This is a genomic window from Brevundimonas sp. (assembly GCF_013912005.1).
Taxonomy (GTDB): Bacteria; Pseudomonadota; Alphaproteobacteria; order Caulobacterales; family Caulobacteraceae; genus Brevundimonas.
Genome location: NZ_JACESB010000017.1, coordinates 1 through 50,991 on the forward strand (window position 1 = coordinate 1; position 50,991 = coordinate 50,991).

The 50,991-nt window shown below is 71.5% G+C and carries 52 protein-coding genes and 2 riboswitches; of the genes, 27 read left to right on the top strand and 25 right to left on the bottom strand.

The window, feature by feature from the left end:
- Positions 1-1,597 (top strand): gamma-glutamyltransferase family protein (locus H2038_RS11080; RefSeq protein WP_292112976.1); only part of this gene is annotated, 1,597 nt, incomplete at its 5' end.
- A gap of 15 nt (positions 1,598-1,612) precedes the next feature.
- Here the strand turns inward: H2038_RS11080 and H2038_RS11085 are convergent.
- The gene (locus tag H2038_RS11085) at positions 1,613-2,488 is read right to left on the bottom strand and encodes a lipid A-modifier LpxR family protein (protein WP_292112978.1); all 876 of its coding nucleotides are present in this window, start codon (positions 2,486-2,488) and stop codon (positions 1,613-1,615) included.
- 141 nt (positions 2,489-2,629) lie between these two features.
- Positions 2,630-4,513 carry a ribonucleoside-diphosphate reductase subunit alpha gene (locus H2038_RS11090; RefSeq protein WP_292112981.1) on the bottom strand — a complete coding sequence of 628 codons (1,884 nt, stop codon included), beginning with the start codon at positions 4,511-4,513 and terminating at the stop codon, positions 2,630-2,632.
- A 286-nt stretch (positions 4,514-4,799) separates the two neighbouring features.
- Between H2038_RS11090 and H2038_RS11095 the strand changes: the two genes are divergently transcribed.
- The 3 genes from H2038_RS11095 to H2038_RS11105 all read left to right on the top strand — a co-directional run bounded on the left by H2038_RS11095 (position 4,800) and on the right by H2038_RS11105 (position 6,691).
- Positions 4,800-5,549 carry a phosphatase PAP2 family protein gene (locus tag H2038_RS11095; RefSeq protein ID WP_292112983.1) on the top strand — a complete coding sequence of 250 codons (750 nt, stop codon included), beginning with the start codon at positions 4,800-4,802 and terminating at the stop codon, positions 5,547-5,549.
- A riboswitch (yybP-ykoY riboswitch) is annotated at positions 5,529-5,629 on the top strand. (Overlaps the previous gene by 21 nt.)
- Positions 5,630-5,725: 96 nt before the next feature.
- Complete coding sequence (locus tag H2038_RS11100; protein ID WP_292112984.1) at positions 5,726-6,289, top strand: TMEM165/GDT1 family protein; 564 nt, start codon at positions 5,726-5,728, stop codon at positions 6,287-6,289.
- Positions 6,290-6,325: 36 nt separating this feature from the next.
- On the top strand, positions 6,326-6,691 hold the full coding sequence (locus tag H2038_RS11105; RefSeq protein ID WP_292112986.1) for a hypothetical protein: 366 nt from the start codon (positions 6,326-6,328) through the stop codon (positions 6,689-6,691).
- Here H2038_RS11105 and H2038_RS11110 read toward each other — a convergent pair.
- Both H2038_RS11110 and H2038_RS11115 read right to left on the bottom strand, forming a co-directional pair.
- Positions 6,670-7,464, bottom strand: coding sequence for a metallophosphoesterase (locus tag H2038_RS11110; protein ID WP_292112988.1), 795 nt, complete (start codon positions 7,462-7,464; stop codon positions 6,670-6,672). The two genes, H2038_RS11105 and H2038_RS11110, sit on opposite strands and share 22 nt — an antisense overlap.
- The gene (locus tag H2038_RS11115; RefSeq protein WP_292112989.1) at positions 7,448-8,227 is read right to left on the bottom strand and encodes a hypothetical protein; all 780 of its coding nucleotides are present in this window, start codon (positions 8,225-8,227) and stop codon (positions 7,448-7,450) included. Before H2038_RS11115 ends, H2038_RS11110 begins: the two co-directional genes overlap by 17 nt.
- Before the next feature lie 174 nt (positions 8,228-8,401).
- Here H2038_RS11115 and H2038_RS11120 point away from each other — a divergent pair, with 174 nt between their 5' ends.
- Positions 8,402-10,543, top strand: coding sequence for a response regulator (locus H2038_RS11120; protein ID WP_292112991.1), 2,142 nt, complete (start codon positions 8,402-8,404; stop codon positions 10,541-10,543).
- A gap of 2 nt (positions 10,544-10,545) precedes the next feature.
- Here the strand turns inward: H2038_RS11120 and H2038_RS11125 are convergent, their stop codons facing one another.
- Positions 10,546-11,187, bottom strand: coding sequence for a glutathione S-transferase family protein (locus H2038_RS11125; RefSeq protein ID WP_292112993.1), 642 nt, complete (start codon positions 11,185-11,187; stop codon positions 10,546-10,548).
- 280 nt (positions 11,188-11,467) lie between these two features.
- Between H2038_RS11125 and H2038_RS11130 the strand changes: the two genes are divergently transcribed.
- Positions 11,468-12,514, top strand: a complete 1,047-nt coding sequence (locus H2038_RS11130; protein WP_292112996.1) for a ribonucleotide-diphosphate reductase subunit beta — start codon at positions 11,468-11,470, stop codon at positions 12,512-12,514.
- A gap of 12 nt (positions 12,515-12,526) precedes the next feature.
- Here H2038_RS11130 and H2038_RS11135 read toward each other — a convergent pair whose 3' ends face one another.
- From H2038_RS11135 to H2038_RS11155, 5 genes are all read right to left on the bottom strand, one after another.
- On the bottom strand, positions 12,527-13,291 hold the full coding sequence (locus H2038_RS11135) for a molybdopterin-dependent oxidoreductase (RefSeq protein WP_292112999.1): 765 nt from the start codon (positions 13,289-13,291) through the stop codon (positions 12,527-12,529).
- A complete protein-coding gene (locus H2038_RS11140) occupies positions 13,288-14,016 on the bottom strand; it encodes a cytochrome b/b6 domain-containing protein (RefSeq protein WP_292113002.1) in 729 nt (242 codons plus the stop codon). The genes H2038_RS11135 and H2038_RS11140 overlap by 4 nt, the downstream gene beginning before the upstream one ends.
- Positions 14,017-14,072: 56 nt before the next feature.
- Positions 14,073-14,495 carry a cell wall hydrolase gene (locus tag H2038_RS11145; RefSeq protein WP_292113005.1) on the bottom strand — a complete coding sequence of 141 codons (423 nt, stop codon included), beginning with the start codon at positions 14,493-14,495 and terminating at the stop codon, positions 14,073-14,075.
- 74 nt (positions 14,496-14,569) lie between these two features.
- Positions 14,570-16,027 carry a HAMP domain-containing sensor histidine kinase gene (locus H2038_RS11150; protein ID WP_292113007.1) on the bottom strand — a complete coding sequence of 486 codons (1,458 nt, stop codon included), beginning with the start codon at positions 16,025-16,027 and terminating at the stop codon, positions 14,570-14,572.
- A gap of 40 nt (positions 16,028-16,067) precedes the next feature.
- Positions 16,068-16,790 (bottom strand): VTT domain-containing protein, encoded by a 723-nt coding sequence (locus H2038_RS11155; protein ID WP_292113010.1) that lies wholly within the window; start codon positions 16,788-16,790, stop codon positions 16,068-16,070.
- A 129-nt stretch (positions 16,791-16,919) separates the two neighbouring features.
- Between H2038_RS11155 and rpmH the strand changes: the two genes are divergently transcribed.
- The 5 genes from rpmH to H2038_RS11180 are packed head-to-tail and all read left to right on the top strand — an operon-like array spanning position 16,920 to position 20,939.
- Complete coding sequence (gene rpmH / locus H2038_RS11160) at positions 16,920-17,054, top strand: 50S ribosomal protein L34 (protein WP_003164000.1); 135 nt, start codon at positions 16,920-16,922, stop codon at positions 17,052-17,054.
- A 26-nt stretch (positions 17,055-17,080) separates the two neighbouring features.
- Positions 17,081-17,491, top strand: coding sequence for a ribonuclease P protein component (gene rnpA, locus H2038_RS11165; RefSeq protein ID WP_292113012.1), 411 nt, complete (start codon positions 17,081-17,083; stop codon positions 17,489-17,491).
- Between the two features lie 5 nt (positions 17,492-17,496).
- Positions 17,497-19,293, top strand: coding sequence for a membrane protein insertase YidC (yidC, locus tag H2038_RS11170; protein ID WP_292113014.1), 1,797 nt, complete (start codon positions 17,497-17,499; stop codon positions 19,291-19,293).
- Between the two features lies 1 nt (position 19,294).
- A complete protein-coding gene (yihA, locus tag H2038_RS11175) occupies positions 19,295-19,936 on the top strand; it encodes a ribosome biogenesis GTP-binding protein YihA/YsxC (RefSeq protein ID WP_292113015.1) in 642 nt (213 codons plus the stop codon).
- Between the two features lie 37 nt (positions 19,937-19,973).
- Positions 19,974-20,939: an alpha/beta hydrolase gene (locus tag H2038_RS11180; RefSeq protein ID WP_292113016.1), complete on the top strand. Its 966-nt coding sequence runs from the start codon at positions 19,974-19,976 to the stop codon at positions 20,937-20,939.
- Here the strand turns inward: H2038_RS11180 and H2038_RS11185 are convergent.
- Complete coding sequence (locus H2038_RS11185) at positions 20,936-22,417, bottom strand: S41 family peptidase (protein ID WP_292113018.1); 1,482 nt, start codon at positions 22,415-22,417, stop codon at positions 20,936-20,938. The genes H2038_RS11180 and H2038_RS11185 overlap by 4 nt on opposite strands.
- 80 nt (positions 22,418-22,497) lie before the next feature.
- On the bottom strand, positions 22,498-23,499 hold the full coding sequence (locus tag H2038_RS11190; protein WP_292113020.1) for an LLM class flavin-dependent oxidoreductase: 1,002 nt from the start codon (positions 23,497-23,499) through the stop codon (positions 22,498-22,500).
- A 97-nt stretch (positions 23,500-23,596) separates the two neighbouring features.
- On the opposite strand from H2038_RS11190, the gene H2038_RS11195 reads away from it, so the two are divergent.
- Positions 23,597-25,249, top strand: a complete 1,653-nt coding sequence (locus H2038_RS11195; protein WP_292113022.1) for a CocE/NonD family hydrolase — start codon at positions 23,597-23,599, stop codon at positions 25,247-25,249.
- Here the strand turns inward: H2038_RS11195 and H2038_RS11200 are convergent.
- Entirely contained in the window at positions 25,246-26,184 is a 939-nt protein-coding gene (locus tag H2038_RS11200; RefSeq protein WP_292113024.1) for a pirin family protein, read from the bottom strand. The two genes, H2038_RS11195 and H2038_RS11200, sit on opposite strands and share 4 nt — an antisense overlap.
- 90 nt (positions 26,185-26,274) lie before the next feature.
- On the opposite strand from H2038_RS11200, the gene H2038_RS11205 reads away from it, so the two are divergent.
- Both H2038_RS11205 and H2038_RS11210 read left to right on the top strand, forming a co-directional pair.
- Positions 26,275-26,526: a hypothetical protein gene (locus tag H2038_RS11205; RefSeq protein ID WP_292113026.1), complete on the top strand. Its 252-nt coding sequence runs from the start codon at positions 26,275-26,277 to the stop codon at positions 26,524-26,526.
- Positions 26,516-26,893: a hypothetical protein gene (locus H2038_RS11210; RefSeq protein ID WP_292113028.1), complete on the top strand. Its 378-nt coding sequence runs from the start codon at positions 26,516-26,518 to the stop codon at positions 26,891-26,893. The genes H2038_RS11205 and H2038_RS11210 overlap by 11 nt, the downstream gene beginning before the upstream one ends.
- On the opposite strand, the gene H2038_RS11215 is transcribed toward H2038_RS11210, so the two are convergent.
- Positions 26,890-27,378 (bottom strand): Lrp/AsnC family transcriptional regulator, encoded by a 489-nt coding sequence (locus tag H2038_RS11215; RefSeq protein ID WP_292113030.1) that lies wholly within the window; start codon positions 27,376-27,378, stop codon positions 26,890-26,892. The two genes, H2038_RS11210 and H2038_RS11215, sit on opposite strands and share 4 nt — an antisense overlap.
- Positions 27,379-27,525: 147 nt before the next feature.
- Between H2038_RS11215 and H2038_RS11220 the strand changes: the two genes are divergently transcribed.
- The 6 genes from H2038_RS11220 (at position 27,526) to H2038_RS11245 (ending at position 34,782) form a co-directional block, all read left to right on the top strand.
- On the top strand, positions 27,526-28,761 hold the full coding sequence (locus H2038_RS11220; protein ID WP_292113032.1) for a 3-methyl-2-oxobutanoate dehydrogenase (2-methylpropanoyl-transferring) subunit alpha: 1,236 nt from the start codon (positions 27,526-27,528) through the stop codon (positions 28,759-28,761).
- 122 nt (positions 28,762-28,883) lie between these two features.
- On the top strand, positions 28,884-29,894 hold the full coding sequence (locus H2038_RS11225; protein WP_366926498.1) for an alpha-ketoacid dehydrogenase subunit beta: 1,011 nt from the start codon (positions 28,884-28,886) through the stop codon (positions 29,892-29,894).
- A 1-nt stretch (position 29,895) separates the two neighbouring features.
- Complete coding sequence (locus H2038_RS11230; protein ID WP_292113036.1) at positions 29,896-31,536, top strand: 2-oxo acid dehydrogenase subunit E2; 1,641 nt, start codon at positions 29,896-29,898, stop codon at positions 31,534-31,536.
- A gap of 157 nt (positions 31,537-31,693) precedes the next feature.
- Entirely contained in the window at positions 31,694-32,044 is a 351-nt protein-coding gene (locus tag H2038_RS11235) for a GIY-YIG nuclease family protein (protein WP_292113039.1), read from the top strand.
- Positions 32,037-33,434, top strand: a complete 1,398-nt coding sequence (gene lpdA, locus H2038_RS11240; protein ID WP_292113041.1) for a dihydrolipoyl dehydrogenase — start codon at positions 32,037-32,039, stop codon at positions 33,432-33,434. The genes H2038_RS11235 and lpdA overlap by 8 nt, the downstream gene beginning before the upstream one ends.
- Positions 33,435-33,717: 283 nt before the next feature.
- Positions 33,718-34,782 carry a substrate-binding domain-containing protein gene (locus H2038_RS11245; RefSeq protein ID WP_292113044.1) on the top strand — a complete coding sequence of 355 codons (1,065 nt, stop codon included), beginning with the start codon at positions 33,718-33,720 and terminating at the stop codon, positions 34,780-34,782.
- Between the two features lie 57 nt (positions 34,783-34,839).
- Here the strand turns inward: H2038_RS11245 and H2038_RS11250 are convergent, their stop codons facing one another.
- Positions 34,840-35,925 carry a glycosyltransferase family 1 protein gene (locus tag H2038_RS11250; protein WP_292113047.1) on the bottom strand — a complete coding sequence of 362 codons (1,086 nt, stop codon included), beginning with the start codon at positions 35,923-35,925 and terminating at the stop codon, positions 34,840-34,842.
- A 113-nt stretch (positions 35,926-36,038) separates the two neighbouring features.
- Here H2038_RS11250 and putA point away from each other — a divergent pair, with 113 nt between their 5' ends.
- Positions 36,039-39,185, top strand: a complete 3,147-nt coding sequence (putA, locus tag H2038_RS11255) for a bifunctional proline dehydrogenase/L-glutamate gamma-semialdehyde dehydrogenase PutA (RefSeq protein ID WP_292113049.1) — start codon at positions 36,039-36,041, stop codon at positions 39,183-39,185.
- Between the two features lie 9 nt (positions 39,186-39,194).
- On the opposite strand, the gene H2038_RS11260 is transcribed toward putA, so the two are convergent.
- Entirely contained in the window at positions 39,195-39,752 is a 558-nt protein-coding gene (locus H2038_RS11260; protein WP_292113051.1) for a hypothetical protein, read from the bottom strand.
- 156 nt (positions 39,753-39,908) lie between these two features.
- A riboswitch (SAM riboswitch) is annotated at positions 39,909-40,015 on the top strand.
- Positions 40,016-40,070: 55 nt separating this feature from the next.
- Between H2038_RS11260 and H2038_RS11265 the strand changes: the two genes are divergently transcribed.
- From H2038_RS11265 to H2038_RS11275, 3 genes are all read left to right on the top strand, one after another.
- Positions 40,071-41,000 carry an alpha-L-glutamate ligase gene (locus tag H2038_RS11265; RefSeq protein WP_292113053.1) on the top strand — a complete coding sequence of 310 codons (930 nt, stop codon included), beginning with the start codon at positions 40,071-40,073 and terminating at the stop codon, positions 40,998-41,000.
- Positions 40,997-42,037 (top strand): LLM class flavin-dependent oxidoreductase, encoded by a 1,041-nt coding sequence (locus H2038_RS11270; RefSeq protein WP_292113056.1) that lies wholly within the window; start codon positions 40,997-40,999, stop codon positions 42,035-42,037. The genes H2038_RS11265 and H2038_RS11270 overlap by 4 nt, the downstream gene beginning before the upstream one ends.
- Before the next feature lie 69 nt (positions 42,038-42,106).
- A complete protein-coding gene (locus H2038_RS11275; RefSeq protein WP_292113057.1) occupies positions 42,107-42,997 on the top strand; it encodes an oxygenase MpaB family protein in 891 nt (296 codons plus the stop codon).
- A gap of 13 nt (positions 42,998-43,010) precedes the next feature.
- Here H2038_RS11275 and H2038_RS11280 read toward each other — a convergent pair whose 3' ends face one another.
- Positions 43,011-43,928 carry a hydroxymethylglutaryl-CoA lyase gene (locus H2038_RS11280; protein WP_292113059.1) on the bottom strand — a complete coding sequence of 306 codons (918 nt, stop codon included), beginning with the start codon at positions 43,926-43,928 and terminating at the stop codon, positions 43,011-43,013.
- Entirely contained in the window at positions 43,925-45,601 is a 1,677-nt protein-coding gene (locus H2038_RS11285) for a glycosyltransferase family 39 protein (protein ID WP_292113062.1), read from the bottom strand. Before H2038_RS11285 ends, H2038_RS11280 begins: the two co-directional genes overlap by 4 nt.
- A gap of 79 nt (positions 45,602-45,680) precedes the next feature.
- Here H2038_RS11285 and H2038_RS11290 point away from each other — a divergent pair, with 79 nt between their 5' ends.
- Both H2038_RS11290 and H2038_RS11295 read left to right on the top strand, forming a co-directional pair.
- Positions 45,681-46,409, top strand: a complete 729-nt coding sequence (locus tag H2038_RS11290) for a glycosyltransferase family 2 protein (RefSeq protein ID WP_292113064.1) — start codon at positions 45,681-45,683, stop codon at positions 46,407-46,409.
- 103 nt (positions 46,410-46,512) lie between these two features.
- A complete protein-coding gene (locus H2038_RS11295; protein WP_292113067.1) occupies positions 46,513-46,956 on the top strand; it encodes a hypothetical protein in 444 nt (147 codons plus the stop codon).
- Positions 46,957-47,085: 129 nt separating this feature from the next.
- On the opposite strand, the gene H2038_RS11300 is transcribed toward H2038_RS11295, so the two are convergent.
- The 6 genes from H2038_RS11300 to H2038_RS11325 all read right to left on the bottom strand — a co-directional run bounded on the left by H2038_RS11300 (position 47,086) and on the right by H2038_RS11325 (position 50,060).
- Complete coding sequence (locus H2038_RS11300; protein ID WP_292113069.1) at positions 47,086-47,433, bottom strand: hypothetical protein; 348 nt, start codon at positions 47,431-47,433, stop codon at positions 47,086-47,088.
- Positions 47,430-48,023, bottom strand: a complete 594-nt coding sequence (phaR, locus tag H2038_RS11305; RefSeq protein WP_292113072.1) for a polyhydroxyalkanoate synthesis repressor PhaR — start codon at positions 48,021-48,023, stop codon at positions 47,430-47,432. The genes H2038_RS11300 and phaR overlap by 4 nt, the downstream gene beginning before the upstream one ends.
- A gap of 56 nt (positions 48,024-48,079) precedes the next feature.
- On the bottom strand, positions 48,080-48,790 hold the full coding sequence (locus H2038_RS11310) for a hemolysin III family protein (RefSeq protein ID WP_292113075.1): 711 nt from the start codon (positions 48,788-48,790) through the stop codon (positions 48,080-48,082).
- An 82-nt stretch (positions 48,791-48,872) separates the two neighbouring features.
- Entirely contained in the window at positions 48,873-49,157 is a 285-nt protein-coding gene (locus H2038_RS11315; RefSeq protein ID WP_292113078.1) for a hypothetical protein, read from the bottom strand.
- A 64-nt stretch (positions 49,158-49,221) separates the two neighbouring features.
- Complete coding sequence (locus H2038_RS11320; protein ID WP_292113081.1) at positions 49,222-49,824, bottom strand: hypothetical protein; 603 nt, start codon at positions 49,822-49,824, stop codon at positions 49,222-49,224.
- 44 nt (positions 49,825-49,868) lie between these two features.
- Positions 49,869-50,060, bottom strand: a complete 192-nt coding sequence (locus tag H2038_RS11325; RefSeq protein ID WP_292113083.1) for a hypothetical protein — start codon at positions 50,058-50,060, stop codon at positions 49,869-49,871.
- Between the two features lie 221 nt (positions 50,061-50,281).
- Here H2038_RS11325 and H2038_RS11330 point away from each other — a divergent pair, with 221 nt between their 5' ends.
- Positions 50,282-50,521 carry a hypothetical protein gene (locus H2038_RS11330; protein WP_292113085.1) on the top strand — a complete coding sequence of 80 codons (240 nt, stop codon included), beginning with the start codon at positions 50,282-50,284 and terminating at the stop codon, positions 50,519-50,521.
- A 25-nt stretch (positions 50,522-50,546) separates the two neighbouring features.
- Here the strand turns inward: H2038_RS11330 and H2038_RS11335 are convergent, their stop codons facing one another.
- Complete coding sequence (locus H2038_RS11335) at positions 50,547-50,741, bottom strand: hypothetical protein (protein WP_292113088.1); 195 nt, start codon at positions 50,739-50,741, stop codon at positions 50,547-50,549.
- Positions 50,742-50,991: the final 250 nt, after the last annotated feature.

Genomic DNA, 50,991 nt, shown 5'->3' on the forward strand with positions numbered 1-50,991 from the left:
GGCCGCCAATCCGCTTGCGGTGGAGGCGGGGCTGCGGGTGCTGCGCGACGGGGGCTCCGCCGTCGATGCGGCGGTGGCGGTGCAGGCGGTGCTCGGCCTCGTGGAGCCGCAGTCCTCCGGCCTGGGTGGCGGGGCCTTCATGATGCATTACGACGCGGCCACCGGCGAGGTGACCAGCTATGACGGGCGCGAGACGGCGCCGGCCGCCGCCACCCCGGACCTGTTCCGCGAGGACGGCCGGCCGCTGGCCTTCCCCGACGCCGTGCTCAGCGGCCGTTCGACCGGAGCCCCGGGGGCGGTGGCGATGCTGGCCATGGCCCAGGCCGCGCACGGCCGGCTGCCGTGGCGTGCGCTGTTCGACGACGCCGAACGGCTGGCGCGGGAGGGCTTCGTGGTGAGTCCGCGCCTCGCCGGCTTCATCGCCGCCGGTCGTGGCCAGGCGCGCACGCGCTGGGCGGACCGGTATTTCACCCGGGAAGACGGCGGCCGCTACGTTGCGGGAGACGTGCTCCGCAACCCCGCCTACGCCGACACCGTGGCCGCGCTCGCGGCGGGCGGACCGGACGCCTTCTACCGCGGCCGCATCGCGCGGGAGATCGTGGCCGCCGTCTCGGCCGAACCTCGCCCCGGCGCGCTGACGGAAGCCGATCTCGCGGCCTATCAGCCGATCGAGCGCGGCGCCCTGTGCCGGCCGTACCGGATCTGGGTGATCTGCGTGCCGCCGCCGCCGTCCAGCGGAGTCGCGCTCCTGCAGTTGCTGGCGATGGCGGAACACACGCCCGCCGTCGCGGAAGGCCCGGACAGCGCCGCCGCCTGGACGGCTTTCGCCCAGCTGCAGCGACTGATGTACGCCGACCGGGACCGGTACGTGGGCGACCCCGCCTTCGTGCGCGTGCCGGTGCAGGGGCTGCTCGACCCCGACTATGTCGCCGGCCGCGCGGGCCTTGCCGCCGGCCTGACCGGCGCCGCCGAACCCGGGACGCCGCCGGGCGGGGTGTTCGCCGGTCCGGACGCCACCCTGGAGCCCACCGGCACGTCCCACTTCGTCATCGTGGACGGCGAGGGCGATGCGGTCAGCATGACCACGACGGTGGAGAGCGTGTTCGGCTCGGGTCGCATGGCGGCCGGCTTCTTCCTCAACAATCAGCTGACCGACTTCTCCTTCGACCCGCAGCGGCCGGACGGCGGTCCCGCGGCCAACGCCGTGGCCCCCGGCAAGCGGCCGCGCTCGTCGATGGCGCCTGTGCTGATCCTCGACCGGCAGGGCCGGCTGGTCGGGGCGCTCGGCTCGCCGGGCGGGCCTTCCATTCTCGCCTACAACGCCCGCGCGCTGATCGCCGTGCTGGACTGGGGGCTGCCGGTGCAGGAGGCCTTCGACCTGCCCAACCTGGTGGCGCGAGGGGACGGGTTCGGGGCTGATACCGGGCGGTTTTCGGCGGAGCTTCGCGCCGCGCTCGCCGCCCGCGGGGTCGAGCTCGAGCCGAACGACAGCGAGACCTCGGGTCTGCACGGGGGCGTCTGGCGGCGGCGCGCCGACGGCGGCTGGGGCTGGGACGGCGGAGCCGACGACCGGCGGGAAGGGGTGGCGCGGCCCTGACCTGCGCCTGCCAAGCTACTGGGGCTTGATCGAGAGCTGGAAGGCCACCAGCCCCTCGGACACGTCCGTGTCCACCCCGTGTCCCGCGCGCAGGCCCTCGGTCTCGATCTCGCGATAGACGAGGCCGAAGGAGCTCTGGACCGCTCCGCGGCGCATGGCCACGCCGAGGGAGGCGTCGCCCATGAAGGCGCCGGAGTCGTGGCTGACGCCGGAACGGGCGAAGTCGCCGTCGCGGGTACGGGCGAAGTTGTAGCCCACGGCCCGGCCCGAGCCGGCGGCGTACAGGTACCAGCGCGGGCGGTCGCCGAAGGCGTCGGCGCCGTCGGGCACCAGGTCGTCGAGATCGGGGCCAATGCGCAGGGTGGCGCCGGCTTCGGTCGTGCCGCCGCGGCTGCCGACGCCCACGCCGACATGCGGCGTCAGGGTGACGTCGAGACCCGACCTGGTGCGCCCCAGGGTTTCGGTCCAGCCGCGGGTGTAGGTCAGATCGTAGTGCTCGGTCTCGATCGCGGCGGGATCGAGCGGTCCCGGCGGCAGCGGCGATCCGTCGGCGCGCCGCAGGCGGCCTTCCGTCCGCAGGCTCAGCCGGTCGCTGAAGCGGCCGTCATCGAACCGCACCGCCTGTCGCGACACCGCCCACGCGGCGCCGTCCTCGCGGATCGGCTGCAGCTCGTCCCGGTAGGCGGGAGCCGCCGGCCGTCCGTCGATGTCAGCGAAGGCGTCGTCGCGGCTCAGCCGGAAGAGCAGGTCGGAAACCGTGACGGGGCGGTCATCGGCCGTGGCCCAGGGGTCCGGCATGGCGACCTGCGGGAGGGCGGATTCGCCCGCATCGGCGCCGGAGGCGGCCGCGGCGGCGCCCAGGGCTCCTGCGATGATCGCCAATGAACGCATCAACGGTCCCCTCAGTCCGTTAACGGGTCCAACCCTGCACCATCACGGCGGCCCCGCCAACTGACGTTTTCACGCCACAGTCTGCCCCCGACGAACGGCGGCCCCGCGGCGGGGTTCCATATGGCCGCGCTCAGCCGGCCGTCACTGGCAGGCGAGGCACTCGTCGTAGTCGGTGCGCGCGACGGCGAACAGGTCCGGCTGGTTGGGATCCGCCTCCGGCTCGCCCTTGGCCTCGGCGCCGGCGAAGGCCGCGCGCTGCACCGACTTGGAGCGCAGGTAGTAGAGCGACTTCACGCCCCGCTCCCACGCCATCCAGTGCAGCATGTGCAGGTCCCACTTGTCGACGTCGCCCGGGATGAAGAGGTTCAGCGACTGGGCCTGGCAGATGTCGGCGGCGCGGTCCGAGGCGAGCTCGACGAGCCAGCGCTGGTCGAGCTCGAACGCGGTCTTGAACACCGCCTTCTCGTCGTCCGACAGCTCCGCGAGGTGCTGGATCGAACCCTCGTGCTCGAGGATCGAGGCCCAGACCGCGTCGGTGTTGAGGCCCTTCGTCTCGAGCACCTCCTCCAGGTACGGGTTCTTCACCGCGAAGGAGCCGGACAGGGTCTTGTGGGTGTAGATGTTGGCCGGGATCGGCTCGATGCCGGCCGAGGTGCCGCCGCAGATGATCGAGATCGAGGCGGTCGGGGCGATGGCCAGCTTGTGCGAGAAGCGCTCCATGACGCCGCGCTCGGCGGCGTCGGGGCAGGGGCCCTTCTCCTCGGCCAGCAGGCGGCTGGCCTTGTCGGCCTCGCGACGCAGATGCTTGAACAGCCGCATGTTCCACGACTTGGCCATGGCGCTTTCGAAGGCCACGCCCTGCTGCTGCAGGAAGGAGTGGAAGCCCATCAGGCCCAGACCCACCGAACGCTCGCGCTTGGCGGAATAGACGGCCGCGGCCATCGCCGGCGGGGCCCGGCGGATGAAGTCCTCCAGCACGTTGTCGAGGAAGCGCATCAGGTCCTCGACGAAGCGCGGCTCCTCGCGCCACTCGAGGAATTTCTCGGCGTTGACCGAGGACAGGCAGCAGACCGCGGTGCGGTCGACGCCGAGGTGGTCGCGGCCCGTGTGCAGCATGATCTCGGCGCACAGGTTCGACTGCTTGACCGACAGGCCCAGCTCGCGCTGGTGCGGCGCCATCTGGCGGTTCACCGTGTCCGAGAAAATCAGGTAGGGCTCGCCGGTCTGCAGGCGGATCTCGAGGATCTTCTGCCACAGGGTGCGGGCGTCGACCGTCTTCATCACCTCGCCGGTCTTCGGCGACTTCAGCTCGAACGACCGGCCGTCGCGCACCGCCTCCATGAAGGCGTCGGTGATGTTGATGCCGTGGTGCAGGTTCAGGGACTTGCGGTTGAAGTCGCCCGACGGTTTGCGGATTTCGAGGAACTCCTCGATCTCCGGATGGTGGACGTCGAGGTAGACCGCCGCCGAGCCGCGCCGCAGCGAGCCCTGCGAAATGGCCAGGGTCAGGGAGTCCATCACCCGGATGAAGGGGATGATGCCCGAGGTCTGGCCCGCGCCCTTGACCTTCTCGCCAATCGAGCGGACCCCGCCCCAGTAGGTGCCGATGCCGCCGCCGTTGGAGGCCAGGGCGACGTTCTCGTTCCAGACGTTCTGGATGCCGTCGAGGCTGTCGCCGACGGCGTTGAGGAAGCAGCTGATCGGCAGGCCGCGGTCGGCCCCGCCGTTCGACAGCACCGGGGTCGCCGGCATGAACCAGAGCTTCGACATGTAGTCGTAGACGCGCTGGGCGTGCTCGGCGTCGTCCGAGAAGGCGGTCGCCACGCGGGCGAACATGTCCTGGTAGGACTCGCCCTTCAGCAGGTAGCGGTCCTCCAGCGTCTTCTTGCCGAAGTCCGTCAGGAGCGCGTCCCGGGTGCGGTCGAGCTTCAGCGAAGGCACCACCGACAGGTGGGGACGCAGCGTGGCGTCAGCCCCCGCAGCACCTTCGAATTCTACCGTCTTCAACGCTTCGCCGCCGGCCATCGGATCATTCGCCCTGAACTAGATCGATTAGGTGATGCCTGCGCCGCCGACCACAGCATCTAGTGGCCGTAGCGCTCCCCAAGCCCACATATGGGGCGCAGATGGCTAACCAACCGTCAACGGGGTTGACGATCACTTTCTGGGCGAATCGTCGCCAAGGCGGGGGATGAGCCTGTGGACGGCCCGCGACGAGGGCATGACGCCGGACGCCCCCGCCGCTTCACGAACGCGTGAGGGGGAACGTCACACAAGCGGGACCGTTTGGCTCGCCATGGAGACATCGGCGATGCTCGATCTGGCCCGTCGGGCCGTCCGGCTGGCCCGCGCCGAAATCGCGGCGCTGGCCGCCCTGCTGGTGGCCGCGCTGGGCGTCCTGGCCTTCATCGAGGTCGCCGACGACATGACCGAGGCCGACGGTCGCGCCGTCGACCAGGCGATCCTGCACTGGCTGCAGCCGGTCCCGGGCCAGCCCCGCGGACCGTGGTGGCTGCAGGAGGCCGCGGCCGACCTGACCTCCCTCGGCGGCATCTCCGTCCTCACCCTGTTCGCGGCGATCGCCCTCGGATTCCTGCTCATCCAGCGCAAGCGGCTGTCCGCCGCGCTCCTCGTCGTCGGCCTCGTCGGCGGCGTGGCCCTGAGCGAAGGCCTGAAGGCCCTGTTCGAACGCCAGCGCCCGCCTGCGGCCTTCCAGGCGGTCGAGACCCTGAACGCCAGCTTCCCGTCCGGCCACGCCCTGCTCTCGACGGTCTTCTATCTGACGCTGGGCGTCATGCTGACCCGCGCCATGCCCCGCCGGCGCCTGAAGGCCTTCGTGCTCGGCGCCGCCATGACTGTGGCCGGCCTGGTCGGGGCGACGCGGGTCTACCTGGGCGCCCACTGGGCGACCGACGTGATCGCGGGATGGTGCGCCGGAGCGGCCTGGGCGATGAGCCTCTGGCTGATGGCCTGGGCGGTCCAGCGCCGTCAGTCGCGCCGGTCGGGCGGGTTGCATGACGCCCCCGCCCCCGATACAGAGCCCGCCGTCATCGGGGAGTAGCCGCCCGCGCCGTCAGCGGGGCTCGCGTCAACACACTTTCCCTCGCCCGGAGGGAATGGCGCGATCAGACCTTCGGGTCCTGGCAAGACCGCTGGCTTCGCAGGGCGCTTCCACGCGGGGGTCCGGCTGCGAACGCCACTGGTCCGTCCGCCGAGGCCCCCGCGCACGATGACGTTTTGGACGCCTTCCTGATTTCGACCGGCCTGGTCTCCGTGGCGGAGATCGGCGACAAGACCATGCTGCTGGCGATCGTTCTGGCCGCGGCCTGGCGCAGGCCGCTGCCGATCCTGCTGGGCATCCTCGCGGCGACCCTGGCCAATCACCTGTTCGCCGCGGTCGCCGGGGCGGTTCTCGCCCAGTTCATGCATGGCCCCTGGGTGCGATGGGTGGTGGGGATCGCCTTCCTCGGGTTCGCGGTCTGGGCCCTGGTCCCGGATCGTTTCGACGAGCGGCCGGACACGACCGAAAGGACCTTTTCCGGCGTGTTCTGGACCACCGCCGCCGCCTTCTTCGTGATCGAGATCGGCGACAAGACCCAGGTGGCCACGGCCATGCTGGCCGCCCAGTTCCAGTCTGTGGCGGTGGTCGTCGCCGGCTCCACCCTGGGCATGATGCTGGTCAACGGGCCGGCGGTGCTGATCGGCGAGGCGGCGGCGCGGCGGCTGCCGCTGCGCTGGATCCGGATCGCCGCCGCCCTGGGATTCGCCGGCACGGGGCTCTGGGTTCTGCTGGCGGGCTGATGTAGAGCAGGGGCCTCCCCCGCGCCCGAGCACCGTATGTCCCGATTGATCCGCCTCCTCGCGGTCGCCGTCCTCCTCGTCTCCCTCACGCTGATGATCGGCCCGTTCGGCAACGTCGAGGCGGGGAGCGGAGTGTCGGACAAGCTGGCGCACTTCCTGGTCTTCGGCCTGATCCTGTGGAGCTTCGGGGTGCTGTTCCCGTCCATGCCGCGGCTGTGGGCGGCGGTTCTGGCGGTGGCCCTCGGCGGCGCCGTGGAAGTGGTGCAGGGACTGGTCGGGCGCGACGCTGACCTGCTCGACCTGGCCGCCGATGCTGCGGGGATCGGCGTCGCCCTGCTGGTGTGGGCGGCCTGGCGCGGCTTCCGCCCGCGGCGGGCGCTTCAGACCTCGAACACCCGGTAGGGTCTGTCGCCGAGCGTCCTGAGCACGGGCAGGGCGACATTGTAGACCGGCGTGCCCTTGTTGGTCCGGCCTTCGGGCTGGCCGCGGTGGGCGTGGCCGTGCACCACCAGGCTGATGTTGTCGTAGCGGTCCACCGTCTCGCCCAGGCGCGACGATCCGAGGAAGGCGTGGATCTCGGGCGGCTCGCCCATCACCGTGTCGACCACCGGCGAGTAGTGGAGCAGGACGACCGAGCGCTCGGTGCGCAGCATGCGGATCGAGTTCTCGATGACGTTGGCGTCCTCCACCGCCTCCTGCACGAAGCGCTTGATCGAGTCCTCGCCGAACGAGCTGAGCATGTAGCGGCCGAAGCCGCCGACGAAGCCCTTTCCCCCGGCGAAACCGACACCCTCGATCTCATAGGCCTGGCCGTCGAGAATTTTCACGCCCGCGTCGCAGAGCAGATCCTTGACCCGCTCCGGCTGGCCGCACTCATGCTCGTGGTTGCCCAGGACCCCGACCATGGGAATCCGGCAGTGGCGCAGGTCCTCGAGCAGGATCTCGACCTCGCGCGTCTTGCCGAAGTTGGTCAGATCGCCGCACAGGCACAGGACGTCCGCCTCCTCGTGCACCCGGTCGAACAGGTCGCGGTGCGGGCGCTCCTGCCCTTCGCCGACGTGCAGGTCGCCCACGGCGGCGACGCGCAGGCGCTTCGCCGGGCCCGGCTCGAGCCCCGGTTGACGCGTCTGGGGATCGGGGTGGCCGCCGCCCGGCGTGTCAGTCGACGGGTTCATGTCGTTCCTCAAGTCCCTTGCCGACGACGTCGCTGAAGCCCCACTCGGTGATGTCGGCGATGTAGTCGCGGGGGCTGAACAGGCGGCCGCGGCAGACGCGGATCCGCGGGGCGGGCAGGTTCACCTGCGCCTGCAGCCGTTCGGTCAGTTCCGCCATCAGCCAGCGCGGCGGCTTGTCCCGCTCGGTGGGGTAGGCGAAGCGGAAATTCAGCAGGTGGGCCAGCAGCACCTCCCAGTAGAGGTCCATCTGGTCCAGCAGGCCCTTCCAGTCGATCGCGTCGGCCTGCTTGAGGATGACGTGGTTCACGTCGGCGCCGTCGTAGCGGTAGCGGTCCTGGATGAAGACCTTCGACAGGATCAGGGCCGTCGGCGGTGTGATGCCGACCTTGTGCCCGTACACTTCGATGGTGTCGTCGCCAAACCAGCTGTCGTTGACGGCGATGGTGCCGTTGGACATGGCGAAGATCACGTCGAAGAAGTAGCGGTCGTCCTTCCACACCTTGGCGATCCAGCGCTCGTCCTCGACGTCCGTGCGGAAGCCGCGGGCCTGGAAGAAGGCGAGGATGCGGGGATAGTCGCCGGGCTTGCAGAAGACGTCGAGGTCCTTGGTGGGCCGCCGGATGCCGGTGTAGGCGGTGACGGCGTAGGTGCCCGAAAGCAGGAACGGGATGCCGCTCTCCTTCAGCAGCCCCAGGGATTCCGCGTAGAAGGCGACCGCCTCGGCGGGCGGGCTGTAGCCGGGATCGGGCACGGTGTCTGACATGGGGTCCGCTGTCTCCGCGACGCGGAAGGCGGCGCGGGCGGGGAAACGGCTCCGGTGCGGAGCCGGTTCCTCGATCCCCGCGCCGCGCCAGTCTCCATTTTGTTTACGCCTTCCGCGATAGGCCTGAACGGTCGGCAGGACCGGGAGGCGCGCCGCGTGAAGGGGCGTTGGCGATTGTTCAGGCACGAGGCGGGGCGCGCGGCCGGCCCGCCGCCCTGGGTCTATGTGGCGCTGTTCGCCGCGTCCCAGCTGCTCGGCCACTGGAGCGTCGCAACCTACGGCGCGGTCGCCATCTGGCTGTCGAACGGCGTCATGGCCGCCGCCCTGCTCCAGCTGCACCGGCGTCCGGCCGTCGCGGTCGTCGCCGCCTGCTTCGCGATCAACCTGTTCAGCAACCTGTTCCGCGGCGATCCGGGCGTCTTCCTCTGGGTGAACCCGCTGCTCAATCTCGGGGAGGCCGCGCTGGCGGCCTTTCTGGCCCGTCGGTGGTGCGGCGCCGCCCTCGACATGCGCCGGCCGCAACGCCTGCTGCGGTTCGCCGGCGCCGCGGCGGCGGCGGCGGCGGCGGCCAGCGTCGCGGGCTTCGCCCTGCTGTGGGCGGTGCGTGAGCCGCCGCTTGAGGTGTGGCTGTTCCAGCTCCGCAACTTCTTCCTGATGGAGGTGGCCGGCCTGCTGCTGGTGACGCCGGTCCTGCTGCTGCTGGCGCGGCGCCACCGGTTCACCGCCCCGGCGGCGGCCGGGCGGCGCGAGACCGTCGTGATCATGGGCCTGATGGCGGCGGTGACCGCCGGGGTGTTCTGGCAGACGACCTCGCCCCTGTTGTTCCTGACGGTCATGCCGATGCTGCTCATCGGCCTGCGTCTGTCGCCGACCATGGCGGCCACGGCCCTGATCCTCCTCGCCACGATCAGCGGGGCGGCGACCCTGACCGGGCACGGACCGATCCACCTGGTCCGCCTCGACTCCGATCCCGGACTCGTCGGCGTCCCGCCCCTGTTCCGCCAGCTGGGGGTCTATCACCTCTACATCCTGACGGTGGTGGCCTCGGTGCTGCCGCTGAGCACGGTGATGGCCGAGCGCCGCCGGCTCGAGGCGCGGCTGCGGGCGCGCACGGAGACGGCGCTGGAGGCGAGGCGGCGGGCCGAGGACGCCGCCGCCGCCCGCTCGCGCTTTCTCGCCATGATGAGCCACGAGATGCGGACGCCGCTGAACGGGGTGGCCGGTTTCGCTGACCTGCTGGCGGCCCGCCCGGGGCTCGACCCGGAGGCGGTCCGGCACGCGCGCCAGATCCGCGAGTCGAGCGACGGCCTGCTGATGCTGGTCGAGGACATCCTCGACTTCGCCCGGGGCGAGAGCGACGTCTCGCCCGAGCCGCTGGATCTCGCCGCCACCGTGCGCGAGGCGTCGGCGCCGGCCCGGTCCGCCGCCGATGCGCGCGGCCTGTCGCTGGTGGTCGAGGACCGGCTGCCGCCCCGCGCCCGCTATGTGGCCGATCCCCGCGCCCTGCGGCAGGCCCTGCACCCGCTGCTGTTGAACGCGGTCAAGTTCACCGAGCAGGGCGAGGTGCGGGTGCGTCTCGACCGGGCCGCGGACGGGGTTACGATCCGCGTGTCCGACACCGGTTGCGGCATTTGCGCGGAGGTGCTGCCGGAGTTGTTCGAGGCCTTCGCCCAGGGGGACGCCTCGATCAGCCGGAGCCACGCCGGCGTCGGCCTCGGCCTGGCGCTGGCGGCGCGCAACGTGCGCCGGCTGGGCGGGCGGATTTCGGTGGACAGCCGGCCGGGCGAGGGCTCCGTCTTCACCCTGGACCTGCCCCTGCCGCGCGCGACCGACAGCCCGGCGCCGGCGGCTGTCGCGACGGAGCCGCCGCCCGCCGCCCCGTCCGCCCGGCGGGAGGTCGAGGCGCCCGCCCGCGCGCCCTGCGTCCTCGTCGTCGACGACCACCCGGTGAACCGGGAGGTGGCGCGGATCATGCTGGAGGCGCTGGGCTGCGAGGTGATCGAGGCCTGCGACGGGGTGGAGGCCGTGGAGACGGCCGCCGCCGCGGCGTTCGATCTGGTGCTGATGGACGTGCGCATGCCGCGCATGGACGGCCTTGAGGCGACGCGCCGCATCCGCGCCTCGGGGACGGCCGGCGCGGCCCTGGCGATCGTCGCCATGACCGCCGACGCCATGCCCGAGGACGTCGAGCGCTGCCTCGCCGCGGGCATGAACGCCCACCTCGCCAAGCCGGTCAGCCAGGCGGCCCTGTTCGCCGTGGTGACGCGGGCGCTCGCCGACGACCTGCCGCCGGCGCGGGCGGCCCTCGCCGCCTGAGCCTAGGCCGGCCCGGACGGGAAGCGGCGGAGCCAGAATTCGTGGAGCTCAGGCAGGGCGTCGACCCGCTCCATCACGGCGTGCATGCGCGGCGCGACCTCGGCGAAGCGCCGGCGCCGCGGGGTCCACCGGCTGGCGACGGCGACGTAGAGGTCCAGCACGGTCAACTCGTCGCCGAGGAGGAAGCGCCCGGGCGCAAGCTGGCTCTCCATCACGCCCCAGCAGTGCGCGATGCGTTCCGCCGTCCGCGCGCGGATGAAGGCCTGGGCGGCCGGGTCGTCGCCGGCCAGGCGCGACGGTTCGTCCCGGACCCAGAACATCGAATAGATCGAGGCCGGGATGAAGGTCATCCAGCGCAGGAACTGCGCCCGTCCCGGATCGCCGGGCCCGGGGCCGAGGGCGGCCTCCGGATGCTGTTCCGCGAGCCAGATCAGAATGGCGGCGCTCTCGGTGATCGTCTCCCCCTCCGGGGTGACGAGGGCGGGCACCTGCCGCATCGGATTGACCGCCGCGACCTTGTCGCGCTCGTGGTCGCCTTCCCAGGTGACGGTCTCGATCACCTCGAAGGGCGCGCCGATCAGGGTCAGCGCCGCCTCCACGGGAACCGAGCCGGAGCCGGCCGCGCCGTAGACGGTGTAGGTCATGTCCGTTCTCCGTGGCCCTCCGCGCAGTCTGCGACGGATGCGCGGCGGCGGCTCCCCCGAATCGCTCGCCGCTCCACAAGGCGCGCTTGTGGCTGCTCCGGAGGGAGGAGGGGCCCGGGGATTGTCCCCCGCTTCGTCCCCAACGACCTATGGCTCAGCTACCAGATATAGCGGTCTGAGAAAATGTGATCGCAAGATAGCCGTATTCCGGCTTGGCGCCGGGCGCGCCGACCCGCATGGTGAAGGCCTCTTCCTTCCGGATTCGCCGACAGGGTTCGTCATGAACGCGCACGCCCCGATCACGCCCTCGACCCCCGGCCTGCTGACCCCGTCGGCCGCCTACAAGCCGTTCCGGTACCCCTGGGCCTTCGACATGTGGAAGAAGCAGCAGCAGGTCCACTGGATGCCCGAGGAGGTGCCGCTCGGCGAGGACTGCAAGGACTGGGCGGCCAACCTGAACGACGGCGAGCGCAACCTGCTCACCCAGATCTTCCGCTTCTTCACCCAGGCGGACATCGAGGTGCAGGACAACTACATGGAGCGGTACGGCCGGGTCTTCAAACCGACCGAGGTCAAGATGATGCTGGCGAGCTTCGCCAACATGGAGACCATCCACATCGCCGCCTACGCCCTGCTGCTCGAGACCATCGGCATGCCCGAGGCCGAGTTCGGGGCCTTCATGGAATACGACGCGCTGCGGGCGAAGCACGACTACATGGGCACTTTCGGCGTGGATACGGACGCCGACATCTGCCGCACCCTGGCCATGTTCGGCGGCTTCGCCGAGGGGCTGCAGCTGTTCGCCTCATTCGCCATGCTGATGAACTTTCCGCGCTTCAACAAAATGAAGGGCATGGGCCAGATCGTCAGCTGGTCGGTGCGGGACGAGAGCCTGCACTGCGAGGGAATCATCAAGCTTTACCACGCCTTCAACAAGGAGACGGGGGCTGTGACCAAGACGGTGGCCGACGACATCGTCGAGTGCTGCCGGACCGTGGTCGACATGGAGGACCGCTTCATCGACCTGGCCTTCGAGATGGGGCCGGTGCAGGGCATGACCGCCGACGACATCAAGGCCTACATCCGCTTCATCGCCGACTGGCGCCTCCGCCAGCTCCACCTGCCGGAGCTGTACCACGTCAAGGAGAACCCGCTGCCGTGGCTGCAGGCCCTGCTGTCGGGGGTCGAGCACGCCAACTTCTTCGAGGCGCGGGCCACCGAGTACTCGAAGGCGGCCACCAAGGGCTCGTGGCACGGCCCCGAGGGCGTCTGGGGCAGCTTCGACGCGATGATGAAGCGGCGCAAGGAAGAAGCGGCGGACGCCTGAGGCCTGCGGGCCTCAGATGCCCGCGTACCAGTCGTAGCCCCGGTCCTCCCAGTAGCCGCCCTTGCCGCGGCCGATGTGGGCGAAGCTCTCCACCGCCTCGATGCGGCGGATGTACTTGGCGTGCTTGTAGCCGAGCTGGCGCTCCACCCGCAGGCGGACGGGCGCCCCGTGGCGGATCGGCAGCGGGCGGTCGTTCATCTCCCACGCCAGGATGGTCTGCTCGTGGAAGGCGTCGTCGAGGCCGATGCTCTCATAGTAGCGCTCGCCGTCCGGCTGCTGGTCGAGGGCGTCGAAGCAGTGGAAGACGATGAAGCGCGCCTCGCGGCGCAGGCCGGCGCGCCGCAGGACCGCGGACAGGCGCGTGCCCTTCCACTTGCCGATCGAGGTCCAGCCCTCGACGCAGTCGTGCTTGGTGATCTGGGTGCGCGACGGCATGCGCCGCAGCTCGGCCAGGGACAGCTGCAGCGGCCGCTCCACCAGGCCTCCCACCTGCAGGCGGTAGTCGCGGAAGCCGTCCGCCTTCAGGCGCCGGTACTCGGCGTCGGCGGGGTCGACCGAGCCGTTGGCGCGGAAGTCGGCGGAGATGTCCTTCTCGCCGTACTCCGGGGCGAGGGCGTCGCGGGCCAGCGCCCGCTGGGCGCGGCGGGTGACCTGCTCGGCCTTGCGCAGGGTGCACTGGACCTGGCTGGAGCGGGACAGGCTGTCGCAGCCGCCGAGCAGGGGAAGGCCCGCGAGCAGGCCGCCCGCGAGCAGGCGACGGCGGTCCGGAGTCCTCATGGTCGCGTCTCCCGATCATGGATCACGTACCAGCCGGTGATCATGGCCCGCAGGTTGTTGACCGGCCCGGACAGGATGACCAGCGCCACGTGGACGAGGGTGAACAGCACCAGGCCGGACGCGGCCAGGAAGTGCAGGGTCCGCGCCGACTGGCGGCCGCCCAGCAGTTCCAGCAGGCCCGGCAGAGCGGCGTTCATGGCAGGCGACATGGCCAGTCCGGTGATGAGCATCAGCGGAAGCAGACCGAACAGCACCGCCAGATAGGCCAGCTTCTGGATGACGTTGTAATGGCGCGCCGCCTCGCCTTCGGGGAAGCGCAGGCGGGCGTGTTCGACGACGCTGCGGCCGAAGCTGGCCAGCTCCTCGCGCGACGGCTCCAGCATTCGCCGAAGCCGGCCGCCGACCACGATCCAGACGAGGTAGATCAGCCCGTTCAGCACGAACAGCCAGGCGAAGAAGAAGTGCCAGCGGCGGCCGAGCGCGAGGTCCCGCCAGCTCGGCAGAGTGGCCCAGCCGGGGATGTCGGGGAAGCTGAGCCACGGATCGTCGAAGGTGGAGGCCAGACCCCAGTAGAGGTGTGGGTGGGCGCGCAGGATCTGCAGCCCGCTCATCAGCAGCACGACGAGGCAGACGAGGTTGACCCAGTGGGTGACGCGGACCACCCACGGATGGCGGTAGACCGCCGTCCTTCCGGCTCCGAGCGTGCGGTCGGCGGGGGACGTCATGCGCCGACTATGACCCAGCTCGCCGCGCGCCGCCACCTTGGCGCCGACCGGGAATCCTACTGCGGCGTGATGCAGGTGCGGCCGCTGGCCCGGCAGGCGGCGACCTCCGCCTCCCAGGCCGCCCGGTCGCGCTCCCAGCGGGCGCGGGCGGCCTCGGCCGCGCGGGCGTCGGCCTCCCACTGGGCGCGCGCGGTCTCGGCCGCCGCCGCCCCGGCGCGCCACTTGGCGTTGGCGGATTCATAGCCGGCCTGGGCCTCCGCCTCGGCCTGGGCCGCCGCTTCGTTGCGGGCGGCGATCTGCGCGTTCAGCCGCGTGGTCGCCTCCACCTCGGCCGGGTCCTGCTCGGCGTCCGGCGCGCGCTGGTACGTCTCGCCCCGCTGGCGCAGCCATTCCGCCGAGCCGGGGGCGGCCGGAGGCGTCTGGGCGAAGGCCGGAACGGCGAGGCTCGCGGCCAGCAGGGCCAGGGTGAGGGAACGCATCGGCTTCTCCTTCCGTCTCGGGGCCGCAGGGGGGCGCCCCGAGGCGGCGCTGTCAAGAAGCCGGCCCCCGGAGTTCAGGTCGGCAGGCGGAGTTCGAAGACGGTGCCGGCGGGGCCGGTGTCGACCAGGCTGAGCGAGCCGCCGTTCAGCTCGGCCAGCTCCCGCGAAATGGTCAGGCCGAGGCCGACCCCGCCGGAGGCGCGACCGCTGACGAAGGCCTCGAAGAGCCGGTCTGACAGGCGGGACGGGATGCCGGGACCGTCATCGGCGATCCGGACGACGCAGGCGGCGTCTTCGGTGCTTGCGCCGACACGCACCACGCCGCGGCCCTCGCGCGTCGGGTCGCTTTCGATCGCCTGGCGGGCGTTGCGCATCAGGTTGACGAGAATGCGGTGCAACTGGTCCGGATCGGCGTGCACGGCGCAGCGCGCCGGGAGGTTGCGGACCAGACGCACGCCCTCCGCGGACAGGCCCGCGTCCTCGCCCGCGGCGGCGACGGCGGCGGCCAGGGGAATGCGCGTCTTCTGCGGGGCGGGCTCCTCGCTGCGTCCGTACTCCAGCACGTTGCGCGACAGGGCCGTGGCCCGGCCGAGCGCCCGCTCCAGCCGGGGCAGGGCCTTGGCCACCTGCGGGTCGGGCGAGGCGGCCAGCCGCTCCGAGGCCATCTGGGCCGAGGTCAGCATGTTGCGCAGGTCGTGGTTGATCTTGGCCACGGCCTCGCCGAGCGCCACGAGCCGGGCGCGCGAGCGCAGCGACTGCCGCACCTCCTCCTGCATGCGCGCCAGCTCGCGCTCGACCCGGCCGATCTCGTCGTGACGGTCGCTGGGGGGATCGCCCTCGGCCTCGGGGTCGGCGGCGAAATGTTCGATGGAGCGGGTCACCCGCCGCAGCGGCTGCAGCACCAGATAGGCGAGACCGGCGTAGAGCAGGGCCCCGGCCACGAGGGAGATGAGCAGGGAGGTCAGCAGGCTGTTGAGCAGGAAGGCGCGCAGTTCGCGTTTGAGCGGTTCGGCGGGGGCGAGGATCTCGATGAAGTCGCCCGAGCGGTAGCGCGGCCGCGCCTGCACGCGGATCGACCGCTCAGGGTGTCCGAACAGGGTGCGCCACGGGTCGAGCAGCCGCGCCATCGGCCGGTTGCGCCGCAGGTCGATCAGCTCGGGCGTCCGCGGCAGGTTGGGGGCCTGCAGCAGCAGGCGGCGCACGCCCTGGTCGCCGACCACCACCGCCTGCACCCCGCCGATGGCCAGCAGCTGGTTGGCGGTGTCGTCCTCGACCGCCGAATAGGGCAGGGCCTCCACCCCGACCGAGGCCAGTTCGGCCGACTGCAGCCGGTCGAGCAGCCAGCGCTCGTGGAAGCTGGCGGCGCTGGGAGCGACGATCAGCACCTCGACCACCGCCGTGAAAGCGAAGGTCAGCAGCAGCAGCCGCCACGCCAGGGCGTCGGGCGCGTGGAAGCCGAGCCGCTCGCGCCAGCCGCCCGGCGCGGCGAACCGTCGCCGCAGGGCGTCGAGGGGGGCGGGAGCGGCGGTCATGCCCACGCCAACGCAAAGCTCGGGCCGGAAGCTGCGACGATCATGCCGTGCGCCTGCCGGACAGCCCCTTCTGCAGGGCCTTGAGCGCGAAGGGCAGCACCACCGCGAGGACGAAGACTCCCGTCATCGGCGCCCAGAAGCGGGCGAACAGCGCCTGGAAGTCGGGGTTGGGGTTCTCGACCAGCAGGGCGTTCAGCCGGGCGCCGATCCAGCAGTAGATGGTGTGGGCCGGCAGCAGGCCCACCACCGTGGCGAGGGTGTAGGGGCGCAGCTTCACCGCCATCAGGCCCGCCGCCACATTGATCATGTGGAAGGGCACCACCACCGCCAGCCGCGAGCCGAGCACGTACCAGAAGGTGTCGCGGTCGATGGCGTTGCACACCGCCTGCATCAGGCCCGCATCGCGTTCCGCCCGCTCGCGCAGGCTCTGCCCGAGCGCCGTGCGGGCCACGCCGTAGATGACCAGGGCCCCGGCGGTGGCGGCGAGGGAGGTCGCCACGCCCCCGACCCAGGGACCGAACAGATAGCCCGCGGTGATGGTGACGAAGAAGACCCCGGGCACGACGCTGGCCGTGAGGGCGGCGAACACCGCCATCAGGATCAGCAGGCTGAGCAGATAGTTGTCCGCCGTGAATTGACGCAGGGCCTGGCCGTGATCGCGCAGGGTGTCGAGCGTCAGGTAGCGGTTCCAGCCCATGCCGAAGATCAGGGCGATGACGCCCGCCAGCACGATCAGGGGCAGGAAACGCTTCAGCCGGTCCATTCTCTCTCCGCGGCAAGGGCCCCGACCCGTCCGGCGTTGACTCCGCGGGTCGCGCCCCTTATACGCCCGCCCTTCCTGCGGCGGACGTCTTTCCGTCGCCCGTAAGACCAAAAGAGTGAGGAGCCGACCGTGAAGCGGACCTATCAGCCGTCGCGACTCGTGCGCAAGCGCCGTCACGGCTTCCGTTCGCGGATGGCCACGAAGAACGGTCAGAAGATCGTGGCCCGCCGCCGCGCCAAGGGCCGCAAGCGCCTGACGGCCTGATCCGTCGGGCGTCCGCCCGCGGGCGCATGACAGATCTTCCAAAAATCGAACGCCTGAAGTCGCGGCCCCAGTTTCTGGCGGCCGCGAAAGGCGTGTCGCAGGCGCGCGGCGCGGTGGTCGTCCAGCGCCTCGACCGGCAGGACGGCGATCCGGCCATCCGCCTCGGTTTCACGGCCACCCGCAAGGTCGGCGGGGCGGTGGTGCGCAACCGGGCGAAGCGCCGCCTGCGCGAGGCCGCCCGGGCGCTGGTCCCCGCCCACGGGGCGCCGGGCAGCGACTATGTGTTCATCGCGCGCATGGGCACGGCCGAGCGGCCGTGGGAGCGCTTGCTTGACGATGTGAAATCGGCGCTTACAAGGCTCGCGACCCCGCGAACGGCGCCCGAAGACGCGCCAGAACCGTCTCGCCCGCCCGCCGCCGCCGGCCAGGATTCCTGATCTCCATGCCCCCTCACGACAACAGCCGCAACACGATCCTCTTCGTCGTGATCGCGGGCCTCATGCTGATCGTCTACAGCATCTTCGTCATGCAGCCGCAGGCGGCCAAGCGGCGGGCGGCGCAGCAGTCGGCGGCGGAGCAGACGGTCCAGTCGCCGATCACCACACCGGCGCCCAGCGCGGCCGTGTTCACGACCGACCGCACGGCGGCCCTCGCGGCGGCGGCGCGCGTGCCGATCGAAACGCCGAAGCTGCGCGGCTCGCTGTCGCTGACCGGCGCGCGCATCGACGACCTGTTCCTGACCGACTACCGCGAGACGCTGGACGCCGACTCGCAGGCGGTGGAGCTGTTCCGGCCGGAGGGCATGCGCCACGCCTACCAGGCCCTGTTCGGCTGGAGCGGGCCGAACATTCCGGGCGGCGTGCCGGGCAAGGCGACGCCGTGGCGGCTGACCGGCGGCTCGACCCTGACCCCGGCCACTCCGGTGACCCTGACCTGGGACAACGGCGCCGGCCTGCGCTTCACCCGCCGCATCTCGGTGGACGACAGCTATATGTTCACCGTCACCGACACGGTGGCCAACTTCAGCGCCCAGCCGGTGACGCTGGCGCCGTGGGGCCGGGTGGAGCGCCAGGGCGTGTCCGGCGAGCTGGGCCGCAACCAGATCCTGCACGAGGGCGCCATCGGCGCCTTCGGCGACGGCGACGGCTACACCACCGAGCAGATCAAGTACGGCGCCTGGTTCAAGGACAAGGTGCAGGAGCACGAGTCCACCGGCGGCTGGCTCGGCATCACCGACAAGTACTGGCTGGCCGCCATCGTGCCGGCCCAGGACGAGCGCATCGAGGCGGCCTTCCGGGTGACCGGCGAGGACGTCGGCACCGCCACCCATTCGGCCAGCATGCTGGGCGAGGCCCACCTGATCCCGCCGGGCCGGCAGGTCACCGAAACCACCCGCCTGTTCGCCGGCGCCAAGCGCAACGAGGTGCTGTCGGCCTACGAGAAGTCGCTGGACATCCCGCGCTTCATCTACGCCATCGACTGGGGCTTCCTGTTCTTCCTGACCCGGCCGATCTTCCTGCTGGTCGAGTTCTTCTACGGCATCCTCGGCAACTTCGGCCTCGCCATCCTGGCGCTGACCCTGACGGTGCGCCTGATCATGTTCCCGCTGGCCAACAAGGCCTACGAGAGCATGTCCAAGATGCGGAACCTCCAGCCGAAGATGGAGGAGATCAAGAAGAAGTACCCGGACGACGCGCCCAAGCAGCAGCAGGAGCTGATGGCGCTGTACCAGAAGGAGAAGATCAACCCCCTGGCCGGCTGCCTGCCGCTGCTGCTCCAGATCCCGGTCTTCTACGCCGTCTACAAGATGCTGTTCGTGACCATCGAGATGCGTCACGCGCCCTTCTTCGGCTGGCTGCAGGACCTGTCGGCCAAGGATCCGACCACGATCTGGAACCTGTGGGGGCTGATCCCCTGGGATCCGGCGACCGTGCCGCTGCTGGGGCCGCACCTGACCGGCACCTTCGCCCTGAGCATCCTGGCGATCGTCTACGGCCTGACCATGTGGCTGCAGATGGCCATGAGCCCGCCGGCGCCCGATCCCATGCAGCGCCGCCTGTTCCAGCTGATGCCGATCGTCTTCACCTTCATCATGGCCACCTTCCCCGCCGGCCTGCTGCTGTACTGGGGCTGGTCGAACGTGCTGACCATCGTCCAGCAGTACGTGATCATGCACCGGCTGAAGGCGGAGAATCCGATCGACACCTTCTTCGCCCGGCTGAAGAAGGCGAAGGCGTAGGGTGGAGGACTTCACCCCCGAGGACCTGGAGCAGGCGCGCATCCTGTTCGCGCGCCCGGCGACCTTCGTCATGGGGTGCGCGAAGATCGAGCAGCTGCCGGAGCCGGACCTCCCCGAGGTCGCCTTCGCCGGCCGGTCGAACGTCGGCAAGTCCAGCCTGATCAACGGCCTCGTCGGCATGTCGAAGCTGGCGCGCGCCTCCAACGAGCCGGGGCGCACCCGGGAGGTCAACTTCTTCGACCTCGACGGCAAGCTGCGGCTGGTCGACCTGCCGGGCTACGGCTTCGCCAAGGCGTCGAAGACGACGGTGAGGAAGTTCCAGGACCTCGGGCGCGACTACCTGCGCGGCCGCGTCACCCTGAAGCGGGTCTATCTGCTGATCGACGCGCGGCACGGGCTGAAGAAGGTCGACGACGAGGCGCTGGACGCGCTCGACCTCGCCGCGGTCAGCTACCAGATCGTCCTGACCAAGGCCGACAAGCTCAAGAAGGGCGAGGGCGAGAAGATGGCCGCCGCCACCCTCAAGGCCATCGCCAAGCGGCCGGCCGCCTATCCCGCGGTGGCCCTGACCTCGGCCGAGAAGGGCGAGGGCCTGCCCGAGCTGCGGGCCGAGATCATGCGCACCACGGGCGTGACCCTCTAGGCTTGCCAGCCGGCGGCGGCGGTGGTCCGCTGCCGCGATGCGCCAGCGCCATATCCAGACCGATCGCCTGAACCAGCACATCCTCGAGGCGGGCTCCGGCCCTCTCGTGCTGCTGGTCCACGGCTTCCCCGAGCTGGCGGTGAGCTGGCGGGGGCAGGTCGAGGCGCTGGCCGGGGCCGGCTTCCGCGCGGTGGCGCCCGACATGCGGGGTTACGGCGGAACCGACAGGCCGCCCGGGACCGGGGCCTACGGCGTCCTCGACCTGGTCGGCGACATGGTCGACCTGGTGCGGGCGCTGGGTGAGGCGCGCTGCGTCGTCGTCGGCCATGACTGGGGCGCGGCGGTGGCCTGGCACTGCGCCCTGACGCGGCCGGACCTGTTCACCGCCGTCGCCGCCCTCTCCGTGCCGTTCCAGCCGCGCCGGCCGAAGGGGCCGCCGACCGCGGCCATGGCGGCGCTGTCGAAGCGGGCGGGCCTGGGCGATCTCTACATCAGCCGCTTCCAGGCCGCGGACGCCCACGAGGCGTTCGACGCGGATCCGCGGACGGCGCTGCGCAAGATGTTCCACGCCTATGACGGCGCCACGCCCGACGACCGGCAGTCGACCGGCTTCATACCCGAAGGCCGGAACTTCCTCTCGACCGTCCCCGACGACGCCGCCCTGCCGCCGTGGATGGGCGAGGCGCACTTCGAAGACTACGTCGCCGCCTTCGCCGCCGGCGGCTTCAGGGGGCCGCTGGACTGGTACCGCTGCCTCGACCTGAACTGGACGCAGACCGCCTTCCTGCAGGACGCGCGCATCCGGGTTCCGGCCGCCTTCATGGTCGGGAAGCGCGACCCCGTCCGCCGTTACGCCGGCGCCCACGAGGCGGCGATGAAGGACTGGATTCCCGACCTCCGCGTTCAGCGCGTCCTGCCCGGCGCCGGCCACTGGATCCAGCAGGAGCGGCCGGAGGAGGTGAACGGCTTCCTGCTGGAGTTCCTCGGCGGCCTGGCCGACTAGCGCTCCGCCGCCTGCCGCTGCGCCCGGTCGATCGCCGCCGGCAGGGCCGCGGCCAGCCGCCTGCCCCGCCGGGCCGGGCCGTCGTTCTGGCGGAAACCGATCAGCACGTCCGGATCGACGCCCGACACCTCATTGCGCCCGTCGGCGCGGAAGCGGGCGCAGTCGGGCAGGCGCAGCACGGCGCCGCTGTGCCGCAGGGTCACGTCGATGCCGCCGCGCGTGTGGCCGCAGCCGGCCCCGGCCGTCGGCGACCCGAGGATCACCGCCGCTCCATTGTCCTGCAGCAGGGCCGCGAACTCCTCGCTCGCCGAGGCTGTCCCGTCGTCCACCAGAACGACCAGGGGCCCGGTCCACACCCCCGGCTCGAAGGCGAAGGCGAGCGGGGTGAACACCTCGGCCGCCCACGGCTTGCCGACGATCGCCGGGTCGAGCGCGGCCACCGGCCCGGTGCTGTAGAGGTCGCCGCGTCCCAGCCAGTCGCAGCCCGGGGCGCGTCCCTCGAACAGGGGTGCGGGGTCGCAGGGCTGTTCCGCCTGAACCCGGGCCGCGGCGTAGGCGGCGGCGTAACCCTCCAGCCGGGCGCGGTCCTCCGCCGGCTGGCCCACAGCCGCCTCGCGCATGCGCCGCTCGCCCTCGGCGAAGGCCTCCACCCAATGGGGATGGCGCACGAAGCCGACTGGCGCCGACCGCAGCGGAACGGGCGTGACCGTGCGCGCCACCGCCTCGACCCATTCGGAGCCGCCGCCATTGCCGGCGATGTCGACCAGCAGGGTGGTCGCCCCCGCCGCCTCCAGGGCGCGCAGCCGGTCCGAGAAGTCCGCCGTCACCCGGTCGGCCGCCAGGGTCCACAGCCGGTCCATGCAGGCGTCGTCGCACGGCTCGCCCGCCGGCCTCAGCTCGGCCAGGGCGGCCGCGCAGGCCGCCGGATGGGCCTGGGGCGAGAACAGGGCGATGCGGATCACGCCGACGGTGCGGCCGTCGACCTCGACCACCCCGGCCGGGAAGCCGCTGTCGCCCTCAAGCGGGCGATAGCCGGGCAGGCGGGTGGCGACGGCGCCGCCGTCGCGGGAATCGGCGCGAAAGCCGAGCTGGTCGCAGGGCGGACGGTCATCCGCCGGTTGCGGACCGGCCGGGGCGCCGGCCACGCCTGTTGCGCCGGCGCGCGGCCAGACGAAATCCACATGGCCGTCGCCGAGATAGCGCTCCAGCCGCTCGAAGACCTCGCGCGCCTCGGCCTCGCTGCCGGCGGCCGCCAACCTCTGGCGCCCCATGGCGAACAGGGCGCCCAGCGGCGCCTCCCGCTCGGTCGCGGCCCATTCCAGATTGGCGTAGTGCGAGGCCATCGCCTCGCGCACCTGGTCGAGGTCGGCGACCCATCCGGCGGAGTCGAAGGCCGGCGGCGCAGCGGGCCCGGTCTGGGCCAAGGCGGCGGGGGCGGCGGCGAGCGCACACCCCAGGACGAGAGCGGCGAGACGCATGACGGGGCTCCTGATCTCGCCGCCCTATGCCGTGCAGCGGCAAGCGTCGCCATTTAATACTTGGTAATGGCGACCCGCAGTCAGGCGGCCTTCGCCTGAAGCCCTTCCACCGCCCGGGCGGTGATCTCCAGACTGCGCAGGCGCGCCTCGAGGTCGAAGATCATGCCGGTGACCATGACCTCGTCGACGCCGGTCAGGGCGACGAACTCCGCCAGCTTCCCGCGCACGGTCGCCTCGTCGCCGATGGCGGCGTATGTCAGCCGGCTCTCGACCGCCGCGATCTGGCGGGCGTCCAGCACGGCGGTGATGTCGTCCACGGGCGGCTTCAGCCGGCCCGGCTTGCCGGTGACCACCGCGGCGAACGACTGCTGCATCGAGGTTGACAGCCGTCGGGCCACGGCGTCGCTGTCGGCCGCGAAGACGTTGATGGCGGCCATGGCGTATGGCCGCTCCAGCTGCGCCGACGGGCGGAAGCCGTCGCGATAGACGCGCAGCGCCTGCAGCAGCATCTCCGGCGCGAAATGGCTGGCGAAGGCGAAGGGCAGGCCGAGCTGCGCGGCGAGCTCAGCGCTGAACAGGCTGGAGCCCAGCAGCCAGATCGGCACCTTCGAGCCCGCGCCCGGCCAGGCGGTGACCCGCTGCCCCTCGACCGGGTCGGCGAGGAAGGCCTGCAGCTCCAGCACGTCGCGCGGGAACTGGTCGGCAGCCTCGAAATAGCGGCGCAGCGCCCGGGCCGTGGCTCCATCCGTGCCGGGGGCGCGCCCCAGACCGAGGTCGATACGCCCCGGGTGAAGCGCCTCCAGGGTGCCGAACTGTTCGGCGATCACCATGGGCGCGTGGTTGGGCAGCATCACCCCGCCGGAGCCGACGCGGATGCTCTCCGTGTTCGCCGCCACATGGGCCAGCGCCACGGCGGTGGCGGCGCTGGCGATGCCCGGCATGTTGTGATGCTCGGCCAGCCAGAAGCGGGTGAAGCCCCGCCGCTCGGCCTCGCGCGCGAGCTCGGTGGTTTCCAGCAGGGCGCGGCGGGCGTCGCCGCCCTCCACGATGGGGGACAGGTCGAGGACGGAGAAGGCGGTCATTCGCTACAGATCGTGTTGCGGACCGGGGGATCAAGGGTCTTGCCCCGATCGCGCCTTTTCGACGAGGCTGGCCGCGACCATCGCCGGAGGGGCCGCCGTGATCACGACCAACGCCATCGCCATCGCCGTCGTCGGCGCCGTGTCCGCGGCTCCCCAGGCCGCGCCGGAGCTGGCGGGAGTCTGGGAGGGGCGCGTGGTCGTGGGCGGCCAGTCGATCCGCGTCGTCTTCCACATCGGGGCGGACGGGACCACGACCATGGACAGCCCCGACCAGGGCGGATTCGACATTCCGGCCCAGGCGCCGGTGGTCGAGGCCGGGATGGTCCGCATCGCCGTGCCCGCCATCGGTGGGCGCTTCGAGGGCCGGCTGTCGGAGGACGGCGCGAGCCTGAACGGGGCGCTGCATCAGGGCGGGGCGAGCCTGCCCGTGGTGCTGGCCCGGCGGGCCGCGACGCCGCTCGCCGGGGTGTGGGAGGGGCCTCTCGCCGTGGGCGGGCGGTCCCTCCGGCTGGTCTTCCGGGTGGCGTCGGACGGGCGCGCGGTGATGGACAGCCCCGACCAGGGCGCCCGCGACATCCCGCTGGAGCCTCCGGCCGTGGAGGATGCACAGGTGCGTTTCGCCGCCCCCGGCCTCGGCGTCTCGGTGGAGGGGCGGCTCTCCGAAGACGGGCGGACCATCACCGGAACCTTCCGCCAGGGCGGCGCCGAACTCCCCCTCGTCTTGAGCCGGACGGCCGAAACGGCCGATCTCACGCGGCCGCGGCCCCAGACGCCGCAGCCGCCCTTTCCCTACCGGTCGGAAGAGGTGGCGTTCGACAATCCCGCGGCGCCGGGCGTCCGGCTCGCGGGAACCCTCACCCTGCCGCAGGGGGCGGGACCCTTCCCCGCCGCCGTGTTGATCACCGGCACGGGTCCTCAGGATCGCGACGAGACCATCGAGGGCCACAAGCCGTTCGCCATCTGGGCCGACGCTCTCACGCGGCGCGGCGTGGCGGTGCTGCGTTTCGATGATCGGGGGATCGGAGGCTCCACCGGCGACTTCGCCGCGGCGACGGGCGTGGACTTCGCTTCGGACGTGGCGGCGGTCTTCGCCGGCCTCGCGGCCCGCCCCGACATCGACAGCGGGAACGTCGGCCTGATCGGGCACAGCGAGGGGGCGGTGTTCGCCTATCTCGCCATGGAGGCCGGGCTGCGGCCCGCCTGGCTGGTCACCCTCGCGGGGCCGGCGGTCGCCGGGAGCGAGATCATCACCGAACAGACGCGCCGGATCGCCGTCGCCGGCGGGCTGCCGCCGGAGGAGGTGGAGACGATCGCCGCCCGTCAGGCCCGGCTGATGACCGCCGTGGCCGACAACGCCGCCGACGGGGAGGCGGTGCGCCGGGAAGTCGAGGCGGCCGCCGTCGCGGCGGGGCTCCCGGCCGAGGTCGCCGCCCGGACCGCGCAGGCGATGTCCAGCCCGTGGTACCGGGCGTTCGTGGCCTACGACCCTGCCGGGGCGATCCGCGCCATCGAGGTCCCGATGCTGGCGGTGTTCGGCGGCAGCGACCTGCAGGTGCCGGCGGACCAGAACGCGCCGGCGATGGCGCGCCTGAAGCCGGACGCCGAGGTGGTGGTGCTGCCCGGCCTCAACCATCTCTTCCAGCCTTCCGGGACCGGATTGCTGCAGGAGTACGGCGAGATCGAAACCAGCCTCGACCCGTCGGTCCTCGAGACCGTCGTCGACTGGGTCGCCGCCCGGGCCGGGCGCTAGACCGGGTCGGTCGGGGCCGGCTTCACCGGGGCCGGAGCGGGTTCCGGCGTCGCCGGCACGTCGGGCAGGGGGATGAACTCGTGGTCGTCGTCCTGCGGCAGGGCCATGCGGCCGGCCTTCCAGTCGGCCTTGGCGGCGTCGATCTTCGCCTGGGACGAGGAGACGAAATTCCACCAGATCACCCGGGGCCCGACCGGCTCGCCGCCCAGCACCATGACCGTGGACGGACGCAGCGCCTTGATCGTCGGTTCGGCGGTCGGCTCCAGCACCACCATCTGGCCGCCGTGGAAGGTCCGGTCGGCGATCTCCACCTCGCCCCGGACGACGTAGAGCGCCCGCTCGGAATAGCCGCCCGCGCCCCGGCCGGGAGGCGCCGCCGTGCGCACGCCCTCCGACAGCTCCCAGTGGACGTAGAACAGGGGCGAGGAGACCGGGGCGGCGGCCTTCGCGCCATAGGCCTCGCCGGCCACGAGACGGGCGAACAGGCCGCCGTTGTCGTAGGACGGCTGGCCCTCCTCGCCATGGTGGTGGAAGGAGGGCTCGACGTCCTCGCTCTCGGTCGGCAGGGCGACCCAGGCCTGCATGCCGTGCATGGGACCGCCGGTGCTCTTCTTCAGCGGGTCGGTGCGCTCGGAGTGGACGATGCCCTTGCCGGCCGTCATCCAGTTGACCTCGCCGGGACGGATCGGCTGGGTCACGCCGGTCGAGTCGCGGTGCAGGATCTCCCCCTCGAACAGATAGCTCAGGGTCGACAGGCCGATGTGCGGATGCGGCCGGACGTTGATGGCCTCGGCCCCCGGCGCGAACTCAGCCGGTCCCATTTCGTCGAGGAAGATGAAGGGGCCGACCATGCGTCGGGCGTGGAACGGGAGCACCCGTCCGACCTCGAAGCCGCCCAGGTCCTTGCGTCGGGCCTCGATCACCATCTCGATCATGTCGCCACTCCCCTCCACGCCTTATCCGATCTCCCGCGGGCGCTGCCAAGCCTCTTGTATGTTACCACGGTACCGTGGTAGGGAGCGGGCATGAAGGTCGAACGCGTGCAAACCGGCGTCCGGATGGAGAAGCGCCTGTTGAAGGTGCTGAAGGCGCTCGCCGAGCATCAGGATCGCAGCCTGGGGGACCTCCTCGAGGGCATCACCCTGCACGCCTTCGAGGGCAGGCCGGCGTTCGGGCCGGAGACCCTTGAGGTGATACGGCAGCTCCGGGCGGTGTACGGACTGCAGTTGACCGCGAACGACGCCCACACCCTGACGGAGACCGGAGATGCTCCCTGAGCAGGTTCTTCTGGAGGCATTCGAGACGGGCGGCGTCGATCCGTCGGCCTTCAGCCATCGTGATCACGTCCGCGTCGGGTGGGCCATGCTGGGCCCCGGAGGGCTGCCGTTCCACCAGGCCTACGCCCGGTACCGGCAAGGGCTCCTCCGGCTGACCGCGGCTGCGGGCGTTCCGGACAAGTACAGCGAGACGCAGACCCTCGGCTGGCTGGCCCTGATCCATCAGGGGCTGGAGGCGACCGGCGAAAGGACGGACTTCGCGGCGTACGAGGCTCGCGCCGGGCTGCACGGCCGCTCCCTCGTCGAGCGTTATCCGCCGGGGCGACTCGCCTCCGCCGCGGCCCGCCGCGGGCTTGTCCTGCCCTAGCCGACGTGCGGCGTGACGATGCCGAGGGGCAGGGCGGTCACGTTCTTCACGCCCCGGGTGACGATGTGGCTCTCGCAGTCGGAGACGATGCCGAGGCTGAGCAGCTTCTCGCGCAGGAACTTGTCGAAGGCGTGCATGTCCGAGGTGACGATGCGCAGCACATAGTCCTCGCGCCCGGTGATCGTGGCGCACTGGACCACCTCGGGCCAGCCGGCGACGGCCTTCTCGAAGACGTCGAGATTGTCGCTGGACGGCAGGTTCAGCTTGACGATGGCGTAGACCTCGAAGTCCAGGCCCAGCTTCGCCGCGTCCAGCAGGGTCACGCGCTTGCGGATCAGGCCGGTGTCCTCCAGCCGTTTGATCCGTCGCCAGCAGGGGGAGGCCGACAGGCCGACCCGTTCGGCGACCTCGGCCACCGACAGGCCCGCGTCCTGCTGCAGGATATCGAGGATGCGGGCGTCGACGGGATCCAGCTCGTCAGCCAAGGCGTTTCTCCAGCTAGGGCATTTGCGCAATAAAATACCGGCAAACCGCCGGACGCAAGGTCGAAATCAAGCGAGCCTTCCCGCGCGGCCCGTGCTAGATGCGCGATCTGAGGAAACGCGGTCGGATCAACCGGACGGCAGGACGGAATGAAGAAGCCAAATACGCAACCGCTCAGCCTGCGGGTGCCGGAACCTTCGGGACGGCCCGGCGACGCGCCGGACTTCAGCCACCTGAAGCTGGACGCCCCCGGCGCCGTGGAGCGGCCGGCGGTCTCGACCGCGCCCTTCGACATGCGCGACCACGCCTTCCGGCTGGTGCGGGTCCTCGACGACGAGGGCCAGGCGGTCGGGCCGTGGAACCCGAAGCTGGACGCCGAGACCCTGCGTCGCGGCCTGAAGGCGATGATCCTGACCCGCGCCTTCGACGACCGGATGCACCGGGCCCACCGGCAGGGGAAGACCAGCTTCTACATGAAGTGCACCGGGGAGGAGGCCATCGCCGTCGCCCAGGGCATGATCCTCAGCCGCGAGGACATGGGCTTCCCGACCTATCGTCAGCAGGGCCTGCTGATCGCCCGGGGATATCCCCTGGTCGACATGATGAACCAGATCTATTCGAACGCCGCCGACCCGATCAAAGGCCGGCAGCTGCCGATCATGTACTCCTCGAAGGAGTACGGCTTCTTCACCATCTCGGGGAACCTCGGCACCCAGTATCCGCAGGCCGTGGGCTGGGCCATGGCCTCGGCGGTGCGGGGCGACGACCGGATCGCCATCACCTGGATCGGGGACGGCTCGACGGCCGAGAGCGACTTCCACTCGGCCCTGACCTTCGCCGCCGTCTACCGGGCCCCGGTGATCCTCAACATCGTCAACAATCAGTGGGCCATCAGCTCCTTCATGGGCATCGCCGGCGGGCTGGAGACGACCTTCGCCTCCAAGGCCATCGGCTACGGCCTGCCGGCCCTGCGCGTCGACGGCAACGACTTCCTCGCCGTCTGGGCCGCGACCCAGTGGGCCGAGGAGCGCGCCCGCACCAACCAGGGCGCGACGGTCATCGAGCTGTTCACCTACCGCGGCGCGCCGCACTCGACCTCCGACGATCCCAGCCGCTACCGGCCGGGCGACGAGCACGAGAAGTGGCCGCTGGGCGACCCGATCGCCCGGCTGAAGCAGCATCTGATCGCCCTCGGCGAATGGTCCGACGAGCAGCAGAAGGCCGCCGAGGACGAGGCGGTCGAGCAGGTCCGCGCGGCGGGCCGGGAGTCCGAGGCCATCGGCACCCTGGGCCAGTCGCGGCCGTCGGTGAAGACCATGTTCGAGGACGTCTACGCCACCGAGGACTGGCGCCTCGTCGAACAGCGCCGCGAAGTGGGGGTCTGAGCATGAGCGAGCAGCACACCTTCACCGAGTCCGACCGCCGGGACGGCGTCGAGCCCGACATGGCCGACGTCGCCCGCCACGAGCCGGCCTCGACCGCCGACGCCCGTCCGGCGGTGCAGCCGATGAACATGATCCAGGCGCTGAACTCGGCGCTGGACGCGAAGATGGCCGAGGATCCCACGGTCCTGTCGTTCGGCGAGGACGCCGGCTATTTCGGCGGCGTCTTCCGCGTCACCGACCAGCTGCAGCAGAAGCACGGCCTGACCCGCAGCTTCGACGCCCCGATCTCGGAGACGGGCATCGTCGGGGCCGCTATCGGCATGGCGACCTACGGACTGCGTCCCTGCGTGGAGATCCAGTTCGCCGACTACATCTACCCGGCCTACGACCAGATCGTCTCGGAGGCCGCCAAGATCCGCTATCGCTCGGCCGGCGGCTTCACCGTACCCCTGACCATCCGCAGTCCCTACGGCGGCGGCATCTTCGGCGGCCAGACGCACAGCCAGAGCCCCGAGAGCCTGTTCACCCACATCGCCGGGCTGAAGGTGGTCATCCCGTCCAACCCGTACGACGCCAAGGGCCTGCTGACCGCGTCCATCGAGGACGACGACCCCGTCGTCTTCTTCGAGCCCAAGCGCCTCTACAACGGCCCGTTCGACGGCTGGCACGAAAAGCCCGTCAGCCCGTGGAAGGCCCAGGCGCTGGCCCAGGTCCCGACCGGCAAGTACGTCGAACCCCTCGGCAAGGCGCGCGTGATGAAGGAAGGCGCCGACGTCACCGTCCTCGCCTGGGGCACCATGGTGTGGGTCTCGCTGGCCGGGGCCGAGCACGCCGGCGTCGACGCCGAGGTGATCGACCTGCGCAGCCTCGTGCCGCTGGACATCGAGGCCATCGAGGCCTCGGTGAAGAAGACGGGCCGCTGCGTCATCGTGCACGAGGCGCCGAAGACCTCGGGCTATGGCGCGGAGCTGTCGGCCCTGGTGCAGGAACGCTGCTTCTACCACCTCGAGGCGCCGATCGCCCGCGTCACCGGCTGGGACACGCCGTATCCGCACGCCTTCGAATGGGAGTACTTCCCCGGCCCCGAGCGGGTCGCCGAGGCGCTGAAGGCCACGATGAAGGGAGGCCGCTGAGATGGGTCGTTACGTCTTCAAGCTGCCCGACGTGGGCGAGGGCACGGCCGAGGCCGAACTGGTCGGCTGGCACGTCAAGGTCGGCGACGCGGTGGCCGAGGACCAGATCGTCGCCGACGTGATGACCGACAAGGCGACGGTGGAGATCACCTCGCCGGTGGCGGGCGTGGTCTCGAAGCTGCACGGCGAACCGGGCCAGATGCTGGCCGTCCGCGGCCCGCTGGTCGAGTTCGAGGTCGAGGGGGCGGGGAATGCGGAGGCTGAGGAGCCTGCGACCGCCGCGCAGCCGGTTACGGCCGACCCCGCTCCGGCTCCCGGGGCCGAAGCGCCCAAGGTCGAAGCCGCGAACCCGACGACGGCCGCGCCCGGCGCCAACTACGTCTTCAAGCTCCCCGACGTGGGCGAAGGCACCGCCGAGGCCGAACTGGTCGGCTGGCGCGTCGCCGTCGGCGACGCCGTGGCCGAGGACCAGATCCTCGCCGAGGTGATGACCGACAAGGCCACGGTGGAGATCACCTCGCCGGTGGCCGGCACGGTGCTGGCCCTGCACGGCGAGGCCGGCAAGCAGATGGCTGTCGGCGGGCCGCTGGTGTCGTTCCAGGTCGAGGGCAAGGGGAATGTCGCGGCTGCGGCCGCCAGCCCCTCCGCCGCTTCGCGGTCCCCCTCCCCATCGCTCCGTGACGGGGAGGAGGACCGTCCGAAGCCGCAGGCGAAGGATGGGGGAGGGGCGGTCGCGCCGCGCGCGCTGTCGGAACGAGGCCAGCGCCCCCTCGCCTCGCCCGCCGTGCGCCAGCGCGCCCGCGATCTCGGCGTCGAGCTGCAGTTCGTGCCCGGCTCCGGCCCCGCCGGGCGCATCGAGCACGGCGATCTGGATGCGTTCGTCGCCTCCGGCGGCCGTGGATCGTCCGCCTCCGGAGGATCGGCCGGGTCGACCTATGCGAAGGCGGAAGGCGTCACCGAGACCCGCGTCATCGGCCTGCGCCGCAAGATCGCGGAGAAGATGGCCGAGAGCGTCCGCCGCATCCCCCACATCACCTATGTGGAGGAGATCGACGTCACCGCGCTGGAGGAGCTCCGCGCCCACCTCAACGCCAACCGCAAGCCGGACCAGCCCAAGCTGAACGTCCTGCCCTTCCTCGCCCGCGCCATGGTGGTGGCCCTGCGCGACCAGCCGACCATCAACTCGCACTACGACGACGAGGGCGGGGTCCTGACCACCCACGCCGCCGTCCACCTCGGCATCGCCGCCCAGACGCCGAACGGCCTGATGGTCCCGGTGGTCCGCCACGCCGAGGCGCGCGACCCGTACGACACCGCCGCCGAGATCGCCCGCGTCTCCTCCGCCGCCAAGTCCGGCAAGGCCAGCCGCGAGGAGCTCTCGGGCTCGACCATCACCATCACTTCGCTGGGCACGCTCGGCGGGGTCGTCCACACCCCGATCATCAACCACCCCGAGGTCGCCATCGTCGGCCCCAACAAGATCCAGGAGCGGGTCGTGGTGAAGGACGGCCAGATGGTCGTGCGCAAGATGATGAACCTGTCCTCCAGCTTCGACCACCGCATCGTCGACGGCCACGACGCGGCGGTCTTCGTGCAGCGGATCAAGGGCCTGCTGGAGCATCCCGCGACGCTGTGGATGTGATCATGCCTTTCTCTTCCGCTCATCCCCGCGAAAGCGGGGACCCAGTTCTTTGGGTGATGGGGCGGCGGGCTTCGTTTGCGGTCGATGTCCTGAGACGACAGTGTCAGGCTGGACAGCACTGGGTCCCCGCTTTCGCGGGGATGAGCGGAGTCAGGGGATGGCCTTCTTCACCTACATCGTGGCCAGCGGGCGAAATGGAACGATCTATACGGGCTCCACGGAAGATCTCGTCACGCGCGTGTTCCAGCACAAGAACAAGACGTTTGCGGGTTTCACGGCCAAGCACGGCGTCGACCAACTGGTCTGGTTCGAGGTCCATGAATCCCGGGAATCTGCATTCCGGCGCGAGCGGCAGATCAAGAAGTGGAACAGGGTCTGGAAACTCGAACTGATCGAGAAAACCAACCCCGGTTGGCGCGATCTCCACGACGAGCTTCGCCTGGGCGACCTCAAGGATGCAAAGGACTGGTCTCCGCCGCCGGAGACCGACGGACAATACAATGACTGAAGCCATCAAAACCAAAGTCCTCATCATCGGCGCCGGCACCGGCGGCTATGTCGCGGGCATCCGCTGCGGCCAGCTGGGGCTCGACACCGTGCTGGTGGACGGCGGCGACGGGCTGGGCGGGACCTGCCTGAACGTCGGCTGCATCCCGTCCAAGGCGATCATCCACGCCGCCGGCAAGTTCGAGACCGTGGCCAAGGCTGCGGACGGCGGGACACTGGGCATCACGGCCTCGAAGCCGGCCATCGACCTGAAGCAGACGGTCGAATGGAAGGACGGCGTCGTCCGCAAGCTGAACAGCGGCGTCGCCGGTCTGCTGAAGAAGGCGAAGGTCAAGGTCGTCAACGGCTGGGCCACCTTCTCGGACGCCAAGACCTGCACGGTGAAGACCGCCGACGGCGACATCGTCATCAGCGCCGAACACGTCATCCTCGCCACCGGCTCGGAGCCGGTCGAACTGCCGTTCCTGCCCTTCGGCGGCGACGTCATCTCCTCGACCGAGGCCCTGTCGCTCGACAAGGTGCCGAACAAGCTGGTCGTGGTCGGCGGCGGCTACATCGGCCTCGAACTCGGCATCGCCTACCGCAAGCTGGGGGCCGAGGTCGCCATCGTCGAAATGGCCGACCGCCTGCTGCCGCTCTACGACAAGGCCCTGACCGACCCCGTCCGCAAATGGCTGGAGGCGCACGGCGTCGAACTGCACCTCGGGGCCAAGGCCGGCTCCTTCGAAAAGGGCCAGCTCAACGTCACCGCCGCCGACGGAGCGGCTCTCAAGCTCAAGGCCGACAAGGTCCTCGTCACCGTCGGCCGCAAGCCCCGCACGCGGGGTTGGGGTCTGGAGAACATGGGCGTGGCCATGGCCGGCCCGTTCGTGAAGATCGACGACCGCTGCGCCACCTCGATGAAGAACGTCTGGGCCGTCGGCGACCTCACGGGCGAACCGATGCTGGCCCACAAGGGCAGCGCCCAGGGCGAGATCGTCGCCGAGATCATCGCCGGCCATGACAAGCGCTTCGACCCGGTCACCATCGCCGCGGTCTGCTTCACCGAGCCCGAGATCGTCTCCGCCGGGCTCGGCCCGCTGGACGTCGAAGGCCGCGACGACGTCATCACCGCGACCTTCCCCCTGATGGCCATCGGCCGCGCCCTGGCGCTGGAGGCGGGCGACGACGGCGGCTTCGTGCGGGTCCTGGCCTCGAAGACCGACCACCGCCTGCTCGGCGTCCAGGCCGTCGGCCAGCACGTGTCGGAGCTGTCGAACAGCTTCGCCCAGATGCTGGAGATGGGCGCGGTGCTGGAGGACGTGGCCGGCGTCATCCACGTCCACCCGACCATGGGCGAAGCCTTCCACGAGGCGTCGCTGCGGGCGCTGGGGCACGCGATCCACATCTAGGGCTCAGGGAGCAGGCAGCAGGCAGCAGGCAGCAGGCAGCAGGAGCGCCTCGCCCGGTCTCGATCCGTCGTTTCGAGGATTGCGGAGTCGCCGTTGACTCCGCCCCCGTCCCGCCCGACCCCTGCTGCCTGCTGCCTGCTGCCTGCTGCCTGCTGCCTGCTGCCTGCTGCCTGCTGCCTGCTGCCTGCTGCCCCCCGTCGTCGAACCGTCACATCCCCGCCGGGCGAACCGTCACAGTCCTCTGGTCTAAGCGGCCGCGAACCAGGCCTGTCCGGAGACCGACATGACCCGCATCCTTCTCGCCGCCGCCTCGGCGGCGGCCCTTCTCGCCCTCGGCGCCTGCGGCGACGGCGGCGCCGGCTCGCAGGCCGCCCGCTCGGGCATCTGGGCCGCCGGCTCCTCGACCGTCTTCCCGTTCGCGACGCGCGTGGCGGAGAACTTCTCGCGCACCGCCGGCGGTTCGGCGCCGCGGGTCGAGTCGCTCGGCACCGGCGGCGGCATCAAGGCCTTCTGCCAGGGCGTCGGCCCGAGCACGCCGGACATCGCCAACGCCTCGCGTCCGATGAAGGCCTCGGAGTTCGCCGAGTGCCAGAAGAACGGCGTCACCGACATCGTCGAGATCAAGATCGGCTACGACGGCATCGTCGTGGCGACCGCCCGCGACGGCGGCGGCTTCAACCTGCGCCTGCAGGACCTCTACCTCGGCCTCGCCAAGGAAGTGCCCGGCGAGGGCGACGCCTTCGTCGCCAACCCGGCCACGACGTGGAACCAGGTCAACCCGGCCCTGCCGGCCCAGCGCATCCAGGTCTACGGCCCGCCGCCGACCTCGGGCACCCGCGACGCCTTCCTCGAGCTGGGCATGGCGCCCGGCGCCGAGCGCCTGCCGGCCATGGCCGCGCTGAAGCAGGCGGACGAGGACCGCTTCGAGACGATCGCCCACACCCTGCGCGAGGACAACGCCTGGATCGACTCCGGCGAGAACGACAACGCCATCGTCCAGACCCTGACCCGCACCCCCGGCTCGCTGGGCGTGTTCGGCTTCAGCTTCCTGGAGCAGAACATGGATACGGTGAAGGCCGAGACCATCGACGGCGTCGCCCCCTCGGTCGAGACCATCGCCGACGGCTCCTACCCGCTGGCCCGCAGCCTCTACATCTACGTGAAGAAGCAGCACGTGGGCGTGATCCCGGGGCTGGAGCAGTTCGTGATGGAGTTCATGTCCGAAGCCTCGGCCGGTCGCGGCGGCTATCTGCAGGACCGCGGCCTGGTGCCGCTGCCGGCGGACGAACTGGCGACGCAGCGCGCCATCGCCAACGCCCTGACGCCGATGCAGGCGCCGGCGAACTGATCCGACCGCGGGTCGGAACGGAAAGGGCCCCGGAGCGATCCGGGGCCCTTTTCGCCTTCAGGCGGCGGCGCGCTTGCGCAGCCGGGCCAGACGCCGCAGGCGGCGCCAGAAGCGGCCGCGTTCGGGTTCGGGGTAGGGCTGGAGGTTCTGCACGAACTCCTCGGCCGAGGCGCGCCAGCTGAACTTCTCGGCATAGGCGCGGACCGTCTTGCGGTCGCACTTGAGGGCTTCGAGGCAGGCGGTGCGCAGGTCCTTGTCGATCGCCCCGGCGTTGGACCCGGGGATGATGTCGATCGGGCCGTGGGCCGGGTAGGCGGCGACCGGCGTGCCCGTGGCCATGGCTTCGAGGATCACAAGGCCGAAGGTGTCGGTCCAGCTGGGGAAGACGAAGACGTCGGCGTCGCGGAAGCAGCGCGCCAGCTCCTCGCCGAAGCGGGCGCCGAGGAATTTGGCCTCGGGGTACCGGGCCTGCAGGTCCTCCCGCGCCGGCCCGTCGCCGACGACGATCTTGGTGCCGGGCAGGTCCGTCTCGAGGAAGGCCTCGATGTTCTTCTCGACCGCGACCCGGCCGACGTTCAGCCAGAACGGGCGCGGCCAGTCCTTGCCGCCCAGCTCGTCGTAAATCGGCTTCAGGTCGGGGTTGAACTGCTCGGTGTCGACGCCGCGGGTCCACGGGGACACGTTGCGGAAGCCGTGGGCGGTCAGCTCGTCGCGGAGGGTGGGCGTGGCGACCATCAGCCGGCCCGACGGCTTGTGGAACCACTTCATGTAGGCGTAGCCGACCTGGACCGGGATCGGGAACCGGGCCGAGACATACTCCGGGAATTTGGTGTGGTAGCTGGTCGTGAACGGCAGCTTCCATTCGACGCAGATGCGGCGGGTGGCGATGCCGATCGGGCCCTCGGTGGCGATGTGCACCGCCTCCGGCTCGAACGCCCGCAGCCGCTCGCGAATCTCCTCCTCGGCGCCCAGCGCCAGGCGGATTTCGGGATAGGTCGGGCAGGGGATGGTCTTGAACTGGCTGGGTTCGATGACCTCGACCTCGTGTCCCATGGCGCGGCATTCCGCGGTGATCCGGGACAGGGTGCGGACGACGCCGTTGACCTGGGGCTCCCAGGCGTCGGTGGCCAGGACGATGCGCATGTGGGCCGTAAGGCTCCGCCGTTGATCGGGGGAACGGTCTAGCGCCTTGCGGCGACATTGGCGAGACGTCGCGCCCTCTCCCGCTCCCCCGAAAAAGGAGCTAGAGGCGGCGCATGAACGCGCACGTCCCGCCTCCCGCCGCCCTGTCCCAGGACTGGGATGCCCTCGACCACGGCAAGTTCGCCGACGAGGGCGAGATCGTGCGGGGGCTTCTGGCGCGGGTCCCGCTGGACGCCGCGGAGCGCGAGGCCGTGGTCGCGCAGGCCGTCGACCTGGTGGAACTGGCGCGCAAGACCCAGAAGACCGAGGGCGTGGTCGAGAGCTTCCTGCAGGAGTTCAGCCTCGGCACCCGCGAGGGGCTGGCGCTGATGTGCCTGGCCGAGGCCCTGCTGCGCATCCCGGACGAGGACACCCGCGACAAGCTGATCGCCGAGAAGATCGGCTCCTCCGACTGGGCCTCGCACATCGGCCGCTCGGACAACCTGTTCGTCAACGCCTCGACCTGGGGGCTGATGCTGACCGGCAAGCTGGTCGACGTCGACGAGGACGCCCGCCGGGACCTGCCCGGCTTCCTCCGCCGGGTGGCCGGGCGGCTCGGCGAGCCGGTGATCCGCCAGGCGGTGGCCGCCGCCGTGCGGATGATGGGCGAGCAGTTCGTGGTCGGCCGCACCATCGGCGGGGCGCTCAAGCGCGCCAACCGGGAGCGCTGGCTCTGCAGCTTCGACATGCTGGGCGAAGGGGCGCGCACCGCCGCCGACGCCGAGCGCTACGAGACGGTCTACGCCCAGGCCATCCACGGGGTGGGCAAGGCCATTCCCGAGCGCAAGGAGATGCAGGGGCCGATGACCGGCCACGGCGTCTCGGTGAAGCTGTCCGCCCTGTCGCCCCGCTACGAGGCGACGCAGGAGGCGCGGGTCTGGGCCGAGCTGTACCCGCGTGTGAAGCGGCTGGCCCTGATCGCGGCGTCGTACGACATCAACTTCTGCATGGACGCCGAGGAGTCGGACCGTCTGGCGCTGTCGCTCAAGCTGCTGGACGCGCTGGCGCACGATCCCGAACTCGGCGACTGGAAGGGCCTCGGCCTGGCGGTGCAGGCCTACCAGAAGCGCGCGCCGGAAGTGATCGCCCGGGTGGCCGAGCTGGCCCGCGTCTCCGGACGCCGGATCATGGTCCGTCTGGTCAAGGGCGCCTACTGGGACACCGAGATCAAGCGCGGTCAGGTCATGGGGCGGCCGGACTATCCGGTCTTCACCACCAAGGCGGCCACGGATCTCAACTACCTGGTGTGCGCGCGCGACATCATCGCCGCCGCGCCGCACCTGTACGGCCAGTTCGCCACCCACAACGCGGTGTCGCTGGCGGCGGTCCAGCACATGGCCCGGCGCGCCGGCGAGAAGGTGGAGTTCCAGCGCCTGCACGGCATGGGCGAGGCGCTGTACGAGGCGGCGGAGCAGATCTGGCGCGCCGACCGCTTCGTGGTGCGCAGCTACGCCCCGGTCGGCGGTCACGAGGAGCTGCTGCCCTATCTGGTGCGCCGCCTGCTCGAGAACGGCGCCAACTCCTCCTTCGTCCACGCCCTGCTCGACGAGCGCGTGCCGGCGACGACCGTCGCCGCCGATCCGATCTCCCAGGTCGAGGCCCACCCCGACCGTCACTCCAGAATTCCGGCCCCCAGGAACATGTACACCGACAGGCAGAACTCCCTCGGCCGCGACTACAGCCGGCGCGAGGATCGCGAACGCCACGCCCAGGCGCTGGAGCTGGTCGACCGCGAGAAGCTGACCTCGGGGCCGATCATCGGCGGCATGCTGCGCGCCGGCGTGAATCCCCAGGACGTGACCAACCCCTACGACTCCAACCAGGTGCTGGGCCACGTCTCGGAGGCGGACGAGGCCGATATCGACGCCGCCGCGGCCGCCGCGGCCAGGGCGCAGATCGCCTGGGACCGGCAGGGCGGCGCGCGCCGCGCGCTGGTGCTGCGCGCCATGGCCGACGTGCTGGAGAACGACCTCGACCGGCTGGTGGCCCTGCTGGCGCGCGAGGCCGGCAAGACGCTGAACGACGGCGTGGCCGAGGTGCGCGAGGCGGCCGACTTCTGCCGCTACTACGCCATGCTGGCCGAGCGCGACTTCGGCGGGCCCGAGACGCTCCAGGGGCCGGTCGGCGAGACCAACCAGCTGGTCCTGCACGGCCGCGGCGTCTTCGCCTGCATCAGCCCGTGGAACTTCCCGCTGGCCATCTTCACCGGCCAGATCGCCGCCGCGCTTGCGGCCGGCAACGCCGTGCTCGCCAAGCCCGCCGAGCAGACCCCGCTGATCGCCGCCGAGGCCGTGCGCCTGTTCCACCACGCGGGTCTGGATCCGGACCTGCTGGCCCTCGTGCCGGGCCGTGGCGAGACCGTGGGCGCGGCCCTGGTCAGCCATCCGGGGATCGACGGCGTGGCCTTCACCGGCGGCACCGACACGGCGACGATGATCAACCGCGCCCTCGCTGCGCGGCCCGGCCCGATCATCCCCTTCATCGCCGAGACCGGCGGGCTGAACGGCATGTTCGTGGACACCACCGCCCTGCGCGAGCAGGTCATCGACGACGTGATCCTGTCGGCCTTCGGCTCGGCCGGGCAGCGCTGCTCGGCCCTGCGCATGCTCTATGTGCCGAAGGACTCGGCCGACCAGCTGATCGAGGGGCTGAAGGGCGCCCTGGCCGCCCAGGTGGTCGGCGACCCGGCCGATCCGGGCACCGACATCGGGCCGGTCATCGACATGGCCTCGCGGCAGATGCTGGAGAGCCACGTGAAGCGGCTGGCCCGCGAGGGCAGGATCATCGCCCGCGCCTCGCTGCCGGCCGGCTCCGAACGCGGCGAGCTGTTCGCCCCGACGATCGCCGAGGTCAACACGCCCGACTTCCTCGAGAAGGAGGTGTTCGGCCCCATCCTGCACATCTACCGCTACGATCCGGCGAAGCTGAAGGAGGTGGCCGGCAAGCTGGCCGCCCGCGGCTACGGCCTGACGCTGGGCGTGCACAGCCGGATCGAGGCCTTCGCCAGCGAGGTGATCCGCCTGGTGCCCGCGGGCAATGTCTACATCAACCGCTCGATCACCGGCGCGGTCGTCGGCGTCCAGCCGTTCGGCGGCGAGGGCCTCAGCGGCACCGGCCCGAAGGCCGGCGGCCCCTACAGCCTGATCCGCTATGCGGCCGAGAAGGCCATCAGCAACAACATCTCCGCCCAGGGCGGCGATCCGGCGCTGCTGAACCTGTAGGGGCGGTCGTCAGGGGGCCGGCCGGGCCTCCGCCGCCGCCTTGCGGAACAGCCAGGCGGACAGGGCCCAGCCGGCCGTGAAGACGCCGACGATGACGAAGGTGAAGTGGCCGCCGATCAGGGCCACCACCGCCGTCCCCGCCTGGGCGACGGCGGTCGCCGCCATGGCGATCGCCAGCCCCTTCGCCCGGAAGCGGGCGAGGAAGGCGCCGGCGATGGCCACCAGGAGAACGCCGAAGAACATCAGGTTGATGGGGTCGTCCTCGCTGCCGATGATCCCGACGGCGAGGTTCGACCAGACGATCAGGAAGGCGGTTCCCAGCGCCACCACCACGCCCGCCCGCCAGGCGAGACCGCCGCTGGCCCGCAGCGCCAGCTCGAACACGGTCAGCGGCACAGCCAGCATGATCCCGGCGACGATGAAGTCGAAGGCGGTCCAGTCCACATCCGCGCCCAGACGCATGGCCACGGCCGGGACGGAGAGCAGGACGGCCGCCCCGATCCACGGCAGCAGCCGCCACCCGCTCGCGCCGCGCCGTCCGCGCCCGTTCTCCGCCTGCATCGTCATCGCCTGTCTCCCTGGTTGGCGCGGCCATCCATGCGGCGGGGGGCGGTGAGCGTCATGAGCAAGTTCTGAGCCCGGCCTGAAACCTTCCTGCGAGGGCGTCCGAAGATCGGCTGCGGCGGCCCTTGAACGCTGCGGACGGCCGCCCCAGATGACCGCCACTCATCGAGATCGGCTGAGGGGCAGGCCCTTTGACGCCGGGGCAACCGCCGCAGCTGCGGAATGGTGCCAACTCCTGCGGGGACCCTGTCCTCGACAGATGAGTGGGGCGCCTCCGGGCGGACTCACCCGCTGTCGCCCGTGGAGTTCTCGATCCGTGCGATGGAGGCTCCCCTGGCTGATCTGGCCGTATTCTACGAACACCCGACCTGGTTCGAACCCCTGTTCGCGGCGCTGGATCGCCGCGGCGTGGACTGGCGCGCGATCGCGGCCGGCGACCACACCTTCGATCCGGGACCCGGCGCGCCGCCGGCCCCGGTGATCCTGAACCGCATTGGCATGTCGGCCTTCCTGCGGCAGAGCGACCATCCGATCTTCTACGCCCGCACCCTGTTCGACCACTGGCAGGGGCAGGGCGCGCGGGTGGTGAACGGCGCCGCCATGGACGTCGACACCTCCAAGGCCCGGCAGATCTCGCTGATCCGGCGCCTCGGCCACGGCGCCCCCGAGACCCGGGTGGCGCACCGGATCGTCGACCTTCCGGCCGCCGCCGCGGAGCTGCGCTTCCCGGTGCTGGTCAAGCCGGACATCGGCGGGTCGGGCGCCGGCATCCGCCGGTTCGAGACGGCCGAAGACCTCGCCGCCGCAGTGGCGGGCGGGGAGCTGTCGATGGGGATCAACAGCACCGTCCTGGTGCAGGAGGCGGCGCCGATCCGCGGCGGCCGCATCGTGCGGATCGAGACCCTGGGCGGGCGCTTCCTGTACGCCTGCAGCGTCGAGAGCGGCGGCTTCGACCTGTGCCTCGCCGACGTCTGCCTTGTGGCGCCGGGCAAGCCCTCGCTGCAGATCCAGCGTGTCGAACCGCCGGCCGCAGTGGTCGCGGCGGCGGAGTCCATCGTTCAGGCGGCGGGCATAGACGTCGGCGGGGTCGAGTACCTCGTCGACGACCGCGACGGCTCGGTGCTGTTCTACGACGTCAACGCCCTGTCCAACTTCGTCGCCGACCCGCAGGCGGTGCTCGGCTTCGACCCCCACGACAACCTGATCGACTACCTCGTCGACGAGATCGCCGCCAGGAAGGGCGCACAATGAGATACGGCTATTGGGCTCCGGTGTTCGGCGGCTGGCTGCGCAACATCCCGGAAGAAGGCGGACCGGCCGACTGGGAGTCGATCTCGCGGCTGGTGCGGCGGTCGGAGGATCTCGGTTACGACCTGACCCTGATCGCCGAGCTGAACCTGAACGACATCCGCGGCGTCGAGGCGCCGGCGCTGGACGCCTGGTCCACCGCCGCGGCGCTCGCCGCCGTCACCCGCTCGATCGAGCTGATGGTGGCGGTGCGGCCAAATTTCCACCAGCCGGCGCTGTTCGCCAAGGCCGCCGCCAACATCGACAATATCGCCCGCGGACGGCTGGCGCTGAACGTGGTGTCCTCGTGGTGGGCGAAGGAGGCGCAGAGCTACGGCCTGCACTTCGACGAGCATGACGATCGCTACGCGCGCACGTCCGAGTGGCTGAAGGTGGTCGACGGCCTGTGGTCGGAGAAGCGCTTCAGCTTCTCCGGCGACTACTACCGGCTCGAGGACGCGATCGTCGAACCGAAGCCGTTCCGCCGGCCGCGCCCGGTGGTCTACGCCGGCGGCGAGTCCGACGCCGCCAAGACGATGATCGCGCGGCAGTGCGACGCCTATGTCATGCACGGCGACACGCCCGAAATCATCCGCGGCAAGATCGCCGACATGCGCGAGCGGCGCGACCGGGAGGGCCTGCCGCCGCTGCAGTTCGGCATGGCCGCCTACGCCATCGTCCGGGACAGCCAGGCGGAGGCGGAGCGCGAGCTGGAGCGGATCACGATCATTCCGGGCCTCGCGGAAGGCGCGCCGCCGCCGGGCTTCGCCAACTTCGACCAGTGGCTCTCGGGCACGCAGCTGGAGCGGGAGATGAAGGTCCGCGAGTATTCCGTCTCCAACCGCGGCCTGCGGCCCGGCCTGGTCGGGACCCCGGAGACCGTGGCGGAGCGGCTGGAGGCCTTTGCGGATGCGGGCGTCGATCTGGTGCTCCTGCAGATGAGCCCGCAGTTGGAGGAGATGGAGCGCTTCTCGCAGCAGGTGATCCGGCCCGCCGGCTGACGGCCTGCCGGCGGCCGCTCGTCGCAGGCGGCTTGCGGAGCCGCCGGCGGCGCCGGACGTTGCTCGGGCATGTCCTCTCCGATCCGCCCGCCCCTGGTCCGCGACCCCCTGCCCGATCGCCTGGCGCGCCCGGTCCGCCGGGTGATCGCCGGCCGGGTGGTGCGGCTGTTCAACGACCCCGACAAGGGGGAGCGCCCGGTGGCGCGGCGGCCCGACGGGCTGTTCGGCCCGGATTCCGTAGCCTGGCGGGTGCACGGCGACGTGACCGGGATGCTGGTCGGCGGCGTGTCGGGCCTGCTGCTGCAGATGCTGCACCCGGCCGTGCTGGCGGGCGTCTGGGACCATTCCAACTTCCGCGCCGACATGCACGGCCGGCTGCGGCGGACCGCCCGCTTCATCGCCGTAACCACCTATGGCGGTCGTGACGAGGCGGAGGCGGCCATCGAGCGGGTGCGGCGCATCCATGGACGGGTCAGCGGCGTGCTGCCCGACGGCGCGCCCTACGTCGCCGACGATCCGCGGCTGCTGGCCTGGGTGCACGTGACCGAGGCGACCAGCTTCCTGAACGGCTGGCTGCGCTACGGGGAGCCCGGCATGTCGATGGCCGACCGCGACCGGTATTTCGCCGAGATGGCCGAGGTCGGGCGACGTCTGGGGGCCGATCCGGTCCCCGGGTCGCGGCAGGAGGCGCGGGCGCTGATCCGGGCGATGCGGCCGGAGCTGAGGGTCGACGAGCGGACCCGGGAGGTGGCGCGGCTGCTGCTGTCGCGCGAGGGCGGCGATCCGGCGGCCCGCCCGCTGCGGGCCCTGATGCTGCAGGCGGGCGTCGATCTGCTGCCGGGCTGGGCGCGGCGCATGCACGGCCTGTCGTCGCCCCTCCCGGCCCGGCCGCTGGTGCGCACCGGAACCTCGGGCGTGGCGCGGACGATCCGCTGGGCCTTCGAGACGCCGTACCGGTGAGGCGCGTCGGGCGTCAGCCGCGCGGCCAGCCGCCGGCGCGGCTGAGGGCGCTGGGCGCGGAGCGGCCGATCCGCTCGCCGATCCAGCGGGCGGTCTCGATCAGGGCGTCGAGGTCGTAGCCGGTTTCGAAGCCCGCCCGCTCCAGCATGTAGACCAGATCCTCGGTGGCGATGTTGCCGGTCGCGCCGGGGGCGAAGGGGCAGCCCCCGATGCCGCCGACCGAGGCGTCCAGCACGTCCACCCCGGCCTCGACGCCGGCGAAGGCGTTGGCGAGCCCCGTGTTGCGCGTGTCGTGGAAGTGCAGGCGCAGCACCGCCTCCGGCGCCGCGCGGCGCGCCGCCTCGACCTTGCGGGTCACGCTCCACGGGTCGCCGACCCCGATCGTGTCGGCGAGGGCGATCTCGGCCACGCCCAGTTCGCCGATGCGGCCGACCAGATCCTCGACCTGCTGCGTCGAGACCTCGCCGTCGAACGGGCAGCCCCAGACGCAGGACAGGGTGGCGGACAGCGCGGGCGTCGCCCCGGGCTGCCCTTCGGCGTTGCGCCGGCCGGCGACGATGTCGGCCAGCATCGTCACCTGCTGGTCGACGGACAGCCCCTGGTTCTTCAGCCCGAAGCCGTCGGTCGCCGACATGGCGACGTTGACCTCGTCGACCGCCGTGCCGAGGGCGCGGTCATAGCCCTTGCCGTTCAGCACCAGGCCGATGCGGCTGCGGCCGGGGGCGGGCGGCAGGGCGGCCATGACCTCCTCCGCCCCGGCCATCTGGGGCACGTACTTCGGATGCACGAAGCTGACCGCCTCGATGCGGCGCGCGCCAGCGGCCTCGAGGCGGCGCACCAGTTCGGCGCGGACGGCAGGCTCCAGCACGACCTTCTCGTTCTGCAGCCCGTCGCGGGGGCCGACCTCCACGATGGTGATCGGCCGGCTCATCGGGCGCGCTCCGGGACCGGGCCGGAGTCCGGCGGGGCGTAGACAGTCAGGCGCACGTCGTCGCCCTGGGAGTAGTTGTGGCCGTTGACCACGCCGACGGTGCGGCCGGTCACCCCGAGGCGGGCGACCGCCTCGCGGAAGGGCCGCGCCTCGCGTTCCTCGACGATCGCCGGGCGACCCTGGGCCAGCGCCCGCGCCGCGCCCTCGCCGTCGGTGAGCTCGGTGTCGCGTCCGGTCAGGAAGACGAAGCTGGGCTCGTGGAATCCGGCGATGGCCACCGGGCCGGGGCGGCCCTGGCGCGGGTGCAGGTCCGCCTGCTCCAGCACCTGCTGGAGCTGGGGCGACACGGCCAGCGGCTTCAGCTGGCGCAGGGTTCCGGCGAGGGCGCCGTGGGCGAGGACGCCGAGGGCGAGCGAGGCGATCACCGCCGGGACCGGGGCGCGGTGCAGCAGCAGGAAGGCGCCGATCAGGCCGCTGAGCACCGTAAAGACGATGGTCAGGGTGGCCCAGGTCTGGGCGGTGGAGCGTCCGAACTCGGTCAGGCCGGCGACCACCGCCGCCGCCAGCAGCAGGGCCACGAGCACGCTGAGCCCGGCCCCCGCATAGCGGGACACGCGGCCGACCGGCCGCGTCAGCGCCGCCGCCGCCAGCAGGGCCAGGGCGCCGAACACCGGCAGGTTGTAGTGGACGAGCTTGGTCGGGGTCAGCTCGAAGATCAGCCAGGCGGGCAGCAGCCAGCAGACGAGGAAGCGGACGGCGGGCTCGGCGCGGCGCGTCCAGGCGGTGGCGAGCGCCGCCGGCAGGAGCAGGGTGGCGGGGAAGAAGGTGATCGCGGCGAGGGCGAGGTAGGTCCCGGGGGGCGCGCCGTGGCTCTCGTGGCCGCCGGCCAGCTTGGGCGCCAGGTCGCCGCCGATGGCCTCGCGCCAGAAACCGCCGTCGGTGGCGATGGTGATGGCGATGCCCCACGGGCCGACGATCAGGGCGACCAGCGCTAGGCCCCAGCCCCAGCCCAGCCGCCGAAGCCACTTCACGTCGCGATCCCACAGCGACAGCAGCAGCATCGCCGGCGCGATCACGACGAGGCCGATCGGACCCTTGACCAGGATCGACAGGCCCAGCCCGGACCAGAACAGCAGCTTGTGGACCCGCGCGGGCGCCGCCCCGGCCCGGGTGGCGAGATAGATGCGCGCCAGGGCCGCCATGGCGAGGGTGACGGCCCCGCACAGCATGGCGTCGGTCTTGGCGATGCCGGCCTCGGTGGAGAGCAGGAAGGTCGCCCCCAGCATGGCTCCGGCCAGGAAGCCGGCCCTCCGGCCGAACATGGCCCCGCCGACCCAGGCGCAGGCCGCCGCCGCCAGCATGGCCCCGAGGATGGAGGGGATCCGGTACGGCTGGATGGCGCGGCTCTCGACGCCGGTGGTCGCCGCGACCGCCGCGGCCTGCATCCAGTAGATGCCCACCGGCTTCTTCCAGCGCGGTTCGTCCTGGAAGCGGATGTCGACGTAGTCGCCGGTCTCCAGCATCTGCGAGGTGGCCTGGGCGTAGCGGCTCTCGTCCCGGTCGAGCGGCGGCAGCAGGGCCAGCACCGGCAGGCCGGCGAGCAGGGCGACCAGGGCCGCCATGAGCGGCCCCCGCCAGCCGGCGATGTAGCGGTCGAGATCGGGTCGCGTCATGACCGACTTCCTACCACGGCGATTCCGGGCGCGTCAGCCATGCCTCCCGCCCGACGATGAAACCGGCTAGACAGCGGCCATGACCGAGACCGTTCCCGACATTTCCGTCGTCGTTCCCGTCCACGACGAGGAGGGGGCGGCCGGTCCCCTGGCCCGCGAGATCGCGACCGCCTTCGCCGGCCGGTCGTTCGAGATGGTGTTCGTCGACGACGCCTCCCGCGACGCCACCCTGGCGGAGCTGCGGGCGCTGATGCCGGAGCTGCCGACGCTGCGGGTGTTGAGCCATGCGCAGAACGCGGGGCAGAGCCGGGCCGTGCGAACCGGGGTGCTGGCGGCGCGGGCGCCGATCGTGGTCACGCTCGACGGCGACGGCCAGAACCCGCCCGCCGACGCGCCGCGGCTGGTCGACCTGTTGCTGGCCTCGCCCGCCACCGTGGCGCTGGTCGGCGGGCGCCGGGCGCAGCGGCAGGACTCCGAGGCCAAGCGCTGGGCCTCGCGCTGGGCCAACCGCATCCGAAAGCGGCTGCTGGCGGACGACGCTGACGACACCGGCTGCGGCCTGAAGGCCTTCCGCCGCGACGTCTTCCTGCGCCTGCCCTACTTCGATCACATCCACCGCTACCTGCCGGCGCTGGTGATCCGCGAGGGGTTCGAGAACCGCTATCTGGACGTCGGCCACCGCCACCGCGAGACCGGGCGGTCGAAGTACACCAACTGGGGGCGGCTGGTGGCCTCGCTGTCCGATCTGGCCGGGGTGATGTGGCTGAAGCGCCGGTCGCGCCGGCCCGGAGCGATCAGCGAATTCTGAGGTTCGCCTGACAGGCGAGGGGGCGTAGCGGCGCGCGCCGAAGCGGGCTATTCATCGTTAACAAGCGCGGCCGTGGGCGGCCGCCCGCCGCTGGAGCCTGGTCATGCTGATCGCCCTGCCGCTGCTGCTGATCCCGGTGGTCCTGTACAACATCGTGGTCCTGTCCAGCCTCATCGGGGGCGGCAGCGACGCCGCCCTCGCCGCGGGCGGGGCGGACGCCATCCTGCGGGATCCGATGTTCTCGATCCCGATGGCCTCGGGGACCAGCTGGAACGTCGGGGCCGGCGACCTGATCCTGCTGCTGGCGCTGATCCTGCTGTTCTTCGAGCTGCTCAAGTCGACGTCCAGCCAGAAGGTGGCGATCGTCAATCACGCCCTGTCGATGATCCTGTTCGTCGCCGTGCTGGTGGAGTTCCTGCTGATCCGCGGCTTCGCCACCTCGACCTTCTTCCTGATCGTGGTGATGGTCATGCTGGACGTGCTGGCGGGATTCATCGTCACCATCATCTCGGCCCGCAAGGACCTCGACTTCGGCGGAGTCGCCTGAGTCAGCTGAAGCCGACGAAGATCAGGGCCACGACGAGGACGTCGATGGTGCGGGTCAGGAAGGTCAGCATGGCGGCGGTCCGGAAACGGGCGTGATGCCGTCCGGTTCAGCAAGGACCGTGCCGCCGGCTCAGATGTCGGTGTCCTCGGTGCGTCCCGGCTTCGGGCGCCGGTCGGCGGGCCCCGACCAGCGGGTCTCCAGATAGGCGGCGCGGGCCGCGTCCAGCACCGGCGGTCCGCCCTTCAGCCCGCGGCGCTGCCCGGACTGGCCCATCAGCTGGGCGGCGAAGACGGCGCCGCCGGCGTCCGCGGCGGGGGCCGGGGCAGGTCTTGCCGGGGGGGCGGCAGCTTCCGCCGCGGGCGCGGCGGGGACCAGGGCGCGGGAGGCGGAGCCGGCCCGGCGTTCGGCCGTGCGGCGCTCGGCGGCGCGGCGGTCGCGGCGGCCGACCGGGGCGACGGGCGTGACCTCGTCGCTCACGACTTCGACAGCCGGTCGAGCTGGGCCCGCATCTCGTCCATCTGGCGGCGCATCTCGGCCAAGGGGTCGGCGTCCGCCTCGGCGGCCGGCTTCGCGGCCGCGGCGGGCGGCGGCGCGGCGGCGGCTCCGCCGAAGCCCGGCCACATCTTCATGGCCTCGGTGAACAGGGCCATGTTCCGGCGGGCCATCTCGTCGAGCAGGCCGGCGCCGGGCGCGGCCCCGAACGCCTTGGTGAACTGGCTGCGGATCTGCTCCTGCTGGCGGGCGAAGTTGTCGAGCGACATCTCCAGGTAGCCGGGCAGCACGCCCTGCATCTGGCCGCCGTAGAAGCCGATCAGCTGGCGCAGGAACTGGACGGGGAGCAGGGCCTCGCCGCGGCTCTCCTCCTCGAAGATGATCTGGGTGAGGATCTGGCGGGTCAGGTCCTCGTTGGTGCGGGCGTCGTAAACCACGAAGTCGACACCTTCGCGCACCATGCGGGCAAGGTCCTCGAGCGTGACGTAGGCGCTGCTGGCGGTGTTGTAGAGACGCCGGTTGGCGTATTTCTTGATGACGACCGTCTCGTCGCTCGCGGACTTCCTGTCAGCCACCCGTCGTCCCCCAAGCTGTTGCGCCGCGTCACTTTCCGCGCTGCGGGCGCGAAAGTCTAGCCGACGCCGGGGGCCAGCACGACGCCGACGAGGACGGCGGCCCAGTGGACCGTGGCGCCGGTAACGACGAAGCCGTGCCAGATGGCGCGGCGGAACTTCACCTGCGGGCTGATGAAGACGAACACCCCGGCGGTGTAGATCAGGCCGCCGGCCACCAGCAGGCCGAGCGCCAGCGGGTGCACGGTGTCCATCATCGGCCGCAGGGCGATCACCGCCAGCCAGCCGAAGGCCACGTAGACGGCGCTCCAGATGGCGTCGGACAGGCGCGGCAGCACCACCTTGGCCAAGGCGCCGCCGAGGCCGATGGCCCACACCAGCAGGGTGAAGCCGATGGCCCAGCCGCCCTCGAACCGCTGGGTGGTGAAGGGGGTGTAGCTGCCCGCGATCATCAGGAAGATGGCGGCCTCGTCGAGGCGGCGCAGCACCGGCCGGGCGGGGCAGGGGCGGGTCAGGTTGTAGACCGTCGAGGCCGTCAGCATGGCGATCAGGCACAGGGCGTAGACGGCCGTGGCCGCGACCGCGCCGATGCCCGAGTACAGCGCGGCCAGCACCGCCAGCACCACCCCGCCGACCGCGGCCAGGGTCAGGCCGACGACGTGGACCACCAGGTCGGCGGTCTTCTCCGCATCCGTCCGGTAGTGCTCGATCATGTCGAGCTCATCGGGGGTGCAGACGTGCCGTTTCAGCGCTTTCAGGTGCATGAGCATGGCCTGTCAAAAGCGGGACCCGCCCGCTTCGTTCCGACAGGATAATCAGAAGCCGGTGACCAGGGGGTGAATCGCATGCGGATCACTGCGCCGCGGGCCCGCCCTCGGCGGGGCTGAGGCCGCGTTCGTCCTGCGGCTTGTAGGCGTCGCCCGTGCCGGTGGCGCCGGGCTGCGCCGGGACGGCGCCGGCGTCGGGCGGGGGGATTTCGGCCGGCTGGACGGCGGCGGCGCGGGCGTCGTCGGCGGCGGTTTCGGCGTCAGCGCTCCAGCGGAACCAGATGTAGGCGCCGACGGCGACGAACAGGACGATCAGGCCGACGACGGCGAGGCCGTTGAGGCGGGGCGAGCGGCGGGGGGTCTCGGTCATGGACGGCTCCGGTCGGGGTTCCCACCGGAAACAACGGCGCGGCCGGCCCCGTTCCCCCGGGCGGTCAGCGGAAGATGCAGCTGGCCCCGGCCCAGAGGCCGGTGACGCGGGCGTCGTCGCCGGTCCCCGACAGGGTCCCGTAGATCTCGCCGGCGGCGAACTCCGGCCCGATGCTGTCCTCGCGGATCTGCGCCTCGGGGTAGGCCGCCTTCAGCTCGGCCACGGTCGAGCCGACGCCGATCCCGGCCAGGGTGGTGAAGCCGCGGGGCGCGCCGTCGCCGGCGGTCCAGCCGGCGAGGCGGCCGTCGGCGAAGACGAACTGCAGGTCGTCGCCCCAGTCGGCGAAGGTCAGCGGACCGACCGGGCATTCGGCGTTGGCGCCGCGGGTCGGCGCCTGGCCGCCGCGCATCTGGCTCATGGCCGAGACGACGTCGGCCTCGGGCATGCCGAAGGCGAACTTCAGCGCCGTGCCGCGGCCGCCGGGGTTGGCCGGGGTGACGCCGTCGGCCTCGAGCAGGGCCTCGCCCGGCGCGTCGGGGGCCGGGCGTCCGTCCGCGGCCGCGGCGGAGGCCTCGGCCGGGGCGTCGGCGGGCGGCGGGGCGGACGGCTGGCAGGCCGCCAGCGCCAGGGCGACGAAGGGGAGGGGGAGCAGGCGGGCGTGTCTCATGCGGTCACGCTAACGCCGTTTTGCGACAGGCGCGAGTCGCCCGGTCAGTCGCCCGGATCGCGGTCGAAGCCCTCGATCTGGCGGTCGCCGCGGCGCAGGTCGATGTGGCTGAAGTCGTGGGTGAGCAGCAGCCGCATGCGGGCCAGCTCGCGCGCCTCCTCGACATCGGCGGCGTCCAGCGGCTCGTCCTCCGGCGGGCGGCCGGCGCGGTGCAGGCGCAGGGTGAAACGCGACATGGCGGCCTCCCTGTTGGAAGCGGACGGACGGACGGCGCAGGGCCGGACAGGTCGCAGGGGGCGCGGCCCCGAACCGCGAACGGGCAAAGCCTAACACCCGTGTCGGGCGAACGTCGAATCACGAGCCGGGTGATCGCAACGTCGGGCAAGCGACAGACGGCTGCGGACGGACGGAACGACGGGCGGCCAGCGCCATTCTTACCAGAACGAAGGAGACCCCTATGCGCACCCGTTTCGCCATCGCCGCCCTGATCTGGCCGATGATCCAGGCCGTGCTGTTCGGGGTCGGCGTGGTCGCCCTGCTGGCGGCGCCGCTGAGCCCGTCGGAGCTGCTCACCGCCGTCTGGTGGATGATCGCCGCCACCTGCGCGATCTCGACGCCGCTGGCCTGGGGCATGGCCCCGTGGCTGCGCCTGCGCGACCGGCCGCATCCGCAGCGCTGGAGCCGCCCGGGCGCCTGAGGCCCCGCGCCGGCCCCTCGCCGGCTCAGGCCAGGCTGTCGCGCTCCAGCACCTCCAGCGCCTCGCCGCCGCGGTGCAGTTCGACGCGGCTGTAGTCGCGGGTGAGCAGCAGGCGGACGCGGGCGAGCTCGCGCGCCTCGGCCAGTTCGAGCACGTCGAGGGGCTCGTCGACAGGGTCGAGGCCGGCGAGATGGTGCAGACGCAGGCTGAATTTGGACACGGTCGAACCTTCCGACGGGTGGAGCGGGAGTGTTCGATCGACCCCGTTCGAGGCGGGGTGGCCCAATGTCTCTCAGCCGCGACGCGCTCGGGGAAAAAGCCAGGCTCGCGGTAGGTCTCTTGTACCCTTCCGGGACGGGAAAGTCCAACCTTTGCCGTTGTGTACGCAAGCGGACGGGGGCGGCGGCCGGGGCACGGCGCTGAAGTTCGCCTTCGGCATGCCCGAGGCCGACGTCGTCTCGGCCATGAGC

What these genes read in the sequence shown, in the direction of transcription:
- H2038_RS11205 (WP_292113026.1), top strand. Translation starts at nt 26,275, where the DNA reads ATGAAGGTCGAACGCGTGCAAACCGGCGTCCGGATGGAGAAGCGCCTG.
- H2038_RS11235 (WP_292113039.1), top strand. Translation starts at nt 31,694, where the DNA reads ATGGCCTTCTTCACCTACATCGTGGCCAGCGGGCGAAATGGAACGATC.
- H2038_RS11250 (WP_292113047.1), bottom strand. Translation starts at nt 35,925, where the DNA reads ATGCGCATCGTCCTGGCCACCGACGCCTGGGAGCCCCAGGTCAACGGC.
- H2038_RS11330 (WP_292113085.1), top strand. Translation starts at nt 50,282, where the DNA reads ATGCGCACCCGTTTCGCCATCGCCGCCCTGATCTGGCCGATGATCCAG.
- H2038_RS11320 (WP_292113081.1), bottom strand. Translation starts at nt 49,824, where the DNA reads ATGAGACACGCCCGCCTGCTCCCCCTCCCCTTCGTCGCCCTGGCGCTG.
- rnpA (WP_292113012.1), top strand. Translation starts at nt 17,081, where the DNA reads ATGACAGATCTTCCAAAAATCGAACGCCTGAAGTCGCGGCCCCAGTTT.
- H2038_RS11260 (WP_292113051.1), bottom strand. Translation starts at nt 39,752, where the DNA reads ATGACGATGCAGGCGGAGAACGGGCGCGGACGGCGCGGCGCGAGCGGG.
- H2038_RS11155 (WP_292113010.1), bottom strand. Translation starts at nt 16,790, where the DNA reads ATGGACCGGCTGAAGCGTTTCCTGCCCCTGATCGTGCTGGCGGGCGTC.
- H2038_RS11110 (WP_292112988.1), bottom strand. Translation starts at nt 7,464, where the DNA reads ATGAACCCGTCGACTGACACGCCGGGCGGCGGCCACCCCGATCCCCAG.
- H2038_RS11185 (WP_292113018.1), bottom strand. Translation starts at nt 22,417, where the DNA reads ATGCGTCTCGCCGCTCTCGTCCTGGGGTGTGCGCTCGCCGCCGCCCCC.
- H2038_RS11310 (WP_292113075.1), bottom strand. Translation starts at nt 48,790, where the DNA reads ATGCTCATGCACCTGAAAGCGCTGAAACGGCACGTCTGCACCCCCGAT.
- H2038_RS11145 (WP_292113005.1), bottom strand. Translation starts at nt 14,495, where the DNA reads ATGCGTTCCCTCACCCTGGCCCTGCTGGCCGCGAGCCTCGCCGTTCCG.
- yidC (WP_292113014.1), top strand. Translation starts at nt 17,497, where the DNA reads ATGCCCCCTCACGACAACAGCCGCAACACGATCCTCTTCGTCGTGATC.
- lpdA (WP_292113041.1), top strand. Translation starts at nt 32,037, where the DNA reads ATGACTGAAGCCATCAAAACCAAAGTCCTCATCATCGGCGCCGGCACC.
- H2038_RS11140 (WP_292113002.1), bottom strand. Translation starts at nt 14,016, where the DNA reads ATGACGTCCCCCGCCGACCGCACGCTCGGAGCCGGAAGGACGGCGGTC.
- H2038_RS11265 (WP_292113053.1), top strand. Translation starts at nt 40,071, where the DNA reads ATGGAGGCTCCCCTGGCTGATCTGGCCGTATTCTACGAACACCCGACC.
- H2038_RS11125 (WP_292112993.1), bottom strand. Translation starts at nt 11,187, where the DNA reads ATGACCTACACCGTCTACGGCGCGGCCGGCTCCGGCTCGGTTCCCGTG.
- putA (WP_292113049.1), top strand. Translation starts at nt 36,039, where the DNA reads ATGAACGCGCACGTCCCGCCTCCCGCCGCCCTGTCCCAGGACTGGGAT.
- H2038_RS11225 (WP_366926498.1), top strand. Translation starts at nt 28,884, where the DNA reads ATGAACATGATCCAGGCGCTGAACTCGGCGCTGGACGCGAAGATGGCC.
- H2038_RS11230 (WP_292113036.1), top strand. Translation starts at nt 29,896, where the DNA reads ATGGGTCGTTACGTCTTCAAGCTGCCCGACGTGGGCGAGGGCACGGCC.
- H2038_RS11290 (WP_292113064.1), top strand. Translation starts at nt 45,681, where the DNA reads ATGACCGAGACCGTTCCCGACATTTCCGTCGTCGTTCCCGTCCACGAC.
- H2038_RS11150 (WP_292113007.1), bottom strand. Translation starts at nt 16,027, where the DNA reads ATGACCGCCGCTCCCGCCCCCCTCGACGCCCTGCGGCGACGGTTCGCC.
- H2038_RS11220 (WP_292113032.1), top strand. Translation starts at nt 27,526, where the DNA reads ATGAAGAAGCCAAATACGCAACCGCTCAGCCTGCGGGTGCCGGAACCT.
- H2038_RS11315 (WP_292113078.1), bottom strand. Translation starts at nt 49,157, where the DNA reads ATGACCGAGACCCCCCGCCGCTCGCCCCGCCTCAACGGCCTCGCCGTC.
- H2038_RS11115 (WP_292112989.1), bottom strand. Translation starts at nt 8,227, where the DNA reads ATGTCAGACACCGTGCCCGATCCCGGCTACAGCCCGCCCGCCGAGGCG.
- H2038_RS11105 (WP_292112986.1), top strand. Translation starts at nt 6,326, where the DNA reads ATGTCCCGATTGATCCGCCTCCTCGCGGTCGCCGTCCTCCTCGTCTCC.
- H2038_RS11245 (WP_292113044.1), top strand. Translation starts at nt 33,718, where the DNA reads ATGACCCGCATCCTTCTCGCCGCCGCCTCGGCGGCGGCCCTTCTCGCC.
- H2038_RS11135 (WP_292112999.1), bottom strand. Translation starts at nt 13,291, where the DNA reads ATGAGGACTCCGGACCGCCGTCGCCTGCTCGCGGGCGGCCTGCTCGCG.
- H2038_RS11180 (WP_292113016.1), top strand. Translation starts at nt 19,974, where the DNA reads ATGCGCCAGCGCCATATCCAGACCGATCGCCTGAACCAGCACATCCTC.
- H2038_RS11325 (WP_292113083.1), bottom strand. Translation starts at nt 50,060, where the DNA reads ATGTCGCGTTTCACCCTGCGCCTGCACCGCGCCGGCCGCCCGCCGGAG.
- H2038_RS11210 (WP_292113028.1), top strand. Translation starts at nt 26,516, where the DNA reads ATGCTCCCTGAGCAGGTTCTTCTGGAGGCATTCGAGACGGGCGGCGTC.
- H2038_RS11280 (WP_292113059.1), bottom strand. Translation starts at nt 43,928, where the DNA reads ATGAGCCGGCCGATCACCATCGTGGAGGTCGGCCCCCGCGACGGGCTG.
- H2038_RS11090 (WP_292112981.1), bottom strand. Translation starts at nt 4,513, where the DNA reads ATGGCCGGCGGCGAAGCGTTGAAGACGGTAGAATTCGAAGGTGCTGCG.
- H2038_RS11130 (WP_292112996.1), top strand. Translation starts at nt 11,468, where the DNA reads ATGAACGCGCACGCCCCGATCACGCCCTCGACCCCCGGCCTGCTGACC.
- H2038_RS11085 (WP_292112978.1), bottom strand. Translation starts at nt 2,488, where the DNA reads ATGCGTTCATTGGCGATCATCGCAGGAGCCCTGGGCGCCGCCGCGGCC.
- H2038_RS11190 (WP_292113020.1), bottom strand. Translation starts at nt 23,499, where the DNA reads ATGACCGCCTTCTCCGTCCTCGACCTGTCCCCCATCGTGGAGGGCGGC.
- H2038_RS11285 (WP_292113062.1), bottom strand. Translation starts at nt 45,601, where the DNA reads ATGACGCGACCCGATCTCGACCGCTACATCGCCGGCTGGCGGGGGCCG.
- H2038_RS11270 (WP_292113056.1), top strand. Translation starts at nt 40,997, where the DNA reads ATGAGATACGGCTATTGGGCTCCGGTGTTCGGCGGCTGGCTGCGCAAC.
- H2038_RS11275 (WP_292113057.1), top strand. Translation starts at nt 42,107, where the DNA reads ATGTCCTCTCCGATCCGCCCGCCCCTGGTCCGCGACCCCCTGCCCGAT.
- H2038_RS11295 (WP_292113067.1), top strand. Translation starts at nt 46,513, where the DNA reads ATGCTGATCGCCCTGCCGCTGCTGCTGATCCCGGTGGTCCTGTACAAC.
- H2038_RS11095 (WP_292112983.1), top strand. Translation starts at nt 4,800, where the DNA reads ATGCTCGATCTGGCCCGTCGGGCCGTCCGGCTGGCCCGCGCCGAAATC.
- H2038_RS11200 (WP_292113024.1), bottom strand. Translation starts at nt 26,184, where the DNA reads ATGATCGAGATGGTGATCGAGGCCCGACGCAAGGACCTGGGCGGCTTC.